The sequence below is a fragment of the Streptomyces sp. NPDC103540 genome (genome assembly GCF_055584445.1).
The window spans coordinates 1-55,279 of record NZ_JBVJMA010000008.1 but is presented as its reverse complement, the minus strand read 5'-3'; the positions used below and the strand labels follow the sequence as shown (position 1 = coordinate 55,279).

Sequence of the window (55,279 nt, the reverse complement as noted above, 5' to 3'; positions counted from 1 at the left end):
CGGATGCCCGGCACGGACGGGATCGAGGCGACCCGTCGGATCGTCGAGGCCGCCCCGGGGAGCCGGGTGCTGATCCTGACCACCTTCGACCTGGACGCGTACGCCTTCGACGCGCTCGCCGCCGGGGCCTCGGGCTTCCTGCTGAAGAACGCCCGGCCCGAGGAGCTGCTCGGCGCGGTCCGCGAGGTCGCGGCGGGCGGCGCGGCGCTCTCCCCGCGGATCACCCGGCGCCTGCTGGAGGACTTCCGTACGCGGCCGGCCGAGCGGGGCGCCGTCCGCGACGAGCGGGTGGACCGGCTGAGCGGCCGGGAACGCGAGGTGCTCGTCGCGGTCGGTCGGGGCCTGTCCAACGCGGAGGTCGCGGCCGCCCTGTGTCTCGCGGAGGCGACGGTGAAGTCCCATCTGGGGCGGATCCTGCCCAAGTTGGGACTGCGCGACCGGATCCAGGCCGTGGTCTTCGCCCACGAGAACCGTCTGGTGCCCCCGGCCTGACGCCGGGCGCCCGACGCCGGGCACCTCCGGGTGCGCCGGGTGGGTGGTCCCCCGCGGCGCGGGGCGGGCCGCTCAGGCCGTGTACTGGCGGCACGCGCCGGTGAAGACGAGGGCGAGCTCGGCTTCGAGCACGGGTGCCACGAACCCGGCGACGGCCTCCGCCTCGGGCTCGCGGTAGACCTGGAGCGCGAGCCCCTCCATCACGGCGGCGAGGCGTACGGCGGCGGACCGCGGGTCGAGCGCCTCCTCGACCTCCCCGCACTCCTTGCCGTTGTGGACGGCGCGGGCGATGTCCTCGCGCATCCGCCGGGCGCTCTCGGTGTCGACGTCGGCCAGCGCGGGCGCGTCGAGGGCACGGCCGGCGAAGGCGCGGGCCACGCGGTATTCGGCGCGGCGGGCCTCGTCCAGGGGGATGTACTCGGTCATCACGTCGGCCATGACCCCCGCGAGGGAGCGCCTGTGCGCGACCCCGTCCCGGATGCGCTCCTCGACGCGGGCGCGGATGCGGGCCGAGACCTCGCGGAAGGTGTGGAGCAGCATCTCGTCCTTGGTGCGGAAGTAGTGCTGCACCAGGCCGACGGACATGCCCGCGGCGGCGGCCGTGCGCGCGACGGTGACGGCGTCGAGCCCCTGCTCGGAGATCAACCGGCTGACGGCGTCGGCGATCTGACGGCGGCGTTGTTCGTGGTCGGCGGTTCGCGGCACTTGATAACCGTACCAGCGTACGGCTATAACCGTATCGACATACGGTTATCCGTCACGCCCCCGGAAGCGCGAGGCCCACCGATGCCCCACACCCTTGGCCACACCCTTGGCCATGCCCTTTGCCGCACCCTTTGCCGCACCGGTCGACACTCCCTGCGACGCGCCGCCGCGGCGGTGGCCGCCCTCCTGCTCGCCCTGCTCGCCCCGCTCCCCTTAGGCGGGGCGTCCGCGGCGGCGGCGACGCACCCGCCCTCCCCGGCGGACCGCTTCGCGGCGATGGACTCCTACGTGCGCGAGCGCATGCGGGCCACCGGCACGCCCGGCCTCGCTTACGCCGTGGTCGGCCCCGACGGTCCGATCCACGCCCGGTCCCACGGCACGGACGGGTACGGCCGGCCGGTCACGGCCGCGACCCCCTTCCTGTGGGGCTCGGTCGCCAAGCCGATCGCCGCGAGCGCCGTGATGACGCTCGTGCAGGACGGCCGGCTCCGACTCGACGACCGGGTCGTCGACCACCTGCCGGCCTTCCGCTTCGGCGGCCGCGACCACGCCGGCCGGGTCACGGTCCGCCACCTGCTCCAACAGACCGCGGGCATACCGGAGTCGGCCACCTTCGCGGTCACGGACTGCGTCGACGCCGACTGCCCGGACGCTCTCGGCCGGATCGCCGCGCTGGACGACGTACGCCCCCTGGGCCCGCCCGGCACCGCGTACGCCTACACCAGCGCCAACTACCTCGTCCTGGCCGCGCTGGTCGAAGCCCTCACCGGCCGGCCCTTCGCCGACCACCTCCGGGACGGCGTCCTGCGCCCGGCCGGCATGGACGGGGCGATCGTCGACCGGTCCTCCGCCCGGAAGCGGAACCTCCCGCCGGGGCATCAACTCCTGTGGGGCGTACCGTCCGCGATCGTCGACGGCGTGGACGACGACGGCGCCGCCTACGGCTACACCGGCGGCGACCTGGACGACCTCGCCGCCTTCGCCGCCCTCCAACTGCGCTCCGGGAAGACCACCGACGGCGGCGCGGTCCTGTCCGCCGAGTCCGTCCGCCTCATGCGGCGCTCCGGCCGGCTCGACCCCTCCGGAGCCGGGGCAGACACCGGCACCGGGGCCGAGACCGGATACGGACTCGGCTGGCGCGTCGGCGGCCTCGACGCCCCGCTCGACACCGCCGTCTGGCACACGGGCGCCACCCCCGGCTACTCCGCGATGATCTTCCTCCTGCCGGAACGGGGCCTCGCCCTCGTCCTCCAGCAGAACCTGCACGGCCTCCTGCACGACGGCGCCGTCATGGACGTCGGGTTCGGCGCGGCCCGCGTCCTCGCCGGCGGAACGGCCGGCGAACCCCCCTCCGCCGCCGGCTACCACGCGACCGTCTGGGGCCTCACCGCCGTGGCCCTCGTCCTCCTCGCCGAAGCCCTGCACGCGCTGCGCCTGCTGCGCCGGGGCGGCTCGCGGCGCGTCGCCCCCGCCGTCCTGTGGTCCCTCGCGGGCGCCGCTCCCCCGGCCGTCCTGGTGGCCGCCCTCGCCTTCGTCGGCCCCGGGGCGCTGTGGACCTGGACGCCGGACGCGTACACGGCCCTCTGCGCGGCGACCGCCGCCGGGACCGCCGTCATCGCCCTGCGGCTCGGGGGCGTACGCGCCGCACGCCGCCGGCCGGAACAGTCTTGAACGCCACGCGGCCGGCGCCCCGTGCGGAACTCCCCGTCGGAGTGAACCGGGATCGGCCTGACGGGTGACGTGAGGCCATGCGGCGTCACGCCCCGATGCCCGTTGCCGCTACAACCCGGCCTGTGACGAAGACCCCGCGCCGCGTGGCGCCCGTGATCGCCTTCTCGTTCCTCGCGCTCGTGCAGGGCGCCGCACCGGTGGCGCCCGCGCACGCGGCGCCGCTGCCCGATCCGATCGTGTTCGTACACGGCTGGAACAGCGACGGTTCCACGTGGAACACCATGGCCGATCGGTTCCGCCGCGACGGCTGGCCCGCCGAGCGCCTCCGGCAGTGGAGCTACCCCACCAACCAGTCCAACGCCACGACCGCCTCGCGGTTGGCCGACGTGGTCGACCGCGTCCGGGCGGACACCGGCGCCGCCAAGGTCGACCTGGTCACCCACTCCATGGGCGGTCTGTCCTCGCGCCATTACCTCAAGGAGCTGGGTGGGGACCTCGAGGTCGACGCGTGGGTGTCCTTGGCCGGCCCCAACCACGGCACGGACGCCGCGTACCTGTGCGGCGGGGCCGCCTGTGCGGAAATGCGACCGGGATCGAGCTTCCTCGCCGCGCTGAACTCCGGTGACGAGACGCCGGGAAGCCCGCGATACGCCACCTGGCGCTCGCCCTGCGACAGCATCGTCAAGCCGGAGGAGAGCGTCGCCCTCGCCGGCGCGCTGAACACCAGGGCGTCCTGCGTCCAACACACCTCCTTCCCGAGCGATGCCGCCGTCTACCGGCAAGTCAGGGACCACGTCGCGCCGGGGGGTCGGTGAGTCGCGCAACCCCGCCGGAAGAACACGCTCGTGACGGACCCTTGCATCCCACTCGCGGTATACATACCCTTGGCGGTATGCCCCGGACGGACGCTGACGACGAACTCGACGAGCGGGACCTCGCCTACCGCATCGCCCAGGCGGTGCACGACCGCCGGACACGACTCGGCTGGTCCCAACGCAACCTGGCGGAGGCGGCCGGCATGAGACAGCCGCACGTCTCCCGGCTGGAAGCCGCGAGGAGCCTCCCCAGCCTGGACGTACTGCGCAGGGTCGCGGAGGCGATGGGCACCGACCTGGTGGTGTCCCTCGTCCCGCGGGAGGCCGACGCCGCTCCCGCGGCCCCCGCCCACATCAACCCGACGAAGGAGACCGCGAGATGACCGATCGACGCAGAAGGATCGCCCGCGCGCGACACCGCCACTACGGACTGCACATACAGGCCGTCGCCGTCGCCTTCGTGATCTGCACCCTCCCGCTCACCTACGCGACCCCCCTGGGCCTTCTCGTCACCGCCTTCGGCCAGACGGTCTTCGGCCTCTCCGCCCTCACGCAGTTGCGACACCAGTTCGGCCCGCCCTGCACGGAATGCGTCAAGGAGATGCCGCTCGACCCGCAGGAGGCCGCCGAGGAACACCGCGGCTCCCGATGGGCGCTGCGCGCGTCCCACAGCCTGTTCGGATCGCTGCCGACGTACGTCGTCTCCCTCGCCCTCCTCCTGATCCTGTCCTTCGGGCCGCTGTACGGGGCCGTCGGCCTGGGTGACGTGGCATGGATCGCGAGCGTCTTCCTCGCTCTCGCGCTCTGCCTCACCCTGGGCATCAACTGGGTGGCGCGGACCCACAACCGCCTGCTGCTCTGGTGCCCGTACTGCCCCGACGACGACGAAGGGGACGACGACGGGTCCCCCACGCCCAGCCCCACGGACGGACGGGACCAGCCCGTCCCGGCGTGACCCCCACAGCGGCCCCGCCGACGGGCTCGGGAAGCCGCGCCGGCCCGGAGCGCCGGGCCGCGGAAAGGCTTCACCAGCAGTCGCAGCCCGTGCCGTAGCGCAGCAGGAAGACCGCCGTGATCGCGGTCGCGCCGAAGGCGGCCGCCGTCAGGGCGGCGAGCCCTCGCCGGCGGCCCTTCGTGGAGGTACGGAAGGTCTGCCAGGCACCATGCGCGAGGAGGAGACCGATCACTCCGGCGCCCGCGATCGTCAGGCGGGGGCTGAAGGACCAGGCCAGGTAGGCGATGAGGACCAGACAGCCGAGCAGAGCGCAGGCCAGCAGGCTGAGGACGAACTCGCCGACGGCTTCTCCCAGCGCCTCGATCACGAAGTCGCCCACGCCCTTCGCCACCCTGCGGACCCCCACGGACATCCCCCGCCCTCGCGTCCCACCACGCCCCATGAGCTGCGTCGCGAAAGACGCCCACCGGGCCGTCATGGTTGCGCGGTCGCGGGGGCCGCGAAGGGGGCGGGGTCAGCGGGTGCGGACGGCTGTGACGGTGAAGCGCTCGACTTCCGTCAGGTGGCCGCCGGTGGAGGCCACCAGGGTGAGGACCGCGTCGGTGGGGCGGGTGTAGGAGACGGTCGTGGTCCAGGGCTGCTCCGAGCCGCCGGCCGGGACGCAGCAGGCGGTGCCCAGGGGGCGCGCCGACGACGGCTGGCGCACCTGCACGTTGATGCTCTCGTCCACACCGGTGATCCGTCCGCCGACCCGGAGCGGGGAGCGCGCCATGGCCCCGTACGCGGGCGCGGTCAGCGTGAACGTCGTGTCGTCGGTGCCCACCACCTCCCAGGGGGCGTCCGGTCCCGTCCCGTACCGCACCAGGTGGATGACCGCCGCGGTGCTTCGACGGGCCTCTTCGGGAGCGCTCGGGCCGACGCCGATCCGGGCGTGCCGTCCGCTGACGGAGCGCGAGGCGATGCGGTCGATCTCCCCGAAGCCCAGGTAGCCCCGGACGAAGGAGAGCGCGGTCTGGTCCGCGTCCAGGTGCCAGGGCTGGTGGCCGCGTTCGCGGTAGGCCCGCTGCCAGTCCCGTACCTGCGCGGGCGTGGTGAACGGCCACAGCGGGTGGAGGCCCGCCCCGAGGGCCGGTTCGGCCGCTCCGGGTGCCGAGGGGGCGCGGGTGGGGGTGGGCTTGGGTGTGGCCGGTGCGGTGGGGGTGGTCGGTGTGGTGGGGGTGGTGGATGTGGCGGCGGGGGTGGGGGTGGTGGGCTCGGAGGTCGCCGGCGGAGGGGCGGAGGGCGAGTGGAGCGTGCCGGTCGGCCGGGCGGTGGGGGCCGGCGGGGCCGGTGTGCCGTCGTCGCAGCCTGTCAGCAGCAACCCGGTGAGGGCGGCGGCGGTGAGGAATCGATGGGGCCGGGTGGGCAGGAGCCTGATGTTCATGGGGACTCCAGGACGGTGACGCCGGCGGGTACCGCCGGTGGCGTCATGGTCCCACCGGACCGCCCCGCCGGGAAGCGGGGCGTCCACCCGAAGCGGAACAGTCGTACGGTGGCGCAGATCGCACCGGGCAAGGGGCCGCAACGGAAACGGAACACGCCGGCTCGGTGAATTCCCCAGCGTACGGGGCGTTTTGGAGGGATCTCCGCACATCGGCGGGGGTCTCTTTTTGGATCTTCAGCCAATACGGCGCGGGTCCGCCCTCGGATGAAACTTCCTCCACGGGCCGCGGCTCATTTCAGGAGCCGACGCCACAAATCGAGGGGAACCACCACGATGAGTGGACAGCTTTACGACGGTATCGGGGAAGCCTTCGAGGGCTTCAAGACCCTGCCCATCATCCGCTACGCCGAGGTGCCGGGCTTCCTCGCACTGGTCGGCGACGTGACGGGCAAGTCCGTCCTGGACATCGCCTGCGGGACCGGCTTCTACAGCCGTGAGCTGCGCCGCCGCGGCGCGTCCCGGGTCCTCGGGTTCGACATCTCCGGCGCGATGGTCGACGCCGCCGAGGCCATCGAGCGGGCGGAGCCCCTCGGCATCGCGTACGAGGTCGGGGACACCGCGGGCCTGCGGACCTTCGAGGAGCCCTTCGACGTCGCGGTGGCCGTGCAGGCGTTCAACTACGCCCGGGACGTCGCCGAGATCGAGCGGATGATGCGCAACATCCACCGCAGCCTGGCCCCCGGCGGCTCGTTCTTCCTCTTCGTGCAGAGCCCGGACTTCGACTTCGACGGTCCCTCGCTGGCCAAGTACGGCTTCCTGTGCGAGTCGACCGGCAAGGACAACGAGATCGGCCGGGGGATCCGCCTCACGGCCCTGCTGGAGCCGCAGGTGTCGTTCGAGGCGACCGTGCCGTCCCGGGAGACGTACGAGAAGACGCTGACGGCGGCCGGGTTCTCCGCGGTCGAGTGGGTCCGCCTGGACGTCTCGGAGGCCGGTGTGGCGGAGTTCGGCGAGGAGTACTGGCAGGACTACGCCGGGAACCGCCCGCTGACCATGATCCGCTGTACCGCCTGACCGGCCGGTCCGCTCCCGCGCGCGACGCAGGCGCGTACGCACGCCCCCGCCCGGCCGATCCGGCGCGCCTCCGGTTCGGCCGTGTGGGGTCGGGACGGGCACCTCGGGCCGCGGCCCCGGCCCTCGCCCCGGCCCCGCCCCGGTCCCCGCCCGTCAGGGCAACCGCTGCTCCGGGCGCAGGAACCGCAGGCCGCCCCGGTGGTCCCGTACCGCGTGGAACCCGGCGTTCGTCAGCCGCCGTGCGATCGTCCGGCGTCGGACGGTGCCCGTCCGGAACGCCGCGGTGAAGAGCAGCGCGACCGCCCCGCCGGAGAGGACCGCCTCGGCCGGCGACCTGTCCAGGAGCAGGAGGACGGTCAGGGCGGCGCAGGCGAGGTAGCCCAGCACCTTCTGGCGGCGGTCGACGACGTACAGGGCCATGACGTCGAAGGTGACGAGGTCCCTCATCACGGCCACGGCGTCGACCGCGTCGGGGAGCGGCTTCAGGGAACCCGGCTCCAGCCCCGGTACCGCCCCGCCGTTGCCCGCCCGCGGATGGGCGGCGACGGTGGCCGCCTCGCGGACGCGCGCGTCGGGGTGCGGGTCCCGCTCCATCCGGACCTGGACGAGCGAGTTCCTGAACCCGGTCCGGTACGCCGTGCCGTACGTGTAGCCGTACCGCTCCGCGACGTGGGCCAGGGCGGCGGCCTTCCGCGCGGAGCCCTGGGGTGCGATCTCGACGGTGTCCTGCCCGCGGGCGATCTGCTGGAGCATCCCCGCTATGTCACGTTCTACGGACATCCTGTTCCCCACCCCACGGGACCCCGCACCCGGGGCCGATCGGCGCCCAGCCTAGGGGGTGGACAGCGGTCGCCGTACACGCTCCCCGGGGCCCGGTCACGACCTCGGCGAAGCCGGTCCTTCCAGCTGCCCTCGCGCCACTCCGGTAGCCCGGGCGGCCCGGCCGAGCCACGATCAGCGGAAGGATCCGGGCATCAGCAGCCCCACCAACCGCATCGTCTGCTTGGTTCGGTTGGGGTCGCGCGCGGCGCTCCAGGGGACGGTCATAATTCAGATGTGCGTACGGCGCGATGTTGTTAGGTTCGCGATGTGCCGAAGCTGAATCAGATCATCGCTGTCGAAAAGGGCGTCAAGTCCAAGGCCCTCCAAGAGCTCACCCAGGCTCACCAGGACGTGCAGAAGCCCGCCCTGCTGGCCGGCATCTCCCGGACCTACCAGCCCAAGGACGAGGAGGGCGAGCAGCTGCCTCCCGAGTCCACGCGGGTGCAGATCAAGGCCGAGGACGCGCTGCGGACGACCGCCGGGACGCTGACGCGGCTCTTCGACGTGACCGCGACGAAGGACTGGGCGAACCGCTCGGCAGTCGCGGACGTCGTGGTCGACGGTACGGTGCTCTTGGCCCAGGTGCCCGTTCCGTACCTGCTGTTCCTCGAGAAGCAGCTCACCGATCTGCACACCTTCGTGCGCAAGCTGCCGGTGCTCGACGCGTCCGAGTCGTGGAACCTGGACCCCTCGACGGACGCGTGGAAGACGGACCCGGTGCGCACCATCCGCACGAAGAAGGTCCCGCGCAACCACGTGAAGGCCGAGGCCACGGACAAGCACCCGGCGCAGGTCGAGGTGTACTACGAGGACGTCCCCGTCGGTTACTGGACCACGGTGAAGTTCTCCGGCGCGCTGCCCGCCCGGCGGGTCAACGAGCTCCTCGACCGCGTCGAGAAGCTCCAGCAGGCCGTCAAGTTCGCCCGCGAGGAGGCGAACAACACCGAGGTCACCGACCAACGGGTCGGCGACGCGGTCTTCGGCTACCTCTTCCGGTAGCCCCACTTTCGCCCTCCGTCGCGAGCGGAGGGTGCGCGATGAGCGCAAGCTGAAACTGATGTTGAAGCTGATCAAGGGGTGTCAGTTGGGGGTTCGAATCCCTCTCCCCGCACCACGTGCGGGGGTGGCCCAAGCCTGGCAGAGGCGGCCCCGTGAAACTCAGATTCTCGCTCCAGTCTCAGTATTCGCCGCCGAACACCGGATCGACCGAGCGTGGGCGAACATCGACGGATGGGGGTTCAAGTCCCCTCGGCGCCTCTCTCGTGGCGCTGTAGTTCAAAGGCAGAACACGTCGATCTCAACGTGACCCGCGGTTCTTAAACGCCGCCGGTGTGCGCAATTGGGTGGCAAGCTGGAGCCCGGGAGCTGGACATGCTCCCGGGCTCCGTCATCACAGGGGCCGGACGTGGGCCGAGACCGTCCCGCGAGCTCGACGCGCCGTTTCCCCTCGCTCGCCTTCGTGAACTCGCCCCTGCGGCTCGAAGAGTTCGTCGACCTGTGCGTCGCCGAGCGCCACCCGCTGCCGGTGGCCCGGTGGGCGCTGTCCGGAATGCTCGAAGGCTCACATCAGGACTCGATCGCCTTCGCCCGCCGCACCGCCGAGCACGAGACGCGGGCCGGACGCCGCACCGTGCGCCTGCGTTACCAGCCCGACGGCGTGGTCGCCCTCGGAGTGACCTCATGAGGTCACTCCGCTATCGGGGTTCCGTCGAGACCGGGGTGAGGAGGAAGAGGCACTGCTTCGCCCTGAATTCGCCCACCCGGGCGACGAAGCGGAACGTGTCTCCCGCGCGGACGGTCTCGGGGGTGTTCGGGCCGGTCAGTTTCAGGCCGAGGACATTGACGTCCTCGTACTTGAAGGCCGGGCCGATCCCCGTCTGTGCCCCCTTGTCGCCCGGGCCCAGGAGGAGGTCGTAGCGCGTGTCGTAGGTGCCGTGGGGGGCCACGTTCACGATCGAGCCGTCGAACGCGATCGTTCTGCCCTCGTGTTTGGTCGCGAAGTCCTGGTTCGCCTGGTCGCACGAGTCCGGTGTCTTCAGCAGCGCCGCGAACTCCGGGCTGTTCTGAGTCGTGATCACCTCTGCGGCGGCCGACGGGGCGGGGGGCGCCGCCGCGGTCGGAGTCGTCGGAGTCGACGGGGCGGAGGGCGCCGCGCTCGCGCCGGCCACCGCCGGCTCGTCCGCTCCGCCCTTGGCATCGCCTCCCCCCTCAAGCGCCGCGCCGATCCCGATGACGACGGCCAGGAGCACGAACCCGCCGGCCACGGAGGCGATCAGGACGCGCGGCAGCGGCTTCTTCGGCCGGCGGAATTCGAGGGTGGTGCGCACCTTGCCCTGGGACTGTTCGACGAGTTCCCAGCCTTCCTCCCGCATCTTCGTGATCACCCTGCCGTCGGTGCCGCGCACCGTCTTCACGGTCTTGTGCTCGTACGTGACCTCGTCGGCCATACGGCTCCGCCCCCACCCTTGAATGACCTGTTCACACCAATCGCCCCGCGATCATAGGGGACCGTGCGACGGCCCGTGTCCCGAAGCGGAGGCACCGTGCCGCCGGTTGGCGGCGGGGATCCCACGGGAAAACCGGATGCCGGGCGGGGCGTGGTGCGACCACACTGGCCGGACCACGTACCACGCACCACGCCGCCCCGCCCCGCCCCACACCGCGCCACCGACCTCACCCCGAAGGACATTCCCGCCCGTGCAGGCTGCCGTCACCGTCACCCCCGCCCAGATGCCCGAACTGCTGCTCGGTCTCGCCACCGTGCGGCCCGTGTTCCTCTGGGGGGCGCCCGGCATCGGGAAGTCCTCGCTCGTCAGGAAGTTCGCCGACTCCCTCGGCCTGGAGTGCGTCAGCCTCCTCGGCACGCAGCTCGCCCCCGAGGACCTGATCGGCGTACCGCAGATCCGTGACGGCCGCTCGGTGTTCTGCCCGCCCGAGGCGATCGCCCGCGACGAGCCGTACTGCCTCTTCCTCGACGAGCTCAACGCCGCCGGCCCGGACGTCCAGAAGGCCTTCTACTCGCTGATCCTCGACCGCCGGATCGGCTCCTACGAGCTGCCCGCCGGCTCCATCGTCATCGGCGCCGGCAACCGCGCCACGGACAACGCGCTGGCCCGGCCCATGGCCTCCGCGCTGGTCAACCGGCTCACGCACGTCCACCTCCAGGCGTCCGCGCAGGACTGGTTGGTGTGGGCCGGCGAGCACGGCGTCCACCCGTGGGTCACCGACTACCTCACCGACCGCCCCGACCACCTCTGGTCCCAGCCGCCCAAGACCGAGGAGCCGTTCTCCACCCCGCGTTCCTGGCACATGCTCTCCGACGCCCTGCACTCCTTCGGCGCGGACATCGACGAGCCGACCCTCAAGGTCGTCGCCCACGGCACGCTCACCCCCGCGCACGCCGTCTCCTTCTGCGGCTACGCCAAGATCGTCCGTCACACCTTCGGCATCGAGGCCATCCTGAAGGGCGACGCCTCCTGGCCCACCCGACTCCAGGACCGCGACCTGCTCTACTACCTCGCGGAGGCCTTCCGGGGCCGCCTGCTCAAGGAACTCCCGGCGCGCAAGGAACACGTCTCGCCCGCCCTGCGGCAGCACACCCACCGCTTCAAGTCGCTGCTCGTGCAGCTCGCCGAGATCTCCGTCGAGGTCGCCCAGACCGTCATCGCCGACGACGCCGACGGCCTGCCCGTGCTGCCCGGATGGTTCCTGATCGAGGCCGCCCGCGACATGCCCCGCCTGGTCGAGGCCCGCCGGTGACCCGGAGCGGCAGGACCTCCGCGAAGGCGTCCGGCAAGGCCACCAAGGCCGCCGCCAAACCCGACCCGGCCACCCAGGCCTTCGCCGAGGGCCTGGCCCTGGCCAAGCGGAACCCCGCCCTCGGCGCCCTCGACGCCAAGATCTGCCGCGAGGCAGGCTGCCCGCAGGCCCCGGACGGGGGCCTGGCCACCGTCACCTCCAACGGCATCATCCACGTCCACCCCACCCGGCGGGCCGAACCCCACGAGTGGGCCTGGACGATCGCCCACGCCCTGCTCCACCTCGGCTTCGGCCACGTACCGGCCGACAAGGAGGAGGACCGCGCCCAGCCGGACCCCTTCGACATCGCCGCCCGTTGCGCGGTCGTCAACCGCTTCCTGCTGACCTTCCCGGTCGGCCGCGCCCCCGACCACCTGCCCGCCGCGTACCCCGGCGGTGACGAGGACGAACTCGCCGCCCGCTGGCGCCGCGACGGCATCCCGGCCGCCCACGCGCACTGCGGCACCGCCGGGCAGGCCCCCGACCAGGTGCTGACCACCTGGCGGGCCTGGGGCGGAGCCGCCGTCCCCGACTGGCAGACCGCGTTCGCCGCCGCCCTGACCCGTAGCGTCTCCGCCGCCATGGACGTGGCCGGCGGCCGTCGCGACCGCACCACCGGCGAACGCGTGCCCCAGCGCCCCTGGGACCGGGCCCTGAACTGGTTCGTGTCCTCGTACCCGCTGCTCGGCGGACTCGCCGCCGGCCTGACCGTCGTCGCCGACGCCGAACTGGCCCGCGCCCAGGACATCGCCATCGCGGCCGTCAGCGCCGCCGCCGGGGAGATCTACGTCAACCCGCTGCGCGCCTTCGAGGACGACGAGTGGCGGTTCATCCTGGCCCACGAGATGCTGCACGCCGCCCTGCGCCACGGCGAGCGCCGCGGCGGCCGCGACCCGTACCTGCACAACGTCGCCGCCGACTACGTCGTCAACGACTGGCTGGTGGAGATGCGGATCGGCAGCATGCCCGAGGGGCTGCTGCACGATCCGGCGCTGCGCGGGCTCTCCGTCGAGGAGGTGTACGACCGGATCGCCGGCGACCTGCACCGGATGCGACGCCTGGCCACCCTGCGCGGCAGGGGCGCCGGCGACATCCTGGGCGAGCCGCTCGCGCACGGCGCGGGGCGCCCGTACGCGGATCTCGACGAGTTCTACCGTCGCGGCCTCGTCCAGGGCTTCGACCTCCACGTCCGGGGCGGGCGCGGTCTGCTGCCCGCCGGACTCGTCCAGGAGATCCGGGCGCTGGCCCACCCGCCGGTGCCGTGGGACGCCCGGCTCGCCCGCTGGTTCGACGAGCACGTGCCGAGGCCCGAGGCCGTACGGTCCTACGCGCGCCCGGCGCGCCGCCAGGCCTCGACCCCGGACATCCCGCGCGCGGGCCGGTACTTCCCGCCCGAGGAGACCGCCCGCTGCACGTTCGGGGTGGTCCTCGACACCTCCGGTTCGATGAACGCCGCCCTGCTCGGCAAGGCGCTGGGCGCGATCGCCTCGTACGCCGAGGCCCGTGACGTACCGGCGGCGCGGGTCGTCTTCTGCGACGCGGCGCCGTACGACGCGGGCTACGTCCCGCCGACCGAGATCGCGGGCCGGGTCCGCGTCCGCGGTCGGGGCGGCACGGTGCTCCAGCCGGGCGTCGACCTGCTCCAGCGCGCCGAGGACTTCCCGCCCGCGGCGCCGATCCTGGTGATCACCGACGGCTGGTGCGACACCCTGCGCATCCGCCGCGAGCACGCCTACCTGATCCCCCGGGCCGCCTCCCTCCCCTTCACCCCGAAGGGCCCGGTCTTCCACCTGACCTGACGACCATGCCCCGCCCCACCCGGCAGTCGGCCAACAGGCGTTCCCGTGCCGAACGGCTCGACCCGTGGTGTCGGCGTCGACCGAGCGCAATCCCCCGATGGGGCCACAGGAACCTGTTCGAGCGAGTTTCAACTCCGCCGGCGCAGACCCGCCAAGCCCACTCGGCCGGATCAGAACATCCGTTCACCACGCGTCTCCGATCCGGCCGTGACGCACCCGAACGGGAGGCGTTGTTGGAGCACCAGTACCAGTCGCGCGCCCATCCGGAGGACCCCGTGCACCTCTTACCGAACCGGCTCGACCTCCCCGTCGTAATCGAACATCCCCGCCCGGCGGGTGGACGTCGCGTTGACGCCTCCTCCCCGCGCGGTCGCGCCGTACGGCCCGACACCGGGAGGGCCGCGTGAGCCAGGACGCGAAGGCCGGACACGGCTCCGCGGGGGTGTCGGAGTCGGAGCGGTTGCTCTTCGGTGGTGAACTGGCCTACGACATCGGGTGGGACCGGCACGAGGGCGCCTGGCTGAAGCTCGGGCTCTGGGCCATGGCGCGGGAGCTGCCCCGCCTGGTGGGCACCGGGCTGCGGCTCGCGCACCTGGCCGACGCGCGGGCCCTGCGCGTGGTGCTGGCCTCCGAGGCCGGCCGCGGCGTCACGCAGGCGGTCGGCCTGGTCGCCGTCAACAGCGTGCTCGGGCACGTCCTGGCGGGAGGCACCACCCATCAGCGCCTCGCCCAGGCGGTGCCCGCGCTCGCGGTCGTGGCCGTCACGGCGTTCCTCGGCTCGCTGCTGCGCTCCGCGTCGACGGCGGCCACCGGGGCGCTGGAACCCAAGGTGCAACGGGTGGCGACGGAGCAGTACCTCGGGCTCGTGCACCGTACGGAGCTCGCGGCGATCGAGGACGACGAGTTCCACCGGCTCCTCGACGCGGCCCGCTACGGCGCGGACTCCGCCCGGCGCATGATCCGCTACTGCACCAACACCCTCAACGCGGGGGTGTCCCTGGTCGCCGCGGCCGGCGTGCTGACCGTGCTGCACCCGGTGCTGCTGCCGCTGCTGGTCCTGATGACGCTGCCCAGCGCGTGGAGTTCGCTCACGATCTCCCGGCAGCGGTACGTCTCCTTCCACGCCTTCGTGCAGCACGCCCGGGCCGGCCACCTGCTCGGGCAGTTGCTGACCCAGAAGGAGGCCGCGGCGGAGGTCCGCGTCCACGGCGTCGGCCCGTTCCTGCTCGGGCACTTCCGGACCATGGCGCAGACCAGCGAACGCGAGCAGACCCGGCTCGCCCGGCGGGCCGCCCGGGTCGGACTCGTCGCCGACGGCGCCGGCGGGATCGCCACCCTCCTCACCTACGGCGCGCTGGGCGCCCTGCTGTGGGGCGGGGCCATGGACCTCGCCGTCGCGGGCACGGCCGTCCTCGCCATCCGTGCCGGCGCCGGCAGTCTGGACACGCTGGTGCTCCAGATCACCGAGCTGCACCAGGAGAGCCTGTTCGTCGCCGACTTCGAGCGCCTGTGCCGGGAGGCGAAGGTCCGGGCGATCCCGGTGGGCGGACGGGATCTGCCCGAGCGGCTGCGCGAGGTCCGGTTCGAGGACGTCACCTTCACCTACCCCGGCAGCGGCGGGAGCGAGCCGGAGCCGACGCTGCGGGAGGTGAGCCTGTCGTTCCCGGCCGGGAAGATCATCGCGCTGGTGGGCGAGAACGGCTCCGGCAAGTCGACGCTGGTCAGGCTGCTGGCCGGGCTGTACCTGCCGGACGAGGGCGGCGGCACGATCTGGTGGGACGACGTGGACGCCCGCACCGCTGACCGCGACCAGGTCTTCGGACGGGTCGCGTTGATGTCGCAGGACTTCTACGAGTGGCCGTTCACGTTCCGGGTGAACGTCGGCATCGGCCAACCCGGCACGGCCATCGACGACCGGGCGGTCGAGGAGGCCGCCTCCTTCTCCGGCGCCGACCGCGTCCTCGAGGACCTGCCGCGCGGGCTCGGCACGCTGCTGGCCCGCGGCTACCGCGGCGGCCACCAGATCTCCGGCGGGCAGTGGCAGCGCATCGGGATCGCCCGGGCCAAGTACAGGCGGGCCGAGATCCTGATCGTGGACGAGCCCACCAGCGCCCTGGACGCGGTCGCGGAGCAGCGGGTCTTCGACCAGATCCGGGCGTTGGCCACGGGCACCGGGCAGACGATCGTACTCATCACCCACCGCCTGCACTCGGTGCGTCACGCGGACCTCATCCACGTCCTGAAGGACGGTCGGATCGCCGAGTCGGGCACCTTCGAGAGGCTGATGGACCCGGCGACGGGGACCGGCGAGTTCCGGGACGCCTACCTGCTCCAGGCCTCGGCCTTCGACGCCACGATCCCCCACCAGCCCACCGGCGCCCACGCCACGGCCCCGACCGAGGAGCGGACATGAGCGCCACCAGCGGGGGTCGGGGGCCGCTCGCCCGCCGTCCCGGGACGTCGCGGTGAGCGGCGGGGCCCGGCACACCGTGCCGGTCGACGTACACCTCATCCTGCGCCGCGACGGCGGGGGCGGGCCGGAGGTGCTGTTGTCGCGCCGGGCGGGGCCCGTGTACGCGTCGGGGTTGTGGCACCTGCCCTCCGGGCACCTCGACCCCGACGAGGACATGGTCACGGCGGTGATCCGGGAGGCCCGTGAGGAGACGGGCGTGTCCATCGGCGTCGAGGACGTGACCGCTGCGGTCACCGTCCACCACCGCCCGCCGACGGGGTCCCGTTCCCGTGTCGGGGTCTTCTTCGAGGTGCGCCGGTGGTCGGGCCGGCCGCGGATCATGGAACCGGACCGGTGCGACGGCATGGGCTGGTACCCGTTGGACACCCTGACCGGGCCGATGGTGGCGTACTGCCGGGCCGGTCTGGACGCCTACCGCGCGGGCCTGCCGGCGGCCGTGCACTTCCAGCGGCCGGGCGACGCCGTCGAGCACGACGGGACCGCCCACGACCGCACCCGCCTCCTGGGCGGACCACCGGTCGGCGGAACGTAGCCGTCGTCCTGGCCCCGCCGAAGGACAGGAGATCAGTCGGTGTCCGGCCGGCCGCCGAGTACGCGCGTGAGGTCGGCCCGGAGCGCGAGGTCGTCGGAGGTCCTGATGAGGCGGTCGGCGTAGGGGGCGATCAGCCAGCCCGAGTCGTGGTCGTACGGGGGAAGCACGCCCGAGGCGTTGTGGGCCACCTTCGCGACCAGTTCGGCGAGGGTGAACAGCACGTCCGCCCGCTCGCTCAAGGGCGCCTCCTCGTCCAGGCGTCGTAGCCGCAGCCGGTGGAAGACGTCGGCGGCGTGCGGCCACCGTGCCTCGGTCTCGGCGAGGAGGACGGCCTCGGCGACCTCCGGAAAGGGCTCGAAGTGCGCTGCGGCGCAGCGGAGTACGTCGCCGGCCCACGCGACCGGGGCCGTCCGGCTCTCGAAGCGGGAACGTCCCCAGACGTAGCGACGGCGTTGGGCCTCCTGCCGATCGGCCATGATCGCTCCTTCGTCCGGGATCCGCGTGCGGTGCGCGGCGAGGCGCGGCGTGCCGGACCAGTCAACCAGGACGTCGTCCAGGCCGTCCGCCGTACCTCCGGTGTTGTCGTCGACGTACTCGGCGTCGTTGGCGCCCGACGCCAGGGGTGCGGGCCGCCCCGGCGCGCGACGGTGTGACCCGGCCTTCAGGACACGTCCGCGCGGACGGCCTTCCCGATCAGGCCGTCGGTGTACGCCACGGACTTCGCCGTGAACTTCCCCTTCGAGGTGACCGTGCCCGTCACGTTCTCGCCCGGGGCCAGCTCCACCGTGCCGATCTGGTCTTCGTCGACGCCCAGTTCCGACGTGTGCTTGCCGCCGCCGGTGTCGGTGATCGTGAAGTACAGCGGATTCACGTCGATCGCCTTCGACGAGTTGTTCGTGACCGTGACCGAGACGCTCGTGTAGCCGTCGCCCTGTGCCAGGACGCTCGCCTTGAACGCCGTCTGCCTCGCCGTCACTTCCACCGCGGCCTTCTTGCCCGCCGGCTTTCCCGCCGGGGCCTCCGGCTGCCCGGGTGCCGCCGCGGCCGGCGGCGCGGGGTCCTCACCGGACGTGTCGTGGCCGCTCCCCGCGATCGCTCCCGCAGCGACGACGGCCAGGAACACTCCGACGATCCCGAGACAGCCGAAGCCGAGGATCTTGCCGACGGGCGACTTCTTCGGGGGTGGCGGGGGCGGGTAGCCGTATCCGGGCGGGGGCTGCTGACCGTACGGGGGCTGCTGCGACATGGCGTGACCTCGTTCGACGTGCCGGACGTGATCGCGCCAACGTACGGGCGGCACGGGCGCCGTGTGCGGCAGTCACGAAACCGTGACATTCGGTGACCGCAGGAACGGGATCCGCCTCCACCCGGTCGCGTCCGCGTCGGATCCCCGGTGTCCGCGAACGGTGGCGACCCCGTCGGTCTGCCGGCGCGGGCCGGTCCGCTCGGGTCGGCGCGGGCCGGTCCGCTCGGGTCGGCGGGGGCCGACGCGGCGCGCCCTGGCGGCCGCTCCCCCGGCCACGGCTCGGGGCCGTCACCTGGAGGTGACGGCCCCGAGCCCGGTCGGCCCCGCGCGACCGGACCGCGCGCCCGCTACACCGGCTGCGCCGGGACGCGCGCGCCCGCCGGCCCTTCCGGGTACGCGAGCTTCGCCCGGTAGTACGTCTCGGCGGCGTCGGCGAACTTGTTGACGAAGTGGGCGTTGATCGCGGCCCCGGCCAGCGCCCCGAGGAACGGCACGATGCCCGTGACGGCCTTCGAGCCCAGCATCATCGAGAACTTCACCGCGATCGCGTGCGCCTTCATCTGAAGGACCGGCTTGGTCAGCTTCACCGCCATCTTGCCGCCGGCCTTGCCCCCGACCTTGCCGGCGACCACCGTCATCGCCGTGTGACCTCCCTGCGTCAGGATCTGCGTCATCACGGCCTGCGCGAACGTCGGGTACGCCGCGTTGAGCGCGATCAGGCCCGCCGCTCCGCCCGCGGAGGCCGCGGTGACGCTCAGGGCGTCCCGTTCCACCGCCCCCGACCACAGTCCCAGGATGATCGCCAGGTCGTCCTCGGACTCCACCGTGGCGCCCAGCTTGTAGCCGATGCCCCAGGCGCAAACGGCCATCTTGCGCAGCAGGACGACGAAGTCGGCCGCCAGCGTGGCCATGTGGGCCACGGGTATCGCCATCGCGGCCGCCCCGGCGGCCGCCGCCTGCGCGATCTGGGACGCCCGCCAGCTCTCCAGGGTCTTGTAGTTGCCCACCGCCTGCGCCGCCGCGCTGCTGTCCCCACCCACGGTGTTGAAGGCCTTCAGGAACATCTCCGCTGTGATGTCGGCTGCCATGGTCCACCCTCCCGACATTCGTGCGCCCGCCCTCTACGGGCACCACCCGGTCCTGTCCTGGCCCCGACTGGCGCAAACTCGCCCGTCACGTGCGGCCGTGGTCGGCGGCCGGCGCGACGGGCCCGTCCGGCCGCGTCCGACGGCCGTCCGAGTTCGGTGTCGGACACCCGGCGGGCCTCCAACCTTGGATTACGTCACCGGGAGCCACCCGGGACGCACACCGCCCGGGGAGGAGCCCCCGTGATGGACCTGGTTCATCTGTCCGACGCCCTGCTGAGTCATCTGACCGATCTCGTCCCGTACTTGCAGTTCGTCGTCGCGGCCGGCAAGACGGGGGCCCTCGTACGCCGGGCCGTCCGTGCGGGTCGCCGCCACCTGCGCGCCCGCCGCGGCCGGGAGGCGGAGGGGAACCGCACCAACGGCGGGAACTGAAGCCGAGGTGCCGAATTCGTGGGAACGGCGGTGCACCGGGCGCCGCCGTTCCTACGATCGACCCGTGACCGACGAAGAGAACGGCCGGGCCCCGCACGGCGGACCGTCCCCCGGCCAGACCCCCCGAGAATGGTTCGCCGCGTTGCTGCGCGCCCACATCGAGGAGCGGGGCGGAGGCTCGTACGGCGAACTGGTGGAGGCGACCAAGCGGGCTCATCTGCCGGTGGCCAAATCGACACTCGGCGACGCCCTCTCCGGCAAGCGCACCCCGCGCCTGGAGACCGTCCAGAACCTGGTGACCGCGCTGCACCTCCGGCAGGGGCTACCGGGCGAGCCCGAACTGCACCACTGGGAGCGCGCGTACGAGCGCCTCCACGATCTGCTGTCCGTCCGGCGCGAGGGCACCCGAACGGCCTCGGACGCCCGCGCGGCCTCCGAGGGCCGCACGTGGCCGCGCCGGATCGGGCGGCTGCCCGAAGCCGCCGGCGCCTTCCTGGCCCGGCCCGCACTGCGCGTACCCGAGGGGCCGGGGCGGTTCCTGCTCACCGGAGCGGGCGGCGTCGGCAAGACGCAGACGGCCGCCGAGTACGTCCGCGAGCGCCTCGCGGCCGGCTCCCTGGACCTCCTGATCTGGGTGACGGCCTCCTCCCGCGAGGACCTGGTGGGCGAACTCGCCGCGGTCGCCGCCGACCTCACCGGCACCACCCGACCGAACGCCGAGCACGCCGCCGGCCAACTCGAAGGGTGGCTGACCCGCGTCCGACGCAGCTGGTGCGTGGTGCTCGACGACCTCACGCGACCCCAGGACCTCGAAGGCCTGTGGCCGCCGCACTCCAACTACGGCGTCACGCTGGTGACGACGCGCTGTCGGGACGCGGCCCTCCGGGCCCGCGGCACCGTCGTCGACCTCACCCACTTCGACGAACGGGAATCCCTGGCCTACCTCACTTCCCGCCTCGGCCCGCACCGCGCGACCCCCGAAGAACTGACCGACCTCGCCTCCGACCTCGGCCACCTGCCCCTCGGCCTCGCGCAGGCGGCCGCGTTCCTGGTCGACAACGAGATGAGCCCCGCCACGTACCGCGCCCGCCTCGCCCGGGAGGGCGCCAGGCTCGCGGAGCTGGTCCCCAACGCTCTCCCCGACGGCTACCCGCTGCCCTTCAGCGCCGCCTGGTCGCTGTCGGTCGAGCAGGCCGACGCGGCGCGTCCGAGCGGCGTGGCCGGGCCCGTCATGCACGTCCTCAGTCTGCTGGACGGCACCGGAGTCCCCGGCGAACTCCTCGTCACCCCGGCCCTGTCCGCGCTCGCCCCACATCCCTCCGAGGCCGGCGCCCGCGACGAGGTGCACGACGCGGTGCACAACCTGCGGCGCCTGAGCCTCCTCTCCGTCGACTCCACCGCCACCGCACCCCGTCCACCGGACCGCCCCACCGGCGAGCCCGGCCCGGGCGGCGCGCTCGCGGGCAAGGCGATACGCGTCCACGCCCTGACCCAGCGCGCCACCCGCGACCTGCTGGCCGCATCCGAACGCCGTTCCGCGGTGAGCTCCGCCGCGCAGGCCCTCGTCGAGGGCTGGCAGGCCCCTGGCGTCCCCGCCCGTCTCGACCGGGCCCTGCGCGCCAACGCCTTCGCCCTCGCCGGCCACGCCCAGGACGAGCTGCTCACGCCCGTACCGCACCCCGTGCTCTACCGCATGGGCCACAGCCTCGGCGACTCCGGTCAGGCGAGTGCGGCGCTGCGCCACTTCCGCCGCCTGCGCGAGGTCGTCGACGCGCGCTTCGCGCCGGACGACGAGATCAGCCTCGACACCCGTGGGCACCTGGCGTGGTGGCAGGCCAAGGCGGGCGACCCCGCCGGAGCGGCCCGTGCGTACGCCTCCCTCTACGCCGACCAGGCACCCCTGTACCCGTCCGACCATCCCGGTCTGCTCCAGACCCGGCAGAGCGCCGCCGTCTGGCGGGGCGCGGCGGGCGACCCCCACGCGGCGGTGGTCGAACTGAGGTACCTGTACGAACTGCGCATCAGCCTGGGGCGGGTCACCGACCGCGACACCGTCAGCAACCGCAATCACCTCGCCAACTTCCTGGCCGCCTCCGGGGACCACGCCGGGGCCCTGGCCCTGCACGAAGAGGCCTGGCGCGAGGACGAGGCGCGCCTCGGACCCGACCACCCGGACGTGCTGCGCGCCCGCTCGGCGGCCATGCACCACCGGGGCGAACTCGGCGACGTACCGAGCGCGCTCGCGGCCCTGCGGGACCTCCTCGAAGTGCAGCAGGTCGAGGACCCCGACGGACCCGACACCTTCGCCACGCGCGCCCGCATCGCCGACTGGACCGGACGCTCGGGCGACCCGGTCCAGGCGGTGGCCCTGCTGGAGCCGCTGTTCTCCGACCGCCTGCGCGTGATGGGACCGGAGCACCCCCACACCCTGGGCACCCGCATGGACCTGGCCCGTTGGCGTACGGCGGCGGGCGAACCCGTCCGCGCGGCGACCGAACTCACCGAGTTGCTGGCCGACGAGGAGGAGCTCCTCGGCCCGAACCATCCCGCCCTCCCGGTCACCCGCGCCGCCCTCGCCGACGCCCTGGACGCGGTACCGCCGGAAGGCACCTGACCTCGGCTCGGGCGGTCCATCTCGCCGACCGTTCCCGCGTCCCGGCCCCTCCGCGTCAGCCGGCCGTCGTGTACCAGCCTCGTGAGGTCAGGGCGACGTACTCGTTGACGAGGAGGGGCGCCGCGCCGGGGGACAGCTCCCGGTCCTTGCCGGTCCCGCCGTCCAGCACGATGGGGTCTCCGGGCCGGCCGTCGCTCAGCAGTCGGCCGTAGACCGCTCCGTGGAACGCCGTCAGGAGCAGCGGCGCTTCGCGGCCCTCCTGTTCGGAGGGGCCTCCCACCGTCCACAGGAGCTTGCCGCTCACCGCGTCGTACCCGGCGAGTTCCCCGCCCTTGGTGGTGCGTGCGAAGCAGAACGTGGACGACTTCTCGTCGTACACGCACGCCTCCACCTGGTGCAGTCGCCGGCCGAAGCCCTCGACCTCCCGGGGGTTTCCGTCGGCGACGCTCAGCACCTGGTCCCCGCCGTAGGCGGAGTCCTCAGCGATGTGGACCAGATCGGGGGAGAACGCGCGGATGGTGGCGCTCGACGTGAGGTTCTTCGACCGCCACCGTTCCTGTCCGGTGGCGGCGTCCAGCGCCCTCGCCGTCTTCTCCCCTCCCGCGTGGTCCTTCCCGACGACCTTTCCGCGCTGCACGAGGGTCGCTTCGAAGTCGGGTCGGTCCCAGACCCGCCTGCCGGTCGCCAGGTCGATGCCGTACGTGGTGGCCGGGGCGAGGTTGCCTCCCAGGACGAGCACGGCGGTGCTGTCCGAGACCCCCGCGACCTCGCAGAAGTCGCCGCTCACGGGAACGTCGAGCGGTACCTGGAGTGCGGCCAGACCGGACGCCGTGTCCACCGCCACGAGCTCGAAGGTCGAGGTGTCGGCGGTGGTACCCGTCCCCTCGGTCACCGTCGGGAAGACGCCGACGGCCAGGCGCTTGCCGCCGACCGTCCCGACTCCCGGCCGCTTCCGCTCGCACACCGGGGCCTTCTTCTCCAGCGCGTCCTCACCGTACTCCTCGGGCAGCGTCCCCTTGGGGCCCGCTCCCGGGCCGACGCTCTCGCCGGAGGCCAGATCGACGACCTCGATCCTTCCGTGCCCCGAGGCGTAGGTGTAGGCCTTGCGGCCGTCCAGCGCGACGGCGCCGACGCCGAACCGGTTGAGCGGCTCCCCGCTCGCGGAGGCGAACTTCAGCGGAGGGTCGTGCGCCACCAGCTGCCGGGGCTGCTCCTGCGTCGGCTCCGTGGTCTGCTCCGCCGTACGGCTCGGGCCGGTGTCCTTGCCCCCGTCCGGGGTCCCGCCCTCCTGCCCGGCGCCGCAACCCGCCACCCACACCGATAACGCGACCACCAGAGCCGCCGCTCCCCTGCTCGATCCCACGCGCACGCTTCCCCCTTCGACCTTCGACCTTCGATCGGACGAGCCCGTCTCACGCCAGGTCAGTTTCGATCAGAGCGGCGCGGGACGCCAGAGCCGCCGGGGATCCGCTCGCGCGTGGGTCGGTGGCGGATGCCGGCGGCGGACAGTTCCGGCAACTCCCCCGGATCCGGTCGTGGTGGGTGGGACGGAAGTCCGGGACGGAGCCGCGCGGCGGGCAGCGCCGCGACCCTCACCGTCGGCGTCCTCGGCGACCGCGCCGACCCGGGAGTGTCCCGGTCAGAACCGCCGCTCGGTGCGCCAGGTCGCCTGGCTGCTGGGGTTGGTCAGGTCGTAGGTCGTACCGGAGAGCCGGCCGTCCGGGCCGCGCTGTCCGGTGTAGCGGCCCACGGGACCGTGCGACCAGGCGATGACGAAGTAGATCTGCTGACCGTCCACCGAGCCTTCCCGTACGTTGCCGACCGTGTTGCCGGAGCGCACCGACCCGAAGAGACGCCCCTCGGCGTTCTGCGAGAAGTCCACGTGGACGGTCGCGTTGCTCTGGTAAATGTCGTACACGCCGGTGGCGTTGAAACCGGGAACGCGCGCGGACCGCTCCGCCGCCGGCACCGCGGTGGCGCCGTTCGCGGGGGCCGCGAGGCCCGCGCCCGCGACGGACAGGAGCACCGCGACGGAGGCGGCGGTCAGAAGCTTGGGGATGCGGCGTACGACGGACATGGGCCCTCCAGGGCGGCCGGGACGATCGGCTCCGGTGCATGGTGCACGGAACCTCGACGGCACCCCTACCCAGCGCCTTCGCACTGAGGCCCGACTTCACCCGAACGAGTCCCGAGGGCCCGCTCCCTCGGCGGAGGAAACGCATTGACCAGCGTGGGCGGGGCGGAGATCGTGAGCCCATGACGGACAGCACCTGGCTCAATCTCGATCATCAACTCGTCCCCGGCAAGGAACTCTTCCGCAGCGAGCGCGCGTTCCATCTCTGGTCCTACACGGCGAGTCACGGGCAACTCCTGATGCGGAGCGGCGGCGATCCCGAGGAGCCCGGCGAGCCCGACACGACGATCGACCTGCTCTTCAAGCCCGCCGCCGTGGTGAAGGTCCGTAGCCACTACCGCGGCCTGGTGATCAGATGCGCGACCGAGACCGAGAGCGAGCGGGTCAAGGCCGACCACCCCAGCGTGCACTTCAGCCGGGACGAGCACGTTTTCGTACTCGAAAGCCAGGGCGAGTCCGACTTCGTGGTCGCCATGGCCGTCGGCTGGAGGGAAGGGGTACTCCGCCGCACCCAGATGAGCTTCTTCCATGACTTCCACCCCTCCGAGCCGGCCGTCTGGCCCAGCCGGCCCCTCCAGGGCGTTCACGCCGGCCTCGACACGGCCTCGGCGCGGGAACTCGTCGACGCGCTGTCGGCCGACGGGAAACCCGCGGCCCGACGGGAGCGTTACCGCCCCGTCTACGTGGTCATGACACGGGTCGTCCACCGCGACGGACCGGAGGTCACCGGAGCGGGCGTCTTCCTGACCAGGGCCGACGCCGAGGAGGCCCGGGGCGTGATCACGGCGAAGTCGGTCGACTGCTGGATCGAGGAACTCCCGATCGCGATCTGACGACTCCGTGCCCGGTCTCGTCGGTGTGGCCGGTGCCGGGAACGGGTGGATCCGGCGATCCGGCACCGGAATCGAGTCCGGTACGGTGCCTCAGCGTTCGCTCGTCGTGACCCCGACCAGCGATGATCACCCCTTGTGCTCACCAACATCATCACCGCCGTCGGCCTGACCGTCCTCCTCTGGGCGCTGGTCCACACCACCCGTCTCGCCGTCCGCAACCGCAAGGCCCACCACTTCGACGCCGCCGCCTACGGCCTCGTCCCCCGCGAGCGGCTCGACAGCGGCCGCTCCGGCCCGCCCTCGGACGAACCCGCGCTGCGCCTCGCCGTCGACGCCGCCCTGAACGGCGCGTGGGAACCCGCCGCCGGGCTCCTCGCGGAGACCGCCGAGCGGCAGGACTGGGAGGAACGTTGGCGGCTCGTCGAGGTGTTCGCGGACCTGGCGGTGGACGACGAGCACTGGCTGCGGGTCTGGCGCGCCAAGCGACCGCAGGACGCGGACGCCGTCGTCGTACACGCCCACGCCCTGCTGCTCCGCGCCTGGGCGGCGCGCGGCGAGGGGTACATCGACCGCACGTCCTCCGCGCAGGTGGCACAGTTCCACGAGTTGCTGCCGACCGCCGTGTACGCCGCCCAGGAGGCGGCGCGGCTGGCCCCGGCCGACCCTTCGCCGTGGGTCACGATGGTCGCCGCCGCGCGCGGACTGCGGCTCCCCCACGACGAGTTCCGCGGCCTGTGGAGCGAGGTCACGAGCCGTGCGCCGCTGCACTACGACGCCCACTGGCAGGCCCTCCAGTACTGGTGCGCGAAGTGGCACGGCTCCCACCGGCTGATGTTCGACTTCGCCAAGCGGGCGGCGGCCTCCGCTCCGGCCGGGAGCCTGCTCTCGGCCCTACAACTGCACGCCGTGTACGAGGCGGTCCTCCAGGACGGTGACGCCGCCTACCGCACCTGGGCCACCAAGGCCGTGCTCGCCGGCGTCCGGGCCGACCTGGCGCAGGCCGACCCCCAGGACCGCCGACTCCCCGCGATACGGCACCTGTACGCCGCCGTGCTCGTGAAGACCGGGCGGTACGCGGAGGCCCTGGCGCAGTTCCGGCTGATCGGCGGGTGGTGCGGAGCGGCGCCGTGGACGGACGCGCAGGACTCCGTGGCGGCGTTCCACCATGCCCGAGGCCTGGCGGCCCTCCACTCGGGCCGTCCGAGGTGACCCGGTCCGGCACTCGGCTGACGTCGCCCGAAACCCCCGTCCTCGGGCGCCGTCAGCTCAGTGCCGGACCGCGGGGGACCCTGTTCGCCGGCCCCTCACCGTCCTTGCGGCGCCCACTTTGCCAAGCCCCGGAGCACCGCGCATTGGCCAGGAGTGGACAGTGTCTTGACGGAGAGTCGCCCCGCCGCCCGCGCACCGGGGCCCGGGATCTGTTGCGCGGGGCGCCACGACACGTGTAAACCCGTGGTCATGCTGCCCGAGAGAACGTTCCGCAGCGCGGAACTAGCGCCCGCCGACCGTTTCGAGAGCTGGCGGGCCCTGATGTCGGAGACGCACGCTCCCATGGAGATGGACAGTGAGCACGCCGCCGACTTCTGGGTGAACCAGCGCGTCATCGCTCTCGGCGGGATCACCGTCTATCCGATGGAATGCCGTCCCCTGACCTTCCGGCGCACGCGGAAGCTGATAGCGAGGTCGGACCCCGAGGCCTTCCACCTCTCGCTGATCAAGCGCGGGGCGGGAGCGGTCACCCTGGGCAAGGACACCGTCGTGCACGGTGTGTACGACATCCACACCAGTGACACCTCGCGGCCGTTCGACATCAGTTCCGGCCCGCATTCCGTCGAGATCATCGGGGTCGAGGTGCCCAAGGCGCTGCTGCCGCTGCCCCCGGACACCGCCGGCCGGGTCATCGGCAAGCGCATCTCGGCCCGGGAGGGGATGGGGGCCCTGCTGGCGACCTTCCTCGACCAGGTGACCAAGGACAGCCGGTCCTACCGGGAAGCCGAGGGCCCGCGCCTGAGCGGCGTACTGGCCGATCTCGTGGCCTCGGTCTTCGCCGGCGTCCTCGAAGCGGACCGGTCCCTGACCCCGGAGACGCACCGGCGCGCCCTGGCGCTGCGCGTGATGGCCTTCATCCGGGACAACGCCGACGATCCCCTGTTGGACGTCCCCGCGATCGCCGCCGCCCACCACATCTCCGTCAGCTATCTGCACCGGGTGTTCCAGCAGGAGGGGAACGGGACGACCGTCGCGGCCTTCCTCCAGGGGCAGCGGCTGGCACGGGCACGCCAGGACCTGGCGGACCCGCTGCACGAGGACGTGCCCGTGCACGTCATCGGCGCCCGGCGGGGCTTTCGGCACGCGTCCGCGTTCAGCCGGGCGTTCCGCGAGGCCTACGGCCTGCCGCCCGCAGCCTTCCGCGGGCAGGCCCGGGTGGAGGAGAGCGCGTAGTCGACCCGGCGGCTCCGCCGCTACTTGGGGTCCTCGCTGTCCCAGGGGTGGACGAACCGTCGGGGGCTGAGTTCCCAATCGCTCAGGACGGTCAGCAGTTCCCTCTCGTCGCCGGCTTCAGCCGACGCGATGAGGACCGCGCCGATGTCGTGGTCGAAGCCGTCGAGGCGCTCGGCGTCGTACTCCCAGTGCTGAAGGCGGAATACGCGGTCCGTTGCGCTGGGCACCCAGCCCTGCTCGCGCGCCTCGGCATCACGCGAGGTCAGTCCCGGGGTGATGTCCACGAAGGCATGCCGGTCGATCCGCGTGGCCGGGACTTCCGCCACCAGTCTCCTGCCGAGGCGGAGCGCGGTCAGTTTGTCCGTGGGCCAGTCAGGGGTGTCGTCCACGAGGCACATACTGCCCCGTCTCGCCGCCGACCTCCGAGGGATCTCGTCCGGAGGATCCGGTACGTGGTCAGCCCTTCAGGGGCAGCACCTGGCCGGCGACCACCAGGAGGACCTCCTCGCAGGCGGCGGCCACCGCGGCGTTGAGCCAACCGAGTTCGTCGCGGTAGCGGCGCTGCCGGGCGGTGGCGGGCTCGACTCCGGAGCCCACCTCGCTGCTGACCAGCACCACCCGGCGCCGGGTCTCCCGTACGCCGGCCACCAGTTCGGCGGACCGGGCCCGCAGGCGCTGCCGGCCGCCGGCCGTCCAGGCCGTGTCGTCGGCGGCGTCCACGCGCTCCATCGCGTCGGAGAGCCACGACGCGAGGCAGTCGATCAGGAGCGGCGGGCCGTCCTCGGCAAGCAGCGGGAGCAGTTCGCGGGTCTCCGCGGTGTGCCAGTGCGCGGGGCGGCGCTCCCGGTGCAGGTGGACCCGGTGCGGCCAGTCGGGGTCGCCTTCGCGGCCGCCTCCGGTGGCGGCGTACACCACGTCGGGGTAGGCCTCCAGGCGGAGTTCGGCCTGGTGGGACTTGCCCGAGCGGGTGCCGCCCAGCACCAGGGTCCGGCGCGGCACGACCGGGGTCGGCGTCGGCCGGCCGGCGAGCACCGCGGTCCCGTCGGGCACGGTCCGGGCACCGGCCGCGGTGCAGCGGCGGGCCGGTTCGGCGCCGGGCGGGGCGTCGTGGTCCAGGTGTACGGCGATCACGTCGGTGCCGGGGCCGACCGCGCCGGCCGCCCGGAGCCGGGCCAGCGCCTCCGGGCGGCCGAGGACGTCCGCGAGGACCACCTCGTACGGGCGTTCCGCGCCGGCGGGCTCGGCGGGTTCCGTGGGTACGGCGGGTGCCGCGCCGGGCGGCAGGTACAGGGCCCGGGTGCCGTCGGGGCCGGTGACCGCGTAGCCGGTGCCCGGTACGTCGACGGGGACGGCCCGCACCCGGTGTCCGGAGGACGTGGTCAGGTCCTGCCCGGCGGGCGGGCCGCCCTCTCCGGGGCCGGTCGACAGGACGTGCCCGATCCCGGAGGGTGCGTATCCGGCCCGGGCGGCGGCGGCTCCCGCGGCGGGCGTGGCGTCGAGGAGCAGGGTGCCGTCCACGAGGATCGTCGTGGCGGCGCGGACGTGCTCTCCGAGGCAGGCGGCGCAGCCGGCGCAGGGGCAACCGGGTCGGGGCAGTCCCTCGGGGGCGGCGGTGCCGAGCAGGGTGAGTTCCACGGGTGGGCCTTCCGGAAGGGAGCGGGCGGGGAGGCACTCCCTTCCCCACCGGTGCCTGGCACCGGCCCTTCCAGGAAAGGCGCCCCGCCCTGCCGCCCGCGTCCTCCGAACGGCCCCGGGACCGGGTGAGGCGCGGTCCCCTTTCGCCGGGGAGGGAGGCTACGGCTGGGCCGGGGGTTCTCCGTGGTCGCCGAGGGTGAGCAGGACACGGCGCAGCAGGTCGGTCAGCAGGTGTCGTTCGGCCGTGGTGAGTCCGGCGAGTTGGCGTTCCTCTCCGGCGAGGTGGTGTTCGACGAGGCGGTGGGTGAGGTCCCGGCCGGTGTCGGTGAGGGAGATCAGCACGCGGCGGCGGTGGGTGGGGTCCACGGCCCGTTCGACCAGGTCCTTCCTGACGAGGTGGTCGATGCGGTTGGTGAGCGCCCCGGAGCTGACCATCGCGGCCGAGCTGAGTTCACCGGCGCTGAGGACGTACGGGGGGCCGGAGCGCAGCAGGGTGGCGAGGACGTCGAACTCCCAGGGTTCGACGCCGTGGGCGGTCAGGTTCTCCTTGATGCCGGCTTCGAGCAGGCGCGAGGCGCGGGAGAGGCGGCCGATCACGTCCATGGGGGAGGTGTCGAGGTCGGGGCGGACCGCGTGCCATTGCGCGGTGATGCGGTCGACGCCGTCGTACTTCGCTTCTTCCGTCATGCCCGCAGCCTAACATTTCGACATGGAACTGTTTGACATCGGTGGATCGCTGAGCTTATAGTTTCGACATCGAAATTTTCGACATAGGGGGAATGCTGTGAAGGTCCTGCTCACCGGCGCCACCGGCTACATCGGCTCCGCCGTCACCGATCACCTCACCGCCGCGGGCCACCAGGTCGTCGCGGTCACCCGCAGCGCTGTCACCCCTGGCGCCGAGCACCGGACCGGCCGGTCCTGGCACAGCCAGGTGATCGGCGACACCGCCGACCCGGCCTCCCTGGCAGGTGCGGTGACCCCGGAGGTGGACGCCGTGATCCACCTGGCCCCGCCGAGCGGCGACGCCGATGTCGACGCCGCCGTCATCGAGACGCTCGCCGCACCGCTGCGCGGCACCGGGCGTCCCTTCGTCTATACCAGTGGCGTCTGGGTGCTCGGCGCGACCGGCGAGGCCCAGGAGGTGACCGAGGAGGCCCCGACCAACCCGATCGGCATCGTGGGCTACCGCCCGGCGATCGAGCGGCAGGTGCTGGCCGAGGCCGCCGAGGGCGTGCGCGCCGTCGTCATCCGACCCGGGATCGTGCACGGGCGCGGTGGCGGCATCCCCGCCCTGCTCGTCGAGCGGGCCCGTGAGCACCAGCCGCCGCAGTACTACGGCAAGGAGGACGTGCGCTGGCCTATGGTCCACGTGGACGACCTGGCCGAGCTGTTCGTGGCCGCCGTCGAGCGGGCGGAGGCCGGCACCGTCTGGCACGGCGTCAGCGAGTCGGCCGTGCCGGTCCGCGACCTCGCCCGGGCCGCCGGCCGCGCGGCCGGCGTGCTCGCCGCACCGCACACGGTCTCGGCCGAGCAGGCCGCCGAGGTGTACGGCCCGCTCTTCGCGGAAGCGCTCGCCCTGGACCAGAGCGTCAGCGGCGCCGCCGCCCGCACCGTACTCGGCTGGCGGCCGAACCGTCCGGGCGCGGTGAGCGAGCTGGTGTCCGGCTCGTACCGGCCCGTCGAGGTGTTCGGCGCTCCCGAGGGCCCGGAGACCGACGCCGAGGTGGCCGCGATCCGCCGCCTGGTCGCCGAGGTCGAGTACGCGCAGCAGACCGAGTCGGTCGAGCGGTTCCTGGCCGTCTTCCGCCGGCAGGACCCGGTGTGGACCACCGGCCACGGCAAGCGGCTGTCGGGCTTCGAGGAGATAGCGACCTTCACCGGGCAGGTGCTGCCGGGTGCGACGGCCGAGTCCACCGCCGTCTACGACGTGGAGCGCGTGCTGTTCCTGCGCCCCGACGTCGCCGCGGTGAACGTGCGCCAGCAGCCGGTCCGCGGTGACGGCACCCGCATCGCCGACCGTCCCGAGGGCCGTCCCTTCTACATCCTGGTCAAGGAGGACGGCACCTGGCGCGTCGGGGCCGCGCAGAACACGGTCGCGGTGGCCTGACCCGCCCCGCCCCCTCATACCCCCATCGAACGGCTCCGGGGCACACCGGCCCCCGGGCCGGCGGGGGCGTGCGGGCCCGGACAGGGGTCGGGCCCGCACGGGGCACCCGGCCGACTCCGGTGCCGTCTGCGGAGTGAGGGTCCCCCGCCACGTCGCGAGGGTGCGCGGGAAGGTCGCGAGAAGGCCCACGGCGGCTCCCCGGAACCCGAAGCGTGGGCCCTGGGAGGCGATCAGGGCGCCGGAGAGGGCGGGGCCACCGACGCCGGCCGCGGAGTCGGCCACCTCGTTGAGGGCGTTGGCGGAGGCCAACCGCTCCTCGGGGACCGGCTTGGAGAGGGCGGACAGGTGGGAGACGGCCGAGAAGACGTGCCCGACACCCTCCGGGAAGGCGACGACGGCCAGGTGCGCGATCGTCAGGCCGTCGAGGGTGTAGGCGACCGGGATCGTCGCCGGCGCGGCGAAGCGGCCCAGGTCCGCGACGATCATGACGCGGCGGCGGTCCCAGCGGTCGACGAACACGCCGGCCAGGAGGTTCGGCAGCGGGTAGGGGGCGAGCCGGGCGGCTCCCACCAGGCCCGCCGTGGTGGGCGAGCCGGAGAGGCCGAGGGCGAGGATCGGCACGGCCGGGTTGGAGAGCGCCGTACCCGGCGACGAGACGGTGAACCCACCCCAGACAATCATGAAGTCGCGGTTCGCCGGCAGCCCGCGCCAACGGCCCTCCGATAACGCGGCCGGGGCTGGTGCCGGTGCCGGTTCCGCCACCGACGTGGTGTTCTCCGTCGACAGGATGATTCCGTCCGTTCCTCGTTCATTCGTGGGGAGTGGCGCGATGCCGTCGTCCGCCCCGGCCGGTCGCCGGGCCTGAGCCGCGCCGGCCCGGGCGGTCACCGGGCCGGGGCGGTCACCGGGCCGGGGCGGTCACCGGGCCGGGGCGGCGCGGCTCAGGCCTCCGGGTCGTTCAGCCTTCTGATCCGCAGGAGTTCGTCCTCGGTGAACTCGGACGCCGCCGCTGCCAGGACCTTCTGCAGGACTGCGGTCTTGCCCGCCAGGTAGGCCGGGACGTCCATCCGCGGGTCCGCCGCGAGGGCCAGCTTCACCGCGCCGTACTCCTCGCGCAGATCGGCCCGGCGGCGCAGGACGTCACGGACGGCGAGGTGGTTGCGGACGTTCAGGGTGCCGCGGGTGCACACGTACACGTGGCGCGCCGGATCATCGTCGGGCGCGCGGAACGCCTCGCGGCCGGCGACTCCCAGGTCGCCGCGGTGGACGTAGCCGATGGCCTCCAGGGCCGCCACGGCCGCGGGCACGTCGTCGGCGGGGACGATCACGTCCACGTCGAGGACCGGCTTGGCGGCGAGGCCGGGCACCGAGGTGGATCCGACGTGTTCCACCACGGCGTCGGGCAGGGACCGCAGGGCGGCGCGCAGCGTCTGCGCGAGCCGCGCGAAGCGGACGGGCCAGTCGTCGGACCAGGGCACCACGATGATCGTCACGGCGTCATTGTCACCCTGGCGGCCCGTCGGATGTCAGGGCCTCGCCAAGGGCGTAACCCTGGCAGAGATCCGCCCTGGGCCCGGTACCGGATGCCGGGTGCCGGGCCCAGGGCGCCGGGCACCGCGCGCAGGGCTCCGGGGCACGCCGGTCGGCCCGGGCCAGGTACCGGATACCGGGCTCGGGGCGCCGGGGGCAAGGCATCGCGCGCCGCGTGCCGGGTCACGCCGGTGGGGCGGGCCCGTCGGCCGAGGCGAGCAGGGCGAGGACGGTGGCCTCCATGGCGTGCCGCGCCTCCTCGGGTCCGAGCCCGGTGGAGCGCCAGTGGTGCCAGGCGCCCCAAGTGGTCACCGCGTCCAGCCCGTTGACGAGGTCCGTACGCCGCCCGCCGGCGAGCCGGTCGAGCTCCTCGGCCAGCACCGCCTCCAGGCGTTCGCGGGCGTCGACGAAGGCCTCGGCGGTGACCTGGCGGATGCGCTCCGAGGGGTGGTCCATGCGGATCATCGCCAGCCGGGCCGGGGTGATCCACTCCAGGATCCGGGCCCGCTGCTCGACGAGGGCCGCCACGCGCACCGCCCGCGTCCCCTGAGTGGGCAACGGCCGGATCTGCTCGGCGAGTTGTTCCAGTCGGCGGGTGATGGCGGTGTCGACCAGCTGGGCCATGTCGTCGAAGTGGTGGAACACCGAGCGCCGCGAGACCCCCGCGTACTCCGCCACCCGGTCGGCGGGGAAGTCCGTCGCCCCCTCGTCGAGCAGCGCGAGGAGCGCGTCGGCGATCTTCTCGCGGGTCTGCCGACCGCGCTCGGCCCTGCCGTCCACCCGCTCCGGCCCGGATTGCCCGCCCATCCGCCGCTCCTCTCTCCGATTGACATTATTGCACTCCAAGTGCAACGGTGAATGTGCACTCAGAGTGCAACTTCATCCCCGGAGGAATCACAGCCCGATGTTCCTTGCCCTGGGCCGTTGGTGTGCCCGCAGACCGCTCCGCGTCCTCGCCCTCTGGGCGGCCGTCCTGATCGCGCTCGCCTCCGCCGTGCTGCTGCACGGCCGCGTCACCAGCGAAGCCGTGGTCATCCCCGGCAGCGACAGCCAGGCGGCCCGGGACGTGGCCGCCGCCTTCCCCGGGCCGGCCTCCGGCAACCAGCCGATCGTCCTGCACACGGACGCGGACGGCCCGGCGCTTACCTCCGACGCCGCACGGCGCGCCGTCGAGGCCGCGGCCGAGGAGGTCGGCCGGGTCGCGCACGTGGTGAGCGTGGGCACGCCGTACGGCACGCCCGGCGGCGCGGCCATGAGCCGGGACGGGCACACCGCGTACCTGTCGGTCGGGCTGGACGTGACGGGCCGTGACATCACCCCGGAGATCAGCCGGGCGGTCGTGTCGGCCGCCGAACCCGCCCGCCGGGCCGGCATCGAGGTCACCGCGGGCGGCGACCTCGCGGCCGCCGCCGACAAGGGGTCCACCGCCCACAGCGAGTTGATCGGCCTCGCCGCCGCCGCGGTCATCCTCTTCCTCGGGCTGCGCCGGGTGCTCGCGGCCGGTCTCCCCCTGCTCCTGGGCGTCGTCGGACTGGTGATCTCGCTGTCGCTGATCGGTCTGGTCGGGCACGTGCTCGACATGCCCTCCTCGGGGGCCACGATCGCGGCGATGATCGGCCTCGGCGTGGGCATCGACTACACCCTGTTCTGCCTGACGCGGTTCCGGGAACTCCTGGCCGACGGGCACGGGGTGGTGGACTCCGCCGCGCACACCACGGCGAGCGCCGGCAAGGCGGCGGCCTTCGCCGGCTGCGCGGTGGCGGCCGCGCTGGCGGGGCTGGCCCTGGGCGGCCTGCCGCTGCTGCACGCGCTGGCGCTGGCCCCGGGGATCGCCGTCCTGGTCGCGGTCCTCGCGGCACTGACCCTGCTCCCGGCGCTGCTGGGGCTGTTGGGCCACCGACTGGGCCCGCGCCCCGCCGACACGAGCGCCCCGGCGGAGGCCGCGGCCGAGTCGGCGGGGGCGACGGCCGGGCCGGCGGGGGCGTCCTCCCCCACCGATACGACCGCGCCCGTCACACCCGTCACACCCGTCACCGACCCCACCGGTGAGCGCTGGCGCCGCCTCGCCGCCCACGTGGCCGGGCGCCCCTGGCGCTACCTGCTCGCGAGCCTGCTGCTGGTGGGCGTACTGGCCGCGCCGGCTGCGAGTTTGACGTTCGGCCAGCTCGACGCCGGCGACAAGGCCGCCGGTACGGCGAGCCACACCTCCTACGAGCGGCTGGCCGAGGCCTTCGGGCCGGGTGCCAACGGCCCCGTCCAGGTGACCGCGACCCTGCCCGCGGCAGCCGCCGGCCCCACCGACCCGCGCGTCTCGAAGATCACCGTGGCGCTGGAGCACACCCCCGGGGTCGCCGCCGTCGCTCCGGCCCGGATCGGGCCCGACGGCCGTACCGTCCTGTGGCAGGTCACGCCGACCACCGGCCCCGGCGATCCCGCCACCGTCACGCTCGTGGAACGGCTGCGGGAGTCCACCCTTCCGGAGGCCGTCGCGGGAGCCGCCGACAACACCGAAGGCGCCGCCGGAGCCGACGCCGACGCCGTGACCCACGTGGGCGGTCCGACGGCCGCCCAAGCCGACCTGAACTCCCGGCTCGCGGACCGGCTGCCCGTCATCATCGCCACCGTCGTCCTCCTCGCCGCGCTGCTGCTCCTCCTGGCCTTCCGCGCTCCGGTGGTCGCGGCCAAGGCCGCCGTGATGAACCTGATCTCGGTCGGGGTGGCGTACGGGGTCCTGACCGCGGTGTTCCAGTGGGGTTGGGGGGCCGGGCCGCTCGGCCTCGACGGGCCGGTGCCGATCCCGGGATACGTACCGCTGCTGATGTTCGCGGTCCTGTTCGGGCTCTCGATGGACTACGAGGTGTTCCTGCTGACGGCCGTGCGCGAGTCCTACCTGCGCCACCGCGACAACCGGCGCGCGGTCGTGGAGGGACTCGCCGGCACCGCGCGCATCATCACCTCGGCGGCGATGATCATGGTGTGCGTGTTCCTGAGCTACCTGCTGTCCGAGGATCCCGTCGTCAAGATGTTCGGGATCGGCCTGGCCACCGCGGTGGCCCTGGACGCCACCGTGGTACGCGGACTGCTCGTCCCGACCAGCATGGTGCTGCTCGGCGAACGCAACTGGTGGCTGCCCCGCCGACTCGACCGGATCCTGCCCCACATGGACATCGAGGGCGCCCCGCCGGCCCCCGTCGACGACCGGGATCCGACCGCCGACGCCGCCCCGAAGCCCGGCCCGAAGCCCGACCCCAACGCCGATCCGAAGACCGACCCCGACCCGGCGCCCGACTCCGCGTCCGCGCCGGACGACTCCGCACCCGACCGTCTCCCCGCCCCCTGAGGTATCGCCCCATGCCCTCGAAGGCCACCCCTTCCCCCGTCCCCCCGACCACCCCTCGGCCGAAGTCCGCGCGCACGACCCCGCCGCGCCGCCCCTCGCGCCGGGTGCTCCGCGTCGCCGTCGCGACCCTCCTGGCCGGCGCCCTGCTGCTCGCGGCGGACGCCCTGGCCCGTCAGGTGGGCGAGGAGCGGTTCGCCGACCGGATAGCGGCCCGCCAGAACGCGGACGTCAGCTCGCCCGAAGTCACGATCGAGGGCTACCCGTTCCTGCTCGACGCGGCCCGCGGCTCCCACCCCGAGGTCCGGGTCACGGCCGACGCCCGGACGCCCGACGGCATCCCGGTCAAGGCCGCCGTCGACCTGCACGAGGTGGCCAAAAGCCCGGCCGGTTACACGGCGGCCTCGGCGGACGCCGCGTTCACGGCCCCGTTCGACGCGCTCGGCCCCGACGGCGACCGCGCGGTGCGCCTCTCCGACGCGGGAGACGGCCGACTGCGGATGGAGACCGCCGTCATGGGCATGCCGCTGGTGGTCACCGCCGGACTCCGGCTCGACGCGGGCGTGGTCACCCTGCACGCCGAGAGCGCGACCCTGGCCGGCCGACGGCTGCCCGCCGACACCCCCGCCATCGAGCGGACCCTGTCCGCGCAGAGCCGCCGACTGCCGCCCCTCCCCCTGGGCCTGACGCCGACCACCGTCACCGTGGGGCCCGACGGCGTGACGGCGCACGCCGAGGCCGGGCGGGTCAGCCTCGCCTGACCGCAGGCCGCCGGGCCGGCCGGGGACGGGCCGAGTCGGGCCGGGCCGGATTCCCGGGTGCCGCCCGGATTCGAGGTCGTCGTTCGGGTTCGAGGTCGTCGTTCGGGGCATACGCGCGCCGTCCATCACCACGTCACCGGGAGGCGCCCCATGACCACCACCGACACGGGTACCCCGACCCCGTCCGAGGTCCCGCTCGAGGTTCCGTTCGAGGACACGCGGGCCCGAAGCCTCGAAACCGGCCCCGAGGACACCGACGAACGCATCCGGCGCATCCGACGCCGCCTGGAACGCCTCATCGGGATCGCCGCGACCGAGGGCAACTCCGTACGCCCCCTGCGCAACGGTGACGCGATCTTCGCCTCGATGCTCGACGCCATCTCCGGTGCCCGGCACACCGTCGACATGATGACCTTCGTCTACTGGAAGGGCGACATCGCCCGCCGGTTCGCCGAGGCCCTCGCCGAACGGGCCCGCCACGGCGTGCGCGTACGGCTGCTGCTGGACGGCTTCGGCAGCCGCCTCATCGAACGGGACCTGCTGGACCGCATGAGCGCCGCCGGGGTGGACGTCGCCTGGTTCCGCAGACCCGTCTTCCTGTCCCCGCTCAAGCAGAACCACCGCTGCCACCGCAAGGTCCTCGTCGTCGACGAACGGACCGCCTTCACGGGCGGCGTCGGCATAGCCGAGGAGTGGTGCGGCGACGCGCGCAACCCGCGCGAGTGGCGCGACACGCACGCCGAGGTCCGCGGGCCCGCCGTGGACGGCATCGCGGCGGCCTTCGCCCAGAACTGGGCGGAGTGCCACCCCGAACTCTTCGACGACCGCGACCGTTTCGTGAACCACGAGCCCGCCGGCTCGGCCGTCGTGCAGGTCGTGCGCGGTTCGGCCGCCTTCGGGTGGCAGGACATGCAGACCCTGATGCGGGTCGTCCTGGAATCGGCGCAGGAGCGGGTGCGTCTGGCCACCGCCTACTTCGCCCCCGACGACTACTTCGTCGAGCTGCTGTGCGCGACGGCCCGCCGGGGCGTCACCGTCGAGATCCTGCTGCCCGGCCCGCACACCGACAAGCGGGTGTGCCAACTGGCCGGCCGGCACCACTACGAGGAACTCACCGCCGCCGGGGTGCGGATCCACGAGTACCAGCCGACGATGATGCACGCCAAGATCATGACGATGGACGCGGTGGTCTCCCTCATCGGCTCGTCGAACTTCAACCGCCGCTCCCTCGACCACGACGAGGAGGTCATGCTGGCGGTCATGGACCCCACCGTCACCCGCGAGCTGGACGAGGACTTCGACCGGGACCTCCGCGACAGCACGCGCATCGCCCCGGAGCGCTGGCGCCGCCGCTCCGTCCTGCACCGCGCCCGGGAACTCGCGGTCCGGCCGCTGCGCCGCTTCCTGTGACCCGGGGCCGGCGGTCCCGGGCCGACGACCCGGGGCCGGCGCCCCGCCTCAGCCGCCGAGGAGCTCCCACACGGCGCTGATCCTCTGCCGGGCCTCCGTGACGCCGCCGTCAGCCGTTCGCCCGCCAGATCGCGGCGTTGAGGGCCGCGGCAAAGCAGACCCAGCCCAGGTAGGGCACCAGCAGCAGGGCGGCGGCGCGGGACACCCCCGCGAAGTATCGGACCGTGACGCAGATCGCGGCCGCCAGGAGGACGATCTCGACCAGGGCGAGGCCGTACGCGCCGATCCCGAAGAACAGGGGGGTCCAGGCGAGGTTGAGGGCCAGTTGCACGACCCACCACGTGATCGCCCGGCCCCGGTGCGGGGCGGCCCGACGCCGCCAGACCAGCCAGCCCGCGACCGCGATGCCCGCGTACAGGACGGTCCAGACGGGGCCGAACAGCCACGCGGGAGGGGCCCAGGCCGGTCGTTCCAGGGACGCGTAGACCGCCGGCGCGTCCGAGGAGGCGAGGGCGCCCACCGCCGCGACGGCGTAGACCGCCAGCAGGAAGCCGCCGAGGGCGCCCCACGCCCTCGCCCCACGCGCGGTCACGGGGTCCACCGATCCAGACATCACGGCTCCGGGCAAGGCTCGCACCATAAGGGACACCCGGTCTTCCGCCCGGGGGCCCGGATCGGATGCGGCCGGGACCGGACCGGACCGGAGGGGTCGGCCCGGCCCGGTCCCGGGGGGTGTCAGCCGATGGACGCGATGCCGCCCCAGCCTCCGCTGCCGACCTGGACGCTCGGGCCGTCGATCGGGCCGTGGATGGAGGTGCCGCCCTTGTAGAACTTCAGGGTGCCGTCACCGGCGGTGGCCCACATGTCGGCGGTGCCGTCGCCGTTGGCGTCGGGACCGGAGGCGATCAGCGGCCGGAAGGCGGTCGTGTACCCGCGGCCGTACTCGGTGCGGGAGGTGAAGGTCTTCCCGTCCGGCTGGCCCATGTAGTGGTACAGGATGCCGTCGCGGGTGTCGCGGGCCAGGAGGTCGATCGTGCCGTCGCGGTCGGCGTCGCCGGGCGCGCTGAGGTCCATGACGTCCCAGCCGCCCGTGCCGATGAGGATCGGGGTGGCGACGGCCGGGGCGGTGCCGACGGCGCCGTGGTGGATGTAGAGCTTGTCGGAGTGGGTGACCAGCAGGTCGGGCTTGCCGTTGCGGTTGGTGTCGCCGACGGAGAGGATCCGGGCGGTGGTGGGCAGGGTGGCCATCTTGATCGGCGCGCCGATGGTGCCGTTGCCGAGGTTGGGGTAGAAGCGCAGCTCGCCGCCGACCCGCGCGACGACGTCCTCCATGCCGTCGCCGTTCCAGTCGCCGCGGTGGCTGACGGAGGCGCCCGACCAGCCGCCGCTGCCGATGACGACGGGCGCGCCGAGGGCGCCGGTTCCCGTACCGGGGTAGAGGAGCAGCTTGCCGGCGTCGTCGACGGCGACGAGGTCGGGCTTGTTGTCGCCGTTCATGTCGCCGGGTACGGCGGCGGCGGTGTTCTCGACCCAGGCCCGTACGTCGTCCACGCGGGTCGCGACGGCCCCGGTGCGGGTCTCCGTCGCCGGCGTGCCGAGGCATCCGCCCTGCCAGGACGCGCTGGTGACGGCGAGGAGTTCCTGCTTGCCGTCCTTCTCGCGCAGTACGGGGCCGCCCGCGTCGCCCTGGCACAGGACTCCGTCGCCGGAGGCCGTCAGGGTCAGATCGGCCGAGGTGTCGCCGACCGCGGTGAAGGGCGCGGTGTGCAGCCGGTCGGGTACCCAGGTGGTCTTGGTGCGGCCGAAGCCGGCGGCCCGGACGGCCTCGTCGGCGGTCGCGGGGGTGGTGGCGAGGACGGCCGGCTTCACCTGGGCGATGCCGGTGTCCAGCTTCACCATGACCAGGTCCCGGTCGGCGTGCGGGACGAGCTGGATCGCGGAGCGGGTGGCTCCGGCGGTCGTCTGGGTCAGGTCCGCGCGGCCCACGACGACCTTGGTGGCGGTCTTGGGCTTGCCGGGCTGCACGCTGCCCGACGCGTCGGCGAAACAGCTCGCGGCGGAGAGGACCCAGCGGGGGGCGACGAGGGTGCCCGTGCAGGCGCGCTCGGAGTTCCCGATGACGATGCTCGCGGTGTGGGCGTACGCGGCCGCGTCGGCCGGGGCGCCCTGGAGGGCCTGCGCGGGCGAGGCCATCATGCCCGCGGCCAGGGTGGTGGCGACGGCGGTGGCGCCGATCCAGGCTCTGCGGGTGCGTGCGTGTGACAAGACGTTCTCCATGAGGATGCGATGCGGATGCGGGGTGTTCCGGCCGCGCGGCACGGCGGGCGGAACGACGGTCGGGTGCGACGCTCGGGTACGGCGTCGGGTGGGGCGGGGGGTACGGCGGCGGGTGGGCCCCGCCCGCCGCCGGGGAGGACGCGCTAGGAGACGGAGATCTCGACGAGGACGTGGTCGCGACGCTCGGGGTCGGCGGCCTCTCCGACGCCCTTCCACTCATTGGCGGCCACGGTCACGTTCTGCCGGCTGCCCTCGGCGGTCAGCGTCACGTCGGCCTCGTGGGTGGCGTCGCCCTTCATCCCGTAGACCGCCGGTATCTCCACGCTGAGGTGGCCGGTCTTCCCGGTGACGCGGAAGCAGATCTTGCCCTTGGTCCGGGAGTACACCTCCATCAGGCCGGTGGTGGAGGCGCAGTCGGCGAGGACGATGTGTCCGTCGCCGCGCTTGAGGACGATGCCGAGCTCGGTCTGGATTCTCGCGGCGTCCGGGTAGGCGAAGTCCTCCACCGGGTGCGGCGGTCGGTCGGCGCTCACGCCGGCGGCGGCGGCCGTGCTCCGGGCGGGGGCCTCACTGGCGTACGTCGTGGTGACGGCGACGGCGATGCAGGCCGCGGCCGCCGCGGTGGTCGCGAGGACGCGTCGTACGAGCTTCATTGCGTTGTTCCTTTTCGTGCGGAGGGGGTCGGCCGTCGGGGCGGCCGTGAACGACGAGGGGCGGGAGGGGCCAAAGGGACTGGAGGGGCCTACCAGGTCAGCACGCCGATGACCGTCATCACCCCCTCGCCCACGGCTTCCGAGACGATGCCCCCCACCGTGTGGGCCAGACCCGTCTTCTCCAGGTACGCGGACTTCCCGAGGAACATGCCGCCGAGCACGAACATCCCCACCGAGGTGTGGAACTCGCTGCTGTCCCAGCCGTACGCCTGGCCGGTGAAGTAGGCGCTCACGCCCTTGAGGGCCACGGCGACCCCGCCGAGCACGAATGAGGCGGGCAGCAGGACGCCTGAGGCTGGCGGTATCAGCAAGCCGCCGCCGAGGGCGATCAAGGAGGCCCCACTGGCGATCGTGGACCAGTGTTTGGTGACCTTCGCCCAGTCCTTGTCGCTGCCGGTGTCCGAAGGCCACAGGCCCGCTTCCACGTACCAGGGCTTGTCACTGTCGGCGGTCTGCGAGGGGTGGGTGCCGTTCGCCTCGTACCGTCGGGCTTCCTCGGCCGCCTTCTGCGCCGCCGCCACCGCCTCGGCCCTGGCCTTCGCGATGACGATCGCGCGGGCCTCGCCGGCCGCCGCGGCGGCGGCCCGCGCGTCCTGACCGGCCCGCCGGGCGGAGGCACTGGCCGCGCTGGCGCTCGACTGGGCGTTCGACGCGGAGGAGGACGCCTGCCGGGCCGAGGACGCGGCCTGCCGCATCGAGTAGTTCGCGGAGCGGGAGGCGACCCGGGCCACGGACGCCGCCTGCTTGGCGCTCGCCGCGGACCTGGCCGCTTCGGCCGCCGACGCGTCGGCGGCGTCCGCGTTCGTCCTCGCGTCCCGCGCCGCGTTCTCGGCGTCCGCGGCGTAGTCCTGCGCCTTCAGCTTCCACTTGTTCGCGTCGGCGGCGGCCTGACGGGCTTCGGCCGCCACCTTGGAGGCCAGCGCCGCGTGCTCCAGGGCTTTGGCCGCGACCTTCGCGGCGTAGGCGATCGAGGCGCGGATCGCGGAGATGTGGGTGGCGTGGTCCTGGTCCAGGCGGGCGACCTCGTACTTGTCCTGGACGACGAAGCTCCGCCGCATCCGGGCGGGGCCCTCCAGCACGATCTGCGCGGCGGACTTCGTGTAGGGGCCGCCGGAGGAGAGGAGGGCGAAGACCTCGGCCTGGTCGTCGACCTTCACCGCTTCGACCAGTTCGACGGTGAGGAAGCGGTGCAGGGCCAGGGCACTCCCGTCGGCCAGGGCCGCCTCGGCCTTGGCCTTGACGCTCTTGCCCGGGTTCCGGTTCAGGAGCTCGAAGACGTTGACCCGGTTCGGGGTGGCGGAGGCCTCGATGATCCCGTGGGTGAGGAAGTCGCGCGCCGCGTTCGGATCGTCGCTCGCCAGCGCCCGGTGGGCGGCCGCGGCGACCTCAGACCCGGCCGTGGCGGCGATGACGAGCACGGTCTCCCGGTCATCCTGCCGCTCGGCGAGGAGACGGTCGGTGTCGATCCAGCGGGCGACGTCGTGTTCGTCGCCGGCGAGCGCGAACTCCGCCGCTTCCGAGGTCCAGGTGCCCGACGAGTCGAGGAGCCCCACGGCGGCCTTGCGGCCGGCGGTGACGGCCGCGCCCAGGTCCCCCGCGCGCAGCGCCTCGCCGGCGGTCGCGATGAGGTCCTTGACGTCCGCGGTGGCCTTGTCGGCCTGGGTGCGCTCCCGCTCCGCCCGGGTGAGTTCCTCCGTCTCCTCCCGGGCGCGCAGGCGGGCCTCCTCGACCCCCATCGCGGTGTCCTCGGCGATGCGGGCGGTCTCGGCGTCCCGGGCCGCCTGTTCGACGCCCCGGGCCTCCTTGACCGCGTCGGCCGCAGCGTTCGCGGCCGTGAAGGCGGCCTCCGCGTGGGCGGTGGAACGCTTGGCGTAGTCGATGGCCTTGCCCGCGTTGGCCGCGGCGTCCTCGGCCGCCGCCGCGGCCTTCTCCGCGTGGTCGGCGGCACTGTTGGCCGCGTCGCGCGCCACGCCGGCGGCGGTGGCGGCCCTGTTCGCCAGGCTCTGCGAGAGGGTCGCGGCCCGGGCCGCGCGTGCGGCGGCGGCGTCGGCCTCGGCCGCCGCTGCCCTCGCCCGGGCCGCCTGGGAGGCGGCGATGCCGGAGGAGGCGGCCGCGTCGGCGGCGGCGTTGGCGGCGGCCGCCGCGTTCTGGGCGGCGCCGGTGGCGGCGGCGCAGGCGGCGGAGGACTGCCGGGCGGCGTCGCCCGCGTGGACAGCGGCGGCCGCGGCGGTACGCGCCCGACCGGCGGCGTCCCGCGCGCCTTGGGCCGCCTGGCGCGCGGCCGAGGCCTTGGAGGCGTCCTTCGAGGCGGCGATGGCGGCGCCGTAGGCCAGGGAGGCGGCGCGTCCCGCGGCGGCGGCGGCGCCGGCGGCGGCCTGGGCGGCCTGCCCGGCGCGGCCGGCGGCGGACTGGGCGATGCGGGACGCGGAGATCGCCGTATGGGCGGCGCTCGCGGCGCCCTGTGCGGCGCTCGCGGCGCTGTTCGCCGCCTTGGCGGAGCGCCGTACGTCGTTCTGTGCGGCCCTCGCCTCCTCGGCGGCCTTCAGGGCGGCGGCCTTCGCCTTCTCCGCGGCGTCCTTGGCCCGGTTCGAGGCGGCCACGGCCTGCTCGGTCTGCAGCTTGGCCCGACGCCCCTCGCGGACCACGATCTTGACCAACTGGTCGACCGTGGAGGCTTCTTCGTCCCGGGCGCGGGCGATGTGCTGGCCGGAGGCGAGGAACTGACGGATCGCCTCGGGCGAGCCGTCGCTCAGGGCCCGCTCCGCGTACTTCTTGACCTCGGGGGAGGCGGTGGTGAGGATCGCGAAGACCTCGGCCCGCTCGTCCTCCTGCTGCGCGGTGTGCTGGGTCTCCTGAAGGAAGGTGAGCAGGGCCGCACGGGTGCCCGACTCCAGCGCCTTGGCGGCTTCCCGCTTGACGGCGGTCCCGCTGTTGTCCATGACGGTGAAGACCGCCGCCCGCGTGTCCGTGTCGAGGGACTGCGCGTAGCCGTCGCGCAGGTAGGCGGCGATGGCCGCGTCCCCGGCGGACAGGGCGCCGTTCGCGCTCTCGCGGACCGACTTGTCGGCGAGGGGCAGGACGGCGAGCACGCCGAACCGGTTGTCGTCCGCCTTCGCGAGGGGCAGTTCGCCCGTGAGGAAGGCGGAGACCGCGGCCGGCGAGCCGACGAGGGCAGCGGCGGCGGCCTCGCGGACCGCCCGGCCGCCGCTCTTGTAGGCCCATACGGCCTTGCCCCGGTCGGTGTCGGGGAGCCCGTTGATCGGGTCGCCCTCGGCGGCGAGGGCCGGGCCGGCGCTCAGGGTGATGACGGAGGGCAGGGCGGGGATCGCGGCGGCGCCGGCCACGGTGCCCAGGATCCGGCGCCTGCTCCACAGCGACGGGGGCGTCACGGGCGGACCCCGGCGAGGACCGGCAGGGCTCCGCCGACCGGGCCGCGGGGTGCGGAAACGGCCGACGCGCGGTGCGGCGTACCCCCGCTCCGAGAAACGTTTCTTCCTGTGTAACGCAATGCAAACTCCCCTATCACGCCATGTATGGAGGAGATCGCGGCCGATAACAGCCGCTGATCACGCCCGACTTGTGAAGGTGGCTATCGTGACCGGCACACCACGGCTCGACCCGGAGACCGATGGTGCGTGGATCCGGTGTGCGCCGACACTCCGGCCCGGACGACAGCACGGGACCGACCGACCGAACGTCAGCGGCCGTGATCCGGCCGCCGGTTCCCTGCCGACCCCCCACCTCGAACGGCGAGCCACGACACTCCGCGACCATCCCGACGAGGACGGATATGACGCTAGAGCCACTCTTGACGTCCGCTGAGGGCCTGACGCGCCACCGACAGGGTCCCGCGCGCCACGAAGGGCCCGCCGAAGCCGAGCCCGAAGGCCCCCCGGCGCCGATACCCGCACACGTCCCGCTGCTGCCGGGCACGACGCCCGCCGCGTTCACCCGCCTCAACGCGGGCGCCGCCTCGCGCGCCGGCGTCAGCCCGGCCAAGTACGCCAGCCTGCTCGGCATGTCCCCCCGGTACCTGGAGGACGACCGCTACCGCCCGCCGGCGTCCACCAACATCCGCATCTGGGAGCTCCTGACGCTCCACGTGCCCTGGCACGAGGTCTCCCTGCGGATGGCACGGGAGAGCACCCTGGGCGCCCTGGGCGTCTGGGACTACCTCATCACCCAGGCGCCGACACCCCTCGAAGGCCTCCACGACGCCTGCCGCTACCTGGCCACCGTCGCCGACGCCGGCACCGAGGTCATGCACATCGAACGGACCGAGCGGCACGTCACCATCAGCCACGTCAACGCGGCCGACCTGAGCGACGAGGTCGCCTCCGCGATACGCGCCTACGCGCTGGGCCTGATGCGGCAGCGCATCGGCGAGGCCGCCCGGCGCCCCGTCGTCCCGGTCCGGGTCGCGCTCGCGGCCCGGGCCCCCCGCGATCACCGCGCCCTCGTGGACCTGTACGGCACCCGCGCCATCGAGTTCGCCGCCCCCGTCAACTCCATCACCTTCGACACCGCCGACCTCACCGCGCCCCAGCCGCACGCCCCCGGCCTGTCCGACCTCTTACGACAGCACGCCGAACGGTCCCTCACCGACGCCATCCCCCTGCACGACTGGCTCGACGTCTTCCGCAGCACGCTGCGGGCCTCCCCGGACCCGGAGGTCCCCACCCTGCGCGCCATGGCCCAGCAGCTGTCGCTGAGCACGCGCACCCTCCAGCGCCGCCTCGAAGAGCACGGCACCACCTGGTCCCAGGAGCTCCAGGCCCTGCGCCGGGAACACAGCCTGCGCCTCCTCACCACCACCGACATGACCCTGGACTCCGTCGCCCGACGCGCCGGCTACGCCGACCCCCGCGGTCTGCGGCGCGCCGTGCAGCGGTGGACCGGACGTCCGCTCGCCTCGGTCCGCGGCGCGCTCGGCGGCGTCGGCGGCGTCGAGGGCGCCGGGGACACGCCGTCCGGTGCGCGCTCGGGCGGCATTGGGGTGGCGGGCGGCGGCGACGGTGGCGTGGCTCCCGTGGGTCCGGGCGGCCCTTCCTAGGGTCGTCGGGGGACGGCGTACGGCCGGCCGGAACACAGGTGGGTGAGTCGTGGGACGCAGAACGGTCGGCGAGAGGGCCGAGGGGACGAGGATCGACGCTCCGGCGGCCGGCGGCCACCCGCCCGTCCGGCGCCGGCTGCGGCGGCTGGCCGCCGCGACGGGCCTGCTGCTGCTCTGCGTACTGCCGGCGGCGACGGCGGGCGCCGCGCAGGCGGGCGGCGTACGGTCCCCCGCGGGCCCGCCCCTGTACGTGTCCGACTACGGAAACAACCGGGTGCTGGCCCTGCCCGCGGACGACGACGAACAGGTCACCGTCCCCCTCGACGGCCTGGTGCGGCCGACCGGCATGGCCTGGGACGCCACAGGCCGGCTCTACGTCTCCGACACCGGCAACAACCGGGTGGTGGTCCTGGCACCGGACGGCGGGGGCCAGTCCGACGTACCGACGACCGGGCTGTCGCGTCCGCTGGGGCTCGCCGTCGACCCGGCCGGGAACCTGTACGTCGCGGACAGCTTCAACGACCGGATCGTGAAGGTGGCCGCGGACGGCGGGGGCCAGACGACGGTGCCCACCGGCGGACTGCTGCACCCCTGGGGGCTGGCGTGGGCCCCGGGCGGGTACCTGTACGTCTCGGACTTCGTCAACGACCGGGTCGTCAGGGTGGCCTTGGACGGGAGCGGTCAGAGCACCGTGCCGACCACGGGCCTCTCCCAGCCGACCGGGCTGGCCCTGAACGCCGCCGGTGACCTCTACGTCTCCGACAGCGGGAACAACCGGGTGGTGAGGGTGGCCGCCGTCGGCGGTGCGCAGAGCACCGTGCCCATCGGCGGCCTGAGTTCCCCGCTCGGCCTCGCCCTCGACGGCGCCGGCGCCCTGTACGTGGCCGACGGGTTCAACAACCGGGTGGTGCGCGTGCGCGAGACGGGCGGCGGACAGGTGACCCTCTCCTTCACCGGCCTCAACACCCCGACGGGCCTCGCCCTGCCCCCGACCGGGGCCCGTCCCGGTCACGGCGAGGAGTCCGGAGGGGATTCCTGAGAGGAGTCCGGGAAGAAGTACTGAGCGGAGTCGTGGCCGCGCCCGCTCAACCCGCCCCGGGGTCGGGCGCGGAATCGGTCGCACGGTCGGGCTTGACGTCGGGCACGGCGTCGTCCGGAGGAGGGGCGGGCAGGGTCCAGAAGCGGTCCAGGGTGCTCAGTACGAGCCGGCACACCGCCTCCGGGTCGGCGCTGGCCAGTGGTTCCCGGGCGGCGACCGTCCGCATCAGGCCGATTCCCAGCAGCCAGGCCATGGCCAGATCCGCGCGCAGGGCACCGTCCCGCGCGGAGGTCAGGCCGGCCAGTGCCTTCTGGTACTCACCGCCCAACTCGCGCAGGGTGCCCGTCGCCTCGTCCCCCCGGCCGACGGAACGCAGGTACACCTCCAGGGAGCGGTCGGCCCCCGGGGCGCTGCGCGTGAGCATCGAGCGCAGGGCGGTCTCGAAGAGTTCCTCGGGCGCGGTCGCGTGCAGCTGCTCCAGGCTCCCCCGGGCCACGACCTCGGTCAACAGCCCGTCCTTGGAGCCGAAGTAGCGGTACAGGAGGGCCTGGTTGACACCGGCCCGCTCGGCTATCGCCCTGACCGTGGAGCGCTCGTAGCCCCGCTCGGCGAACAGCTCGCCGGCGGCGTCGAGCAGCCGTTGCCGGGTGGCGGCGGCGTTGCGGGGGCGTTCCGCGGGGCGCGCTCGGGGGGATTCGTCCACGCTGCTGGTCCTCTCGGAGGGCCCGTCAGGATAACGGCCGTAAAGCGTCGTTGACCGTCCCGGTGGCCGCTCCTAGGTTGTAAGCAGCTGCTTACAACCAGGGAGGCAGAAGTGACGACCACCGGCACCACCCCCACCGCCTACCCCTTCAACACCGCCGAGGGGCTGCGGCTCGCCGAGGAGTACGAGCGCGTCCGCGACCGACCCGGCCTGTTGCGCGTCCGGATGCCGTACGGCGAGGAGGCCTGGCTCGTCACCCGGTACGAGGACGCCCGCCTGGTGCTCGGCGACGTGCGCTTCAGTCGGGCGGCGGCGGCCGAGCACGACGAGCCCCGGCAGTCCGAGGCGCAGGTCGACAGCGGCATCCTGGGCATGGACCCGCCCGACCACACCCGGCTGCGGTCGCTGGTGGCCCGGGCGTTCACGGTCCGGCAGGTCGAGCGGCTGCGCCCGCAGGTGCGCGCGCTCACCGCGGAACTGCTCGACGGGCTGGAGGCGGCCGGCCCGCCGGTCGACCTCGTCGACCGCTTCGCGCTGCCGATCCCCGTGGCCGTCATCTGCCGTCTGCTGGGCGTGCCCGTCGAGGACCGGCCGCGGTTTCGGGTGTGGAGCGACGCGGCGCTCTCGACCAGCTCGCTCACGGCCGAGGAGTTCGAGGCCAACCAGGCGGAGCTGCGCGCCTACATGGCCGGGCTGGTCGAGCTGCACCGCCGGGAGCCGCGGGACGACCTGATGACGGCGCTCATCGAGGCCCGGGAGGCCGACGGCGACCGGCTCTCCGAGCTGGAGCTCGTCGACCTGTGCGTGGCGGTCCTGGTGGCCGGGCACGAGACCACGGCCTCCCAGATCCCCAACTTCGTCCTCACCCTGCTGGACCACCCGGAGCAGCTCGCGCTGTTGCGCGAGGAGCCGGCCCTGATCAACCAGGCGGTGGAGGAGCTGCTCCGTTTCGTGCCGTTGGGCAGCGGTGCGAGCCAGGCCCGCTACGCGACCGAGGACATCGAGGTCGGCGGCACCCGGGTGCGGGCCGGGGAGCCGTTGCTCGTCGCGATCGGCGCCGCCAACCGCGACGGCCTGCGCTTCACCGGTCCGGGCGCCCTCGACATCCGCCGCCCGGCGAACCAACACCTGGGTTTCGGCCACGGGGTCCACCACTGCCTGGGCGCGCCGTTGGCCCGCATGGAACTCCAGGAGGCGTTGGGGGCCCTGCTGGCGCGCTTCCCCGGGCTGAAGCTCGTGGGCGACGTCACGTGGAAGACCGAGATGCTGGTGCGCGGGCCGCGCGTCATGCCGATCGGGTGGTGAGCGGCGTGACGTGGACGGTACGGGTCGACGCGGGACTGTGCATGGGGTCGGGCATCTGCGCGGGCACGGCCCCCGAGGTGTTCACGCTGGAGGAGGAGCGCGCCCGGCCGCGTGCGGAGCGGGTCCCGGCGCGGGAAGGGATCCTGGAGGCGGCGGACATGTGCCCGGCGCAGGCGATCACGGTCCACGACGGCACCGCCGTGATCGGTCCCCGCCCGGACTGACCCAACCGGACGGGGCGGCCCCACGGGGCGGTTCCCCCGCGCCGGGGGCCACCCCCGCCGATATCCTGGGACGGAGATCGGGGGCTTCCTCGTCCGGAGGGCAGCACGATGCGGCGTCGACACCTCATGCTCCTCGCGGCCCCGCTCCTCGCCTCCTCGGTGGCCCTCGCGCCCGCCCACGCGGCACCGGTCGCCGGGCCGAGCGGGGTCCAGCAGGCGGTGAAGGTCACCAAGGTCGAGGTGGTCACCCTGCTGAAGTCGGGGGAGACCATCACCTGTGACGGCACTCCCGTGGCCATGGCGTTCGACGGGAAGGTCACCGCGACCGGTCCGGGCACGGTCCGCTACCACTGGACCGTGAACACCGGCCGCGCCCGGGTCTCCCCGGGAACGCTCACCTTCGGCGCGGGCGCCTCCACGCAGGTCGCGTTCCTGGTCGTGGACGTGCCCGCGCCCAGGAAGGCGAAGGCGGTCACGGGGTACGTCACCCTCCACCTGCCGGACCAGGGCAAGAGCGCCCGCGGCGAGCAGGTGACGTTCCCCTGCAAGAGGTGAGGCGCGGGGCGGGCCGGCCTCAGCCGGCGGGGTGGTGCGGGAGTCCGGCGACCAGCAGTTCGACGAGGTGGTCCAGGGCCTCCCGGGCTCCCTCGCCGTCCGTCAGGGTCTCCGGGGCGGCGCGCGGTACGGCCCGGCGGAGCTCGATCCAGCCGAGGTAGGCGGCGTACGCGGCCAGGGCGCGGCGTCGGGCGTCGGCGTCGGGCAGGCCCAGGTCGGCGAAGACGCGGGTCAGGTAGTCGAGGCGGGTGCGCGTCACGCGGTCGAGGACCTCGGCGACGGTGGGGTGGTCGACCTGGGCGACGATCGCCGGCTCCAGTCCGGCGATCTCCTCGTCCCCGAGGGCCAGCGCGAAGAGTTTCCGGGCCCGGACCAGTGGGTCGGGCTCGGCGTCGACGTCCTCGATGATCTGCCCGGTCGCCAGTCGCTCCCAGGCCTCCAGGGCGGCCACCAGGAGGGCCTCCCGGTTCTTGAAGTGCCAGTAGAAGCTGCCCCGGGTCACGGCCAGCTCCTTGGCCAGCACGTCGACCGCCACGGCGGCGACACCACCCCGGGCCAGCGCCGCCAGCGCCGCCATCGTCCAGTCCTCGCTGGTCACTCTCCCCTTGGCCATGTTCCATACGCTACTGTATGGATTATCCATACAGTGCTGTACGGATGATTCCTGGGGGAAGGGGTTCACCATGCACACCGACACGAACACGCCGGAGACCGACGGCGCCACGCGCGCCGCCGCCGTCGCCGCCGCCACCGGACTGATCGCGGCGGGCGCACTGCACGTCGTCTGGGTGTTCACGCCCTGGCCGCTCGACTCGGCCGCCGAGTTCGCCGAGACCGTCGTGGGGGTGACGGAGGACCGGCTGCCCTCGGTCCCGTTGACCCTCGGGGTCGCCGGGGCGCTGGGAGCGGCCGGCTACACGGTCCTGAGCGCCGGGCGGACGGTCCCGGTGGTCGGACCGCGGAAGCTGAACCGGATCGGCGTGTGGACCCTGGCCGGGGTGCTCGCGGCCCGCGGCGCCCAGGGCCTGATCCACTCCGGGTTCGCCCTCGGCGACTCCCCCGCCTCGTACCGGCGGCGGGACCTGAGCGTGTACTCGCCCCTCTGCCTGGCCCTGGCCGGCCTGACGGGCTACGTCGCCCACCGCACCCGCCGGGGCCGTCCGGGCAGGTGAGGGCCGATCCGCTGCACGACCGCCGCGAGATGCGCCCGCTCCGGAGGGAACCGCATCCTGAGGGTGCCCGGATCCCGGTTCCGGGGTCCCGATCCGCGACCACACCACCCGAGGAGCGCCTCATGGACCCGCTCGACCGGTACGGCGTCCGACGATGACCGGCGCGGACGCCGCGGCGCGGTGGGTCGTCGCCCCCGACCCGGGGCGCCCCGAGGGCCGGACCTGTGCCCACCTCGCGCAGGTGGCGCCCGTCGTCGGGGAGGACGGGTGCGGACGCTGCCTCGCCGCGGGGTGGCCGTGGGTGCGGCTTTTGGTCTGCCTGGGCTGCGGGCACACGGGCTGCTGCGACAGTTCCCGTGGCAAGCACGCCTGGGCCCACGCCGACGAGACGGGCCATCCGCTGGCCCGCTCCGCCGGGGAGGGCGAGGACTGGGCGTGGTGCTACGTGGACGAGCTGTACCTCGTCCCGGAACGCGAGGCGCAGGACGGACGCACCGCCCGCTGACCACCCTGCGGATCGGGCCGGTCAGGCCGTCGCGATCGCGGCGTCGTGGGTGCGGGACCGCATGCGCGCCGCGTCCGCGCGCGGCGGCGCGCCGAACTGCCGTTTGTACTCGCGGCTGAACTGCGAGGGGCTGTCGTACCCCACGCTGGAGGCGACCGCGGTCACGTCGTTCGGACGCCGGGCCAGCTGCAGCCGCGCCGCCTGGAGGCGGATCTGCTTCTGGAACTGGATCGGACTCATCGCCGTGACCGACTGGAAGTTGCGGTGGAACGCGGAGACGCTCATCCCGAAGGACCGGGCCAGGTCCTCGACCCGGAAGGCCTCGGCGTAGTGGTCGCGGATCCAGTCCACCGCCCGGGTGATGTGGGTCAAGCCGCTTTCCGGCAGACCGAGTTGGCGTACGGCCTCGCCCTGCTCCCCCGTCATCAGCAGCCAGAGGATCTCGCGCTTGACCAGGGGGACCAGCACCCGGCGGTCGCGCGGCCGGTCCAGCAGGCGCAGCAGCCGTACGATCGCGTCGATCAGCTCCGCCGGCGCGTCGCTGACCGTGATCCCGGGCCGGAGCGAGCGGGTCGGGGGCGGCAGGTCGCCCGGGCCCGCCCGCAACATCAGTTCCGCGATGACGGCCGGCTCCAGGGTCATGCCGAAGCCGAGTTCGGGCCCCTGGGCGACGCGTCCGACCACCGGCAGGTCGGCCGAGGCGACGAGGTACCGGCCGACACCGTACTCGTACACCCTGTCTCCGAGCGCGAGCCGCTTGGCGCCCTGGGCGATGACCGCGAGCATCACGCCGGACATCGCGTACTCCGGCTCGGCGCCCGGTTCGGCCCGGCAGATCCGGACGCCGTCGATGGCCGTGCTCAGGTCGGGCCGCGCGTGGCGGCCCAGCAGCTCGCGGAGCTCGTGGAGGGACATGCCGCCATCCCACCACGCGGCGGGCGCGATCCCCGCCACCGGGAGCAGGATCGTGCAAGAACCTGCGGAGATCGGGCGAGTCCTCGCGCGCCGCGCGGTTACGCCCCGGTGGCCGGCTCCTCGTAGCGGGCCGTCAGGGCGCCGCGGGCGAGGGCGTGGAAGCGCAGGTGGAAGCCCACCAGGGCGGGCGAGGCGTCCGCGTCCGGGCCCAGCTTGTCCCGGTCGACGGCGTACACCGTGAACACGTACCGGTGCGGGCCGTCGCCGGCCGGCGGGGCCGCCCCGCCGAAGTCCCTGCTGCCGTAGTCGTTGCGCACCTGCACGGCGCCGGCGGGCAACCCCTCGAAGGCCCCGGTTCCGGCGCCCGCCGGCAGCTCGGTGACGTCCGCCGGGATGTCGAAGACCGTCCAGTGCCAGAACCCGCTGCCGGTCGGCGCGTCCGGGTCGTAGCAGGTGACCGCGTAGCCGGCGGTGCCCTCCGGGCCGGGCGACCAGCGGATCTGCGGCGAGGAGTTGCCCTTCGCGTGCACGTGGGCGTCCGGGAGGGTACCGCCGTCGGTCAGGTCGGCGCTGGTCACCGCCAACCCGGGCACCGGCGGGTGGAAGTCGTGCGGCAGCGGGCGGAGCGGACGGGACAGCACCTGATCACTCAACTTCTTCGTCCTTCTTCGTGTCCTGAAGGGGTGTCGCCCCGGGGATCCGGGGGCACGTCCCCATCCGAGCACGTGTCCGGCGGGAGGCCGCTGCCGGCGGGAGGATCGGGCAAGAACCTGCGACCTTTACCCGGCGAAGGCGGGGGCCAGTACGCCGGCCGCGCGGGCCACCAGGGCGTCGTCGGCCGGTGCGTCCCGCGCGGGCTTGGTCGTCAGGACCACCAGGACCAGCGGGGCCCCGTGCGGTCGCCACGCGACGCCCGCGTCGTTGTTCGTGCCGAAGGAGCCGCCGCCCGTCTTGTCCCCGAGCCTCCACTCGCCGGGCAGTCCTGCCCTGAACCTCTTGCCGCTCGTCGTGTTCGCGCACAGCCATTGCGTCAGCAGGGCGCGGTCCGGCTGGTCCAGGGCGTCGCCCAGGACCAGCCGGGCGTACGTGCGGCCGATGGCCCGGGGGCTGGTGACGTCGGTCTCGCGGTCCGGTTCGGCGCTGTTCAGTTCGGGCTCCCAGCGGTCCAGGCGCGTGACGCGGTCGCCGAGGGAACGGGCGAAGCGGGTGACGGCGGAGGGGCCGCCGAGTTCGCGCAACAGCAGGTTGGCCGCGGTGTTGTCGCTGTGCGTGATGGCGACCCGGCAGAGCTCGCCGATCGTCAGGCCGTTCGCGAGGTTCTCCGGCCGCCCCGTCCACGGGGCATGGCCCGAACGCTCGGTGTCCGCCCGGGTGTAGCGGATGCGGCGGGCCAGGGTCGAGCCGTCGTGGTCGAGGTCGCGCAACACCGCCGCGGCGGCGAGGGTCTTGAACACCGAGCACATGGGGAACGGTTCGTCCGCCCGGTGGGCGACGGCGCGGCCGGTACCGGTGTCCAGGGCGTACGCCCCGACGCGCGCGCCGTGTTCGCGTTCCAGGTCCTCCAGGGCCCGGGCGACCGCGCCCGCGGTGGGCGCCGGGGACCTCGGCGGGTGCGACGAGGCGGGGGCGGGGGCGGCGGCCGTGAGCACGGCGCCGGCCCCCGCGCCGAGGGCGGTCAGGACGGTACGGCGGCGGGTGGGACGCATGGGCATGCTCCTTCTCCCTCTCCCTCTTCACTCTTCCTTCGAAACCTTGCCGATCATGACGCTCGACCCGGTTGCGACGGTTCCGTCCCCTTCGGACCGATTGCCCGTCAGGCGGCCGGCCCGGGCCGGCAGAGCCACCCGTTGACGGCGAATCGGCTGTCCCCGGTCTCCTTGCTGGGGCAGGTGACGGTGCGGACCTCGTGCCACCGGTCGGGCCGGAAGAACACGATGCTGTCGTGGTCCGGGCCCCAGTCCTGCCAGGCCCGGTCCTCCCAGGTCAGGGGCCGTCCGTCGGGGTGCAGCGAGGTCGCCCCGTCGTACACGCGCAGCGCGCCGCCCTCGAAGGGGCGGGGCGTGCGGTGCAGGTAGTAGACGAAGGTGAGCAGGCGCCTGGAGGCGAAGTCGAGGGTGCCCACGTCCTGGTGGGCACGGTAGAAGTCGCCGTCGTTGTGCACGTTCAGGCCGTAGGAGATCTCGCTGTTCGGGCAGGAGACGCCCAGGGACTGCTCCACCCAGGGCAGCACCTCGTTGATGGCGGCGAGCAGTTCGGGTGCGGTGAAGGTGCCGTCCGAGCGGGACCGGCGGAAGGTGGGCACCACGTCCCCGTCCCGGATGGTGGAGGCCCTCATGGTGCCGGCGGCGGTGTCGATGGCCCGGTCGAGGAGGCGGCCGGAGGCCCGGGCGCCGAGCAGGTCGGTGATGCGGCAGACCGTGGTCGGCAGTCTCCAGACGGCGTCCCTGTGCACCGCCGACCCTCGGCGGGGCTGCGCGGCGGGTTCCGGGGTGGGGGTGGAGGTGGTCGTGTCGGCTGCTGTCTGCGTCGTCATGCGGGTCCTGCCTGGAGGGGGTGGGGTGGGTCCGCGGGGTGGTGCGCCCCCCGGGGGGGGCCGGGGGGGCCCCCCCCCCGGTGGGGGGGGGGGGCGGCGGGGGGGCCCGGCCGGGCCGGCCCGGGCCGGGGTTGGGCACTAAGGTGATACGAAA

53 protein-coding genes and 1 pseudogene (1 of these 54 cut by a window edge) are annotated in these 55,279 nt (G+C 73.7%); 28 read left to right on the top strand and 26 right to left on the bottom strand.

Annotated features, from left to right (window positions below; all coding sequences use genetic code 11):
- Positions 1-492, top strand: the 3' portion of a protein-coding gene (locus ACZ6ZI_RS20235) for a response regulator (RefSeq protein ID WP_469522610.1). It extends 168 nt beyond the left edge of the window; 492 of the gene's 660 nt are visible here — the last part of the coding sequence; the start codon falls outside the window, past its left edge; the stop codon is at positions 490-492.
- Positions 493-564: 72 nt separating this feature from the next.
- Here ACZ6ZI_RS20235 and ACZ6ZI_RS20230 read toward each other — a convergent pair whose 3' ends face one another.
- Positions 565-1,197 (bottom strand): TetR/AcrR family transcriptional regulator, encoded by a 633-nt coding sequence (locus ACZ6ZI_RS20230; protein ID WP_469522607.1) that lies wholly within the window; start codon positions 1,195-1,197, stop codon positions 565-567.
- An 81-nt stretch (positions 1,198-1,278) separates the two neighbouring features.
- Between ACZ6ZI_RS20230 and ACZ6ZI_RS20225 the strand changes: the two genes are divergently transcribed.
- The 4 genes from ACZ6ZI_RS20225 to ACZ6ZI_RS20210 all read left to right on the top strand — a co-directional run bounded on the left by ACZ6ZI_RS20225 (position 1,279) and on the right by ACZ6ZI_RS20210 (position 4,638).
- Positions 1,279-2,868, top strand: coding sequence for a serine hydrolase domain-containing protein (locus ACZ6ZI_RS20225; protein WP_469522604.1), 1,590 nt, complete (start codon positions 1,279-1,281; stop codon positions 2,866-2,868).
- A gap of 122 nt (positions 2,869-2,990) precedes the next feature.
- Positions 2,991-3,683: an esterase/lipase family protein gene (locus ACZ6ZI_RS20220; protein WP_469522602.1), complete on the top strand. Its 693-nt coding sequence runs from the start codon at positions 2,991-2,993 to the stop codon at positions 3,681-3,683.
- Positions 3,684-3,760: 77 nt separating this feature from the next.
- Complete coding sequence (locus tag ACZ6ZI_RS20215) at positions 3,761-4,066, top strand: helix-turn-helix domain-containing protein (RefSeq protein ID WP_469522600.1); 306 nt, start codon at positions 3,761-3,763, stop codon at positions 4,064-4,066.
- On the top strand, positions 4,063-4,638 hold the full coding sequence (locus ACZ6ZI_RS20210; RefSeq protein ID WP_469522596.1) for a hypothetical protein: 576 nt from the start codon (positions 4,063-4,065) through the stop codon (positions 4,636-4,638). Before ACZ6ZI_RS20215 ends, ACZ6ZI_RS20210 begins: the two co-directional genes overlap by 4 nt.
- 70 nt (positions 4,639-4,708) lie before the next feature.
- Here the strand turns inward: ACZ6ZI_RS20210 and ACZ6ZI_RS20205 are convergent, their stop codons facing one another.
- Together ACZ6ZI_RS20205 and ACZ6ZI_RS20200 are read right to left on the bottom strand one after the other, a co-directional pair.
- The gene (locus tag ACZ6ZI_RS20205) at positions 4,709-5,017 is read right to left on the bottom strand and encodes a lysine transporter LysE (protein ID WP_469522593.1); all 309 of its coding nucleotides are present in this window, start codon (positions 5,015-5,017) and stop codon (positions 4,709-4,711) included.
- A 135-nt stretch (positions 5,018-5,152) separates the two neighbouring features.
- A complete protein-coding gene (locus tag ACZ6ZI_RS20200; protein WP_469522590.1) occupies positions 5,153-6,061 on the bottom strand; it encodes a hypothetical protein in 909 nt (302 codons plus the stop codon).
- A gap of 333 nt (positions 6,062-6,394) precedes the next feature.
- Between ACZ6ZI_RS20200 and ACZ6ZI_RS20195 the strand changes: the two genes are divergently transcribed.
- A complete protein-coding gene (locus tag ACZ6ZI_RS20195; RefSeq protein WP_469522587.1) occupies positions 6,395-7,135 on the top strand; it encodes a class I SAM-dependent methyltransferase in 741 nt (246 codons plus the stop codon).
- A 153-nt stretch (positions 7,136-7,288) separates the two neighbouring features.
- On the opposite strand, the gene ACZ6ZI_RS20190 is transcribed toward ACZ6ZI_RS20195, so the two are convergent.
- Positions 7,289-7,915: a hypothetical protein gene (locus ACZ6ZI_RS20190; RefSeq protein ID WP_469522585.1), complete on the bottom strand. Its 627-nt coding sequence runs from the start codon at positions 7,913-7,915 to the stop codon at positions 7,289-7,291.
- A gap of 309 nt (positions 7,916-8,224) precedes the next feature.
- Between ACZ6ZI_RS20190 and ACZ6ZI_RS20185 the strand changes: the two genes are divergently transcribed.
- Both ACZ6ZI_RS20185 and ACZ6ZI_RS20180 read left to right on the top strand, forming a co-directional pair.
- A complete protein-coding gene (locus ACZ6ZI_RS20185) occupies positions 8,225-8,956 on the top strand; it encodes a DUF7873 family protein (protein WP_363053828.1) in 732 nt (243 codons plus the stop codon).
- Between the two features lie 460 nt (positions 8,957-9,416).
- On the top strand, positions 9,417-9,641 hold the full coding sequence (locus ACZ6ZI_RS20180; RefSeq protein ID WP_469522583.1) for a hypothetical protein: 225 nt from the start codon (positions 9,417-9,419) through the stop codon (positions 9,639-9,641).
- A 10-nt stretch (positions 9,642-9,651) separates the two neighbouring features.
- On the opposite strand, the gene ACZ6ZI_RS20175 is transcribed toward ACZ6ZI_RS20180, so the two are convergent.
- Positions 9,652-10,404 (bottom strand): DUF4839 domain-containing protein, encoded by a 753-nt coding sequence (locus ACZ6ZI_RS20175; protein ID WP_469522580.1) that lies wholly within the window; start codon positions 10,402-10,404, stop codon positions 9,652-9,654.
- Positions 10,405-10,654: 250 nt separating this feature from the next.
- Here ACZ6ZI_RS20175 and ACZ6ZI_RS20170 point away from each other — a divergent pair, with 250 nt between their 5' ends.
- From ACZ6ZI_RS20170 to ACZ6ZI_RS20155, 4 genes are all read left to right on the top strand, one after another.
- Positions 10,655-11,716: an ATP-binding protein gene (locus ACZ6ZI_RS20170; protein WP_363053825.1), complete on the top strand. Its 1,062-nt coding sequence runs from the start codon at positions 10,655-10,657 to the stop codon at positions 11,714-11,716.
- Positions 11,713-13,554, top strand: a complete 1,842-nt coding sequence (locus ACZ6ZI_RS20165; RefSeq protein ID WP_469522577.1) for a vWA domain-containing protein — start codon at positions 11,713-11,715, stop codon at positions 13,552-13,554. The genes ACZ6ZI_RS20170 and ACZ6ZI_RS20165 overlap by 4 nt, the downstream gene beginning before the upstream one ends.
- 403 nt (positions 13,555-13,957) lie before the next feature.
- Positions 13,958-15,967, top strand: coding sequence for an ABC transporter ATP-binding protein (locus tag ACZ6ZI_RS20160; protein WP_469522575.1), 2,010 nt, complete (start codon positions 13,958-13,960; stop codon positions 15,965-15,967).
- A gap of 52 nt (positions 15,968-16,019) precedes the next feature.
- Complete coding sequence (locus tag ACZ6ZI_RS20155; protein WP_469522572.1) at positions 16,020-16,559, top strand: NUDIX hydrolase; 540 nt, start codon at positions 16,020-16,022, stop codon at positions 16,557-16,559.
- Between the two features lie 32 nt (positions 16,560-16,591).
- Here ACZ6ZI_RS20155 and ACZ6ZI_RS20150 read toward each other — a convergent pair whose 3' ends face one another.
- From ACZ6ZI_RS20150 to ACZ6ZI_RS20140, 3 genes are all read right to left on the bottom strand, one after another.
- The gene (locus ACZ6ZI_RS20150; protein WP_469522569.1) at positions 16,592-17,035 is read right to left on the bottom strand and encodes a hypothetical protein; all 444 of its coding nucleotides are present in this window, start codon (positions 17,033-17,035) and stop codon (positions 16,592-16,594) included.
- 185 nt (positions 17,036-17,220) lie between these two features.
- A complete protein-coding gene (locus tag ACZ6ZI_RS20145) occupies positions 17,221-17,805 on the bottom strand; it encodes a DUF4352 domain-containing protein (protein ID WP_469522566.1) in 585 nt (194 codons plus the stop codon).
- Between the two features lie 347 nt (positions 17,806-18,152).
- Positions 18,153-18,893, bottom strand: coding sequence for a hypothetical protein (locus ACZ6ZI_RS20140; RefSeq protein ID WP_469522564.1), 741 nt, complete (start codon positions 18,891-18,893; stop codon positions 18,153-18,155).
- Positions 18,894-19,136: 243 nt separating this feature from the next.
- Between ACZ6ZI_RS20140 and ACZ6ZI_RS20135 the strand changes: the two genes are divergently transcribed.
- Both ACZ6ZI_RS20135 and ACZ6ZI_RS20130 read left to right on the top strand, forming a co-directional pair.
- A complete protein-coding gene (locus tag ACZ6ZI_RS20135; protein ID WP_469522562.1) occupies positions 19,137-19,325 on the top strand; it encodes a hypothetical protein in 189 nt (62 codons plus the stop codon).
- 64 nt (positions 19,326-19,389) lie between these two features.
- Complete coding sequence (locus tag ACZ6ZI_RS20130) at positions 19,390-21,939, top strand: tetratricopeptide repeat protein (RefSeq protein ID WP_469522559.1); 2,550 nt, start codon at positions 19,390-19,392, stop codon at positions 21,937-21,939.
- 55 nt (positions 21,940-21,994) lie between these two features.
- On the opposite strand, the gene ACZ6ZI_RS20125 is transcribed toward ACZ6ZI_RS20130, so the two are convergent.
- Both ACZ6ZI_RS20125 and ACZ6ZI_RS20120 read right to left on the bottom strand, forming a co-directional pair.
- Positions 21,995-23,302, bottom strand: a complete 1,308-nt coding sequence (locus tag ACZ6ZI_RS20125; protein WP_469522557.1) for an outer membrane protein assembly factor BamB family protein — start codon at positions 23,300-23,302, stop codon at positions 21,995-21,997.
- A 276-nt stretch (positions 23,303-23,578) separates the two neighbouring features.
- Positions 23,579-24,016 carry a hypothetical protein gene (locus ACZ6ZI_RS20120; protein ID WP_469522554.1) on the bottom strand — a complete coding sequence of 146 codons (438 nt, stop codon included), beginning with the start codon at positions 24,014-24,016 and terminating at the stop codon, positions 23,579-23,581.
- A 179-nt stretch (positions 24,017-24,195) separates the two neighbouring features.
- Between ACZ6ZI_RS20120 and ACZ6ZI_RS20115 the strand changes: the two genes are divergently transcribed.
- From ACZ6ZI_RS20115 to ACZ6ZI_RS20105, 3 genes are all read left to right on the top strand, one after another.
- On the top strand, positions 24,196-24,906 hold the full coding sequence (locus tag ACZ6ZI_RS20115) for a hypothetical protein (protein WP_469522551.1): 711 nt from the start codon (positions 24,196-24,198) through the stop codon (positions 24,904-24,906).
- Positions 24,907-25,041: 135 nt separating this feature from the next.
- Complete coding sequence (locus ACZ6ZI_RS20110) at positions 25,042-26,115, top strand: hypothetical protein (RefSeq protein WP_469522548.1); 1,074 nt, start codon at positions 25,042-25,044, stop codon at positions 26,113-26,115.
- Between the two features lie 249 nt (positions 26,116-26,364).
- Positions 26,365-27,348, top strand: a complete 984-nt coding sequence (locus tag ACZ6ZI_RS20105; protein WP_469522545.1) for an AraC family transcriptional regulator — start codon at positions 26,365-26,367, stop codon at positions 27,346-27,348.
- A gap of 20 nt (positions 27,349-27,368) precedes the next feature.
- On the opposite strand, the gene ACZ6ZI_RS20100 is transcribed toward ACZ6ZI_RS20105, so the two are convergent.
- The 3 genes from ACZ6ZI_RS20100 to ACZ6ZI_RS20090 all read right to left on the bottom strand — a co-directional run bounded on the left by ACZ6ZI_RS20100 (position 27,369) and on the right by ACZ6ZI_RS20090 (position 29,670).
- Positions 27,369-27,737, bottom strand: coding sequence for a hypothetical protein (locus ACZ6ZI_RS20100; RefSeq protein WP_469522543.1), 369 nt, complete (start codon positions 27,735-27,737; stop codon positions 27,369-27,371).
- Positions 27,738-27,804: 67 nt separating this feature from the next.
- Positions 27,805-28,983 carry a bifunctional adenosylcobinamide kinase/adenosylcobinamide-phosphate guanylyltransferase gene (locus ACZ6ZI_RS20095; protein WP_469522540.1) on the bottom strand — a complete coding sequence of 393 codons (1,179 nt, stop codon included), beginning with the start codon at positions 28,981-28,983 and terminating at the stop codon, positions 27,805-27,807.
- A 159-nt stretch (positions 28,984-29,142) separates the two neighbouring features.
- Entirely contained in the window at positions 29,143-29,670 is a 528-nt protein-coding gene (locus ACZ6ZI_RS20090) for a MarR family winged helix-turn-helix transcriptional regulator (protein ID WP_469522538.1), read from the bottom strand.
- A 97-nt stretch (positions 29,671-29,767) separates the two neighbouring features.
- Here ACZ6ZI_RS20090 and ACZ6ZI_RS20085 point away from each other — a divergent pair, with 97 nt between their 5' ends.
- On the top strand, positions 29,768-31,093 hold the full coding sequence (locus tag ACZ6ZI_RS20085) for an SgcJ/EcaC family oxidoreductase (RefSeq protein ID WP_469522535.1): 1,326 nt from the start codon (positions 29,768-29,770) through the stop codon (positions 31,091-31,093).
- A 129-nt stretch (positions 31,094-31,222) separates the two neighbouring features.
- Here the strand turns inward: ACZ6ZI_RS20085 and ACZ6ZI_RS20080 are convergent.
- The 3 genes and pseudogenes from ACZ6ZI_RS20080 to ACZ6ZI_RS20070 form a co-directional block, all read right to left on the bottom strand.
- A pseudogene (locus ACZ6ZI_RS20080) lies at positions 31,223-31,774 on the bottom strand (MFS transporter); the annotation flags it as partial.
- Positions 31,775-32,034: 260 nt separating this feature from the next.
- A complete protein-coding gene (locus ACZ6ZI_RS20075; RefSeq protein ID WP_469522533.1) occupies positions 32,035-32,586 on the bottom strand; it encodes a GrpB family protein in 552 nt (183 codons plus the stop codon).
- Between the two features lie 220 nt (positions 32,587-32,806).
- The gene (locus ACZ6ZI_RS20070; protein ID WP_469522531.1) at positions 32,807-33,430 is read right to left on the bottom strand and encodes a TetR/AcrR family transcriptional regulator; all 624 of its coding nucleotides are present in this window, start codon (positions 33,428-33,430) and stop codon (positions 32,807-32,809) included.
- Between the two features lie 97 nt (positions 33,431-33,527).
- Here ACZ6ZI_RS20070 and ACZ6ZI_RS20065 point away from each other — a divergent pair, with 97 nt between their 5' ends.
- The 3 genes from ACZ6ZI_RS20065 (at position 33,528) to ACZ6ZI_RS20055 (ending at position 38,131) form a co-directional block, all read left to right on the top strand.
- Positions 33,528-35,963: an MMPL family transporter gene (locus tag ACZ6ZI_RS20065; RefSeq protein WP_469522529.1), complete on the top strand. Its 2,436-nt coding sequence runs from the start codon at positions 33,528-33,530 to the stop codon at positions 35,961-35,963.
- A gap of 11 nt (positions 35,964-35,974) precedes the next feature.
- Positions 35,975-36,721 carry an LmeA family phospholipid-binding protein gene (locus ACZ6ZI_RS20060; protein ID WP_469522527.1) on the top strand — a complete coding sequence of 249 codons (747 nt, stop codon included), beginning with the start codon at positions 35,975-35,977 and terminating at the stop codon, positions 36,719-36,721.
- Positions 36,722-36,871: 150 nt separating this feature from the next.
- On the top strand, positions 36,872-38,131 hold the full coding sequence (locus ACZ6ZI_RS20055) for a phospholipase D-like domain-containing protein (protein WP_469522525.1): 1,260 nt from the start codon (positions 36,872-36,874) through the stop codon (positions 38,129-38,131).
- A 109-nt stretch (positions 38,132-38,240) separates the two neighbouring features.
- Here the strand turns inward: ACZ6ZI_RS20055 and ACZ6ZI_RS20050 are convergent, their stop codons facing one another.
- The 4 genes from ACZ6ZI_RS20050 to ACZ6ZI_RS20035 form a co-directional block, all read right to left on the bottom strand.
- Positions 38,241-38,744 (bottom strand): TspO/MBR family protein, encoded by a 504-nt coding sequence (locus ACZ6ZI_RS20050; protein ID WP_469522522.1) that lies wholly within the window; start codon positions 38,742-38,744, stop codon positions 38,241-38,243.
- Between the two features lie 122 nt (positions 38,745-38,866).
- Positions 38,867-40,396, bottom strand: coding sequence for an FG-GAP-like repeat-containing protein (locus ACZ6ZI_RS20045; protein ID WP_469522518.1), 1,530 nt, complete (start codon positions 40,394-40,396; stop codon positions 38,867-38,869).
- A 155-nt stretch (positions 40,397-40,551) separates the two neighbouring features.
- Positions 40,552-41,061 (bottom strand): hypothetical protein, encoded by a 510-nt coding sequence (locus ACZ6ZI_RS20040; RefSeq protein WP_469522515.1) that lies wholly within the window; start codon positions 41,059-41,061, stop codon positions 40,552-40,554.
- A gap of 89 nt (positions 41,062-41,150) precedes the next feature.
- Complete coding sequence (locus ACZ6ZI_RS20035; protein ID WP_469522513.1) at positions 41,151-44,510, bottom strand: ALF repeat-containing protein; 3,360 nt, start codon at positions 44,508-44,510, stop codon at positions 41,151-41,153.
- Between the two features lie 419 nt (positions 44,511-44,929).
- Between ACZ6ZI_RS20035 and ACZ6ZI_RS20030 the strand changes: the two genes are divergently transcribed.
- Together ACZ6ZI_RS20030 and ACZ6ZI_RS20025 are read left to right on the top strand one after the other, a co-directional pair.
- On the top strand, positions 44,930-46,174 hold the full coding sequence (locus tag ACZ6ZI_RS20030) for a helix-turn-helix transcriptional regulator (protein WP_469522510.1): 1,245 nt from the start codon (positions 44,930-44,932) through the stop codon (positions 46,172-46,174).
- 49 nt (positions 46,175-46,223) lie between these two features.
- Entirely contained in the window at positions 46,224-47,213 is a 990-nt protein-coding gene (locus tag ACZ6ZI_RS20025; RefSeq protein ID WP_469522507.1) for a virginiamycin B lyase family protein, read from the top strand.
- 46 nt (positions 47,214-47,259) lie between these two features.
- On the opposite strand, the gene ACZ6ZI_RS20020 is transcribed toward ACZ6ZI_RS20025, so the two are convergent.
- Positions 47,260-47,916, bottom strand: coding sequence for a TetR/AcrR family transcriptional regulator (locus tag ACZ6ZI_RS20020; RefSeq protein WP_469522505.1), 657 nt, complete (start codon positions 47,914-47,916; stop codon positions 47,260-47,262).
- A 111-nt stretch (positions 47,917-48,027) separates the two neighbouring features.
- Here ACZ6ZI_RS20020 and ACZ6ZI_RS20015 point away from each other — a divergent pair, with 111 nt between their 5' ends.
- The 3 genes from ACZ6ZI_RS20015 (at position 48,028) to ACZ6ZI_RS20005 (ending at position 50,000) form a co-directional block, all read left to right on the top strand.
- Positions 48,028-49,221: a cytochrome P450 gene (locus ACZ6ZI_RS20015; protein WP_469522503.1), complete on the top strand. Its 1,194-nt coding sequence runs from the start codon at positions 48,028-48,030 to the stop codon at positions 49,219-49,221.
- 5 nt (positions 49,222-49,226) lie between these two features.
- Positions 49,227-49,445 (top strand): ferredoxin, encoded by a 219-nt coding sequence (locus ACZ6ZI_RS20010; protein ID WP_469522500.1) that lies wholly within the window; start codon positions 49,227-49,229, stop codon positions 49,443-49,445.
- A 108-nt stretch (positions 49,446-49,553) separates the two neighbouring features.
- Positions 49,554-50,000, top strand: coding sequence for a hypothetical protein (locus tag ACZ6ZI_RS20005; protein ID WP_469522497.1), 447 nt, complete (start codon positions 49,554-49,556; stop codon positions 49,998-50,000).
- Positions 50,001-50,019: 19 nt separating this feature from the next.
- On the opposite strand, the gene ACZ6ZI_RS20000 is transcribed toward ACZ6ZI_RS20005, so the two are convergent.
- The gene (locus ACZ6ZI_RS20000) at positions 50,020-50,613 is read right to left on the bottom strand and encodes a TetR/AcrR family transcriptional regulator (protein WP_469522493.1); all 594 of its coding nucleotides are present in this window, start codon (positions 50,611-50,613) and stop codon (positions 50,020-50,022) included.
- 70 nt (positions 50,614-50,683) lie between these two features.
- Between ACZ6ZI_RS20000 and ACZ6ZI_RS19995 the strand changes: the two genes are divergently transcribed.
- Together ACZ6ZI_RS19995 and ACZ6ZI_RS19990 are read left to right on the top strand one after the other, a co-directional pair.
- Positions 50,684-51,172, top strand: coding sequence for a DUF3995 domain-containing protein (locus ACZ6ZI_RS19995; protein ID WP_469522491.1), 489 nt, complete (start codon positions 50,684-50,686; stop codon positions 51,170-51,172).
- Positions 51,173-51,326: 154 nt separating this feature from the next.
- Entirely contained in the window at positions 51,327-51,677 is a 351-nt protein-coding gene (locus ACZ6ZI_RS19990) for a UBP-type zinc finger domain-containing protein (RefSeq protein WP_469522488.1), read from the top strand.
- Between the two features lie 21 nt (positions 51,678-51,698).
- Here the strand turns inward: ACZ6ZI_RS19990 and ACZ6ZI_RS19985 are convergent, their stop codons facing one another.
- The 4 genes from ACZ6ZI_RS19985 to ACZ6ZI_RS19970 all read right to left on the bottom strand — a co-directional run bounded on the left by ACZ6ZI_RS19985 (position 51,699) and on the right by ACZ6ZI_RS19970 (position 55,125).
- A complete protein-coding gene (locus tag ACZ6ZI_RS19985; protein ID WP_469522485.1) occupies positions 51,699-52,592 on the bottom strand; it encodes an AraC family transcriptional regulator in 894 nt (297 codons plus the stop codon).
- 98 nt (positions 52,593-52,690) lie between these two features.
- Positions 52,691-53,245: a YbhB/YbcL family Raf kinase inhibitor-like protein gene (locus tag ACZ6ZI_RS19980; protein ID WP_469522483.1), complete on the bottom strand. Its 555-nt coding sequence runs from the start codon at positions 53,243-53,245 to the stop codon at positions 52,691-52,693.
- 126 nt (positions 53,246-53,371) lie between these two features.
- Positions 53,372-54,304: a class A beta-lactamase gene (gene bla / locus ACZ6ZI_RS19975; protein ID WP_469522480.1), complete on the bottom strand. Its 933-nt coding sequence runs from the start codon at positions 54,302-54,304 to the stop codon at positions 53,372-53,374.
- Between the two features lie 101 nt (positions 54,305-54,405).
- Positions 54,406-55,125 (bottom strand): 2OG-Fe(II) oxygenase, encoded by a 720-nt coding sequence (locus ACZ6ZI_RS19970; protein ID WP_469522477.1) that lies wholly within the window; start codon positions 55,123-55,125, stop codon positions 54,406-54,408.
- Between the last annotated feature and the right edge of the window lie 154 nt (positions 55,126-55,279).

What these genes read in the sequence shown, in the direction of transcription:
- ACZ6ZI_RS20050 (WP_469522522.1), bottom strand. Translation starts at nt 38,744, where the DNA reads ATGTCTGGATCGGTGGACCCCGTGACCGCGCGTGGGGCGAGGGCGTGG.
- ACZ6ZI_RS20120 (WP_469522554.1), bottom strand. Translation starts at nt 24,016, where the DNA reads ATGTCCGTCGTACGCCGCATCCCCAAGCTTCTGACCGCCGCCTCCGTC.
- ACZ6ZI_RS20005 (WP_469522497.1), top strand. Translation starts at nt 49,554, where the DNA reads ATGCGGCGTCGACACCTCATGCTCCTCGCGGCCCCGCTCCTCGCCTCC.
- ACZ6ZI_RS20190 (WP_469522585.1), bottom strand. Translation starts at nt 7,915, where the DNA reads ATGTCCGTAGAACGTGACATAGCGGGGATGCTCCAGCAGATCGCCCGC.
- ACZ6ZI_RS19970 (WP_469522477.1), bottom strand. Translation starts at nt 55,125, where the DNA reads ATGACGACGCAGACAGCAGCCGACACGACCACCTCCACCCCCACCCCG.
- ACZ6ZI_RS20090 (WP_469522538.1), bottom strand. Translation starts at nt 29,670, where the DNA reads ATGACGGAAGAAGCGAAGTACGACGGCGTCGACCGCATCACCGCGCAA.
- ACZ6ZI_RS19990 (WP_469522488.1), top strand. Translation starts at nt 51,327, where the DNA reads ATGACCGGCGCGGACGCCGCGGCGCGGTGGGTCGTCGCCCCCGACCCG.
- ACZ6ZI_RS20055 (WP_469522525.1), top strand. Translation starts at nt 36,872, where the DNA reads ATGACCACCACCGACACGGGTACCCCGACCCCGTCCGAGGTCCCGCTC.
- ACZ6ZI_RS20210 (WP_469522596.1), top strand. Translation starts at nt 4,063, where the DNA reads ATGACCGATCGACGCAGAAGGATCGCCCGCGCGCGACACCGCCACTAC.
- ACZ6ZI_RS20215 (WP_469522600.1), top strand. Translation starts at nt 3,761, where the DNA reads ATGCCCCGGACGGACGCTGACGACGAACTCGACGAGCGGGACCTCGCC.
- ACZ6ZI_RS20175 (WP_469522580.1), bottom strand. Translation starts at nt 10,404, where the DNA reads ATGGCCGACGAGGTCACGTACGAGCACAAGACCGTGAAGACGGTGCGC.
- ACZ6ZI_RS20105 (WP_469522545.1), top strand. Translation starts at nt 26,365, where the DNA reads ATGCTGCCCGAGAGAACGTTCCGCAGCGCGGAACTAGCGCCCGCCGAC.
- ACZ6ZI_RS19995 (WP_469522491.1), top strand. Translation starts at nt 50,684, where the DNA reads ATGCACACCGACACGAACACGCCGGAGACCGACGGCGCCACGCGCGCC.
- ACZ6ZI_RS20195 (WP_469522587.1), top strand. Translation starts at nt 6,395, where the DNA reads ATGAGTGGACAGCTTTACGACGGTATCGGGGAAGCCTTCGAGGGCTTC.
- ACZ6ZI_RS20135 (WP_469522562.1), top strand. Translation starts at nt 19,137, where the DNA reads ATGGACCTGGTTCATCTGTCCGACGCCCTGCTGAGTCATCTGACCGAT.
- ACZ6ZI_RS20070 (WP_469522531.1), bottom strand. Translation starts at nt 33,430, where the DNA reads ATGGGCGGGCAATCCGGGCCGGAGCGGGTGGACGGCAGGGCCGAGCGC.
- ACZ6ZI_RS20140 (WP_469522564.1), bottom strand. Translation starts at nt 18,893, where the DNA reads ATGGCAGCCGACATCACAGCGGAGATGTTCCTGAAGGCCTTCAACACC.
- ACZ6ZI_RS20145 (WP_469522566.1), bottom strand. Translation starts at nt 17,805, where the DNA reads ATGTCGCAGCAGCCCCCGTACGGTCAGCAGCCCCCGCCCGGATACGGC.
- ACZ6ZI_RS20060 (WP_469522527.1), top strand. Translation starts at nt 35,975, where the DNA reads ATGCCCTCGAAGGCCACCCCTTCCCCCGTCCCCCCGACCACCCCTCGG.
- ACZ6ZI_RS20040 (WP_469522515.1), bottom strand. Translation starts at nt 41,061, where the DNA reads ATGAAGCTCGTACGACGCGTCCTCGCGACCACCGCGGCGGCCGCGGCC.
- ACZ6ZI_RS20225 (WP_469522604.1), top strand. Translation starts at nt 1,279, where the DNA reads ATGCCCCACACCCTTGGCCACACCCTTGGCCATGCCCTTTGCCGCACC.
- ACZ6ZI_RS20065 (WP_469522529.1), top strand. Translation starts at nt 33,528, where the DNA reads ATGTTCCTTGCCCTGGGCCGTTGGTGTGCCCGCAGACCGCTCCGCGTC.
- ACZ6ZI_RS20115 (WP_469522551.1), top strand. Translation starts at nt 24,196, where the DNA reads ATGACGGACAGCACCTGGCTCAATCTCGATCATCAACTCGTCCCCGGC.
- ACZ6ZI_RS20150 (WP_469522569.1), bottom strand. Translation starts at nt 17,035, where the DNA reads ATGGCCGATCGGCAGGAGGCCCAACGCCGTCGCTACGTCTGGGGACGT.
- bla (WP_469522480.1), bottom strand. Translation starts at nt 54,304, where the DNA reads ATGCCCATGCGTCCCACCCGCCGCCGTACCGTCCTGACCGCCCTCGGC.
- ACZ6ZI_RS20200 (WP_469522590.1), bottom strand. Translation starts at nt 6,061, where the DNA reads ATGAACATCAGGCTCCTGCCCACCCGGCCCCATCGATTCCTCACCGCC.
- ACZ6ZI_RS20000 (WP_469522493.1), bottom strand. Translation starts at nt 50,613, where the DNA reads ATGGCCAAGGGGAGAGTGACCAGCGAGGACTGGACGATGGCGGCGCTG.
- ACZ6ZI_RS19985 (WP_469522485.1), bottom strand. Translation starts at nt 52,592, where the DNA reads ATGTCCCTCCACGAGCTCCGCGAGCTGCTGGGCCGCCACGCGCGGCCC.